Source organism: Streptomyces winkii (assembly GCF_032248595.1).
GTDB classification, from domain to species: Bacteria; Actinomycetota; Actinomycetes; order Streptomycetales; family Streptomycetaceae; genus Streptomyces; species Streptomyces winkii.
The window spans coordinates 863,670-921,116 of record NZ_JASTTH010000002.1 but is presented as its reverse complement, the minus strand read 5'-3'; the positions used below and the strand labels follow the sequence as shown (position 1 = coordinate 921,116).

Annotated in this window: 49 protein-coding genes and 1 riboswitch (2 of these 50 running past the window's edge); of the genes, 30 read left to right on the top strand and 19 right to left on the bottom strand. The window is 72.7% G+C overall.

Annotated features, from left to right (window positions below; translation table 11 throughout):
- A protein-coding gene (locus QQM67_RS08300) for a solute symporter family protein (RefSeq protein ID WP_314172944.1) crosses the window boundary here: on the bottom strand, positions 1-1,536 show its 5' portion. It extends 114 nt beyond the left edge of the window; the window shows 1,536 of its 1,650 coding nt (coding positions 1-1,536); its start codon is at positions 1,534-1,536; its stop codon lies beyond the left edge, outside the window.
- Complete coding sequence (locus QQM67_RS08295; protein ID WP_314172943.1) at positions 1,533-1,880, bottom strand: DUF485 domain-containing protein; 348 nt, start codon at positions 1,878-1,880, stop codon at positions 1,533-1,535. The genes QQM67_RS08300 and QQM67_RS08295 overlap by 4 nt, the downstream gene beginning before the upstream one ends.
- Positions 1,881-2,121: 241 nt before the next feature.
- Between QQM67_RS08295 and QQM67_RS08290 the strand changes: the two genes are divergently transcribed.
- Positions 2,122-3,660: a S8 family peptidase gene (locus QQM67_RS08290; RefSeq protein WP_314172942.1), complete on the top strand. Its 1,539-nt coding sequence runs from the start codon at positions 2,122-2,124 to the stop codon at positions 3,658-3,660.
- A 163-nt stretch (positions 3,661-3,823) separates the two neighbouring features.
- Here QQM67_RS08290 and QQM67_RS08285 read toward each other — a convergent pair whose 3' ends face one another.
- The gene (locus QQM67_RS08285; protein ID WP_314172941.1) at positions 3,824-4,759 is read right to left on the bottom strand and encodes a sterol desaturase family protein; all 936 of its coding nucleotides are present in this window, start codon (positions 4,757-4,759) and stop codon (positions 3,824-3,826) included.
- A 354-nt stretch (positions 4,760-5,113) separates the two neighbouring features.
- Here QQM67_RS08285 and QQM67_RS08280 point away from each other — a divergent pair, with 354 nt between their 5' ends.
- Genes QQM67_RS08280 through QQM67_RS08270 form a run of 3 tightly spaced genes read left to right on the top strand, consistent with a single transcriptional unit; the run spans position 5,114 to position 8,014 of the window.
- Positions 5,114-6,241, top strand: coding sequence for an exonuclease domain-containing protein (locus QQM67_RS08280; protein WP_314172940.1), 1,128 nt, complete (start codon positions 5,114-5,116; stop codon positions 6,239-6,241).
- Between the two features lie 25 nt (positions 6,242-6,266).
- Complete coding sequence (locus QQM67_RS08275; RefSeq protein ID WP_314172939.1) at positions 6,267-7,208, top strand: SURF1 family cytochrome oxidase biogenesis protein; 942 nt, start codon at positions 6,267-6,269, stop codon at positions 7,206-7,208.
- A 44-nt stretch (positions 7,209-7,252) separates the two neighbouring features.
- A complete protein-coding gene (locus tag QQM67_RS08270) occupies positions 7,253-8,014 on the top strand; it encodes an SDR family oxidoreductase (RefSeq protein WP_314172938.1) in 762 nt (253 codons plus the stop codon).
- A gap of 79 nt (positions 8,015-8,093) precedes the next feature.
- Here the strand turns inward: QQM67_RS08270 and amaP are convergent, their stop codons facing one another.
- From amaP to QQM67_RS08245, 5 genes are read right to left on the bottom strand one after another with little or no spacing between them, the layout of a single operon-like run.
- The gene (gene amaP / locus QQM67_RS08265) at positions 8,094-8,699 is read right to left on the bottom strand and encodes an alkaline shock response membrane anchor protein AmaP (protein ID WP_314172937.1); all 606 of its coding nucleotides are present in this window, start codon (positions 8,697-8,699) and stop codon (positions 8,094-8,096) included.
- Positions 8,700-8,704: 5 nt separating this feature from the next.
- Entirely contained in the window at positions 8,705-9,382 is a 678-nt protein-coding gene (locus QQM67_RS08260) for a DUF6286 domain-containing protein (RefSeq protein WP_399065748.1), read from the bottom strand.
- Entirely contained in the window at positions 9,379-9,780 is a 402-nt protein-coding gene (locus tag QQM67_RS08255; protein WP_314172936.1) for an Asp23/Gls24 family envelope stress response protein, read from the bottom strand. Before QQM67_RS08255 ends, QQM67_RS08260 begins: the two co-directional genes overlap by 4 nt.
- Before the next feature lie 13 nt (positions 9,781-9,793).
- Entirely contained in the window at positions 9,794-9,982 is a 189-nt protein-coding gene (locus QQM67_RS08250; RefSeq protein ID WP_314172935.1) for a hypothetical protein, read from the bottom strand.
- 58 nt (positions 9,983-10,040) lie between these two features.
- Positions 10,041-10,544 carry an Asp23/Gls24 family envelope stress response protein gene (locus QQM67_RS08245; RefSeq protein ID WP_314172934.1) on the bottom strand — a complete coding sequence of 168 codons (504 nt, stop codon included), beginning with the start codon at positions 10,542-10,544 and terminating at the stop codon, positions 10,041-10,043.
- Positions 10,545-10,758: 214 nt separating this feature from the next.
- Here QQM67_RS08245 and QQM67_RS08240 point away from each other — a divergent pair, with 214 nt between their 5' ends.
- Complete coding sequence (locus QQM67_RS08240; RefSeq protein WP_314172933.1) at positions 10,759-11,637, top strand: hypothetical protein; 879 nt, start codon at positions 10,759-10,761, stop codon at positions 11,635-11,637.
- Between the two features lie 94 nt (positions 11,638-11,731).
- Here QQM67_RS08240 and QQM67_RS08235 read toward each other — a convergent pair whose 3' ends face one another.
- The 3 genes from QQM67_RS08235 to QQM67_RS08225 all read right to left on the bottom strand — a co-directional run bounded on the left by QQM67_RS08235 (position 11,732) and on the right by QQM67_RS08225 (position 14,761).
- Positions 11,732-12,511, bottom strand: coding sequence for an enoyl-CoA hydratase/isomerase family protein (locus QQM67_RS08235; protein WP_314173042.1), 780 nt, complete (start codon positions 12,509-12,511; stop codon positions 11,732-11,734).
- Between the two features lie 74 nt (positions 12,512-12,585).
- Entirely contained in the window at positions 12,586-12,807 is a 222-nt protein-coding gene (locus QQM67_RS08230; RefSeq protein WP_028435537.1) for a helix-turn-helix domain-containing protein, read from the bottom strand.
- 355 nt (positions 12,808-13,162) lie between these two features.
- Positions 13,163-14,761, bottom strand: coding sequence for an ABC-F family ATP-binding cassette domain-containing protein (locus QQM67_RS08225; protein WP_314172932.1), 1,599 nt, complete (start codon positions 14,759-14,761; stop codon positions 13,163-13,165).
- 267 nt (positions 14,762-15,028) lie between these two features.
- Between QQM67_RS08225 and QQM67_RS08220 the strand changes: the two genes are divergently transcribed.
- The 3 genes from QQM67_RS08220 to QQM67_RS08210 all read left to right on the top strand — a co-directional run bounded on the left by QQM67_RS08220 (position 15,029) and on the right by QQM67_RS08210 (position 18,699).
- A complete protein-coding gene (locus QQM67_RS08220; protein WP_314172931.1) occupies positions 15,029-15,439 on the top strand; it encodes a VOC family protein in 411 nt (136 codons plus the stop codon).
- 195 nt (positions 15,440-15,634) lie between these two features.
- Positions 15,635-18,067: an excinuclease ABC subunit UvrA gene (locus QQM67_RS08215; RefSeq protein ID WP_314172930.1), complete on the top strand. Its 2,433-nt coding sequence runs from the start codon at positions 15,635-15,637 to the stop codon at positions 18,065-18,067.
- 137 nt (positions 18,068-18,204) lie between these two features.
- Positions 18,205-18,699 (top strand): helix-turn-helix domain-containing protein, encoded by a 495-nt coding sequence (locus QQM67_RS08210; RefSeq protein ID WP_399065740.1) that lies wholly within the window; start codon positions 18,205-18,207, stop codon positions 18,697-18,699.
- Between the two features lie 48 nt (positions 18,700-18,747).
- Here QQM67_RS08210 and QQM67_RS08205 read toward each other — a convergent pair whose 3' ends face one another.
- The 3 genes from QQM67_RS08205 to QQM67_RS08195 form a co-directional block, all read right to left on the bottom strand.
- A complete protein-coding gene (locus QQM67_RS08205; RefSeq protein ID WP_314172929.1) occupies positions 18,748-20,187 on the bottom strand; it encodes a hypothetical protein in 1,440 nt (479 codons plus the stop codon).
- A 228-nt stretch (positions 20,188-20,415) separates the two neighbouring features.
- A complete protein-coding gene (locus tag QQM67_RS08200; RefSeq protein WP_314172928.1) occupies positions 20,416-21,672 on the bottom strand; it encodes an alpha/beta hydrolase in 1,257 nt (418 codons plus the stop codon).
- Between the two features lie 93 nt (positions 21,673-21,765).
- Positions 21,766-22,449, bottom strand: coding sequence for a class II aldolase/adducin family protein (locus tag QQM67_RS08195; protein ID WP_314172927.1), 684 nt, complete (start codon positions 22,447-22,449; stop codon positions 21,766-21,768).
- A 219-nt stretch (positions 22,450-22,668) separates the two neighbouring features.
- Here QQM67_RS08195 and QQM67_RS08190 point away from each other — a divergent pair, with 219 nt between their 5' ends.
- The 17 genes from QQM67_RS08190 (at position 22,669) to cobC (ending at position 45,589) form a co-directional block, all read left to right on the top strand.
- The gene (locus tag QQM67_RS08190) at positions 22,669-23,994 is read left to right on the top strand and encodes an inorganic phosphate transporter (RefSeq protein ID WP_314172926.1); all 1,326 of its coding nucleotides are present in this window, start codon (positions 22,669-22,671) and stop codon (positions 23,992-23,994) included.
- 73 nt (positions 23,995-24,067) lie between these two features.
- On the top strand, positions 24,068-24,310 hold the full coding sequence (locus QQM67_RS08185; protein WP_314172925.1) for a hypothetical protein: 243 nt from the start codon (positions 24,068-24,070) through the stop codon (positions 24,308-24,310).
- A 157-nt stretch (positions 24,311-24,467) separates the two neighbouring features.
- Positions 24,468-24,658: riboswitch (cobalamin riboswitch) on the top strand.
- Between the two features lie 184 nt (positions 24,659-24,842).
- Positions 24,843-25,805 (top strand): cobalamin biosynthesis protein, encoded by a 963-nt coding sequence (locus tag QQM67_RS08180; RefSeq protein ID WP_314172924.1) that lies wholly within the window; start codon positions 24,843-24,845, stop codon positions 25,803-25,805.
- Positions 25,802-27,421: a cobyric acid synthase gene (locus QQM67_RS08175; protein WP_314172923.1), complete on the top strand. Its 1,620-nt coding sequence runs from the start codon at positions 25,802-25,804 to the stop codon at positions 27,419-27,421. The genes QQM67_RS08180 and QQM67_RS08175 overlap by 4 nt, the downstream gene beginning before the upstream one ends.
- Entirely contained in the window at positions 27,421-31,080 is a 3,660-nt protein-coding gene (gene cobN / locus QQM67_RS08170) for a cobaltochelatase subunit CobN (RefSeq protein WP_314172922.1), read from the top strand. Before QQM67_RS08175 ends, cobN begins: the two co-directional genes overlap by 1 nt.
- 103 nt (positions 31,081-31,183) lie before the next feature.
- Positions 31,184-33,466: a putative cobaltochelatase gene (locus QQM67_RS08165; RefSeq protein WP_314172921.1), complete on the top strand. Its 2,283-nt coding sequence runs from the start codon at positions 31,184-31,186 to the stop codon at positions 33,464-33,466.
- A complete protein-coding gene (gene cobO, locus QQM67_RS08160) occupies positions 33,466-34,065 on the top strand; it encodes a cob(I)yrinic acid a,c-diamide adenosyltransferase (protein WP_314172920.1) in 600 nt (199 codons plus the stop codon). Before QQM67_RS08165 ends, cobO begins: the two co-directional genes overlap by 1 nt.
- A 4-nt stretch (positions 34,066-34,069) precedes the next feature.
- Positions 34,070-35,479 carry a cobyrinate a,c-diamide synthase gene (locus QQM67_RS08155; RefSeq protein WP_314172919.1) on the top strand — a complete coding sequence of 470 codons (1,410 nt, stop codon included), beginning with the start codon at positions 34,070-34,072 and terminating at the stop codon, positions 35,477-35,479.
- Positions 35,467-36,231, top strand: coding sequence for a precorrin-2 C(20)-methyltransferase (cobI, locus tag QQM67_RS08150; RefSeq protein ID WP_314172918.1), 765 nt, complete (start codon positions 35,467-35,469; stop codon positions 36,229-36,231). The genes QQM67_RS08155 and cobI overlap by 13 nt, the downstream gene beginning before the upstream one ends.
- Before the next feature lie 125 nt (positions 36,232-36,356).
- On the top strand, positions 36,357-37,160 hold the full coding sequence (cobM, locus tag QQM67_RS08145) for a precorrin-4 C(11)-methyltransferase (protein ID WP_314173040.1): 804 nt from the start codon (positions 36,357-36,359) through the stop codon (positions 37,158-37,160).
- Positions 37,161-37,163: 3 nt separating this feature from the next.
- The gene (locus tag QQM67_RS08140; protein WP_314172917.1) at positions 37,164-38,426 is read left to right on the top strand and encodes a cobalt-precorrin-5B (C(1))-methyltransferase; all 1,263 of its coding nucleotides are present in this window, start codon (positions 37,164-37,166) and stop codon (positions 38,424-38,426) included.
- Entirely contained in the window at positions 38,423-39,808 is a 1,386-nt protein-coding gene (cbiE, locus tag QQM67_RS08135) for a precorrin-6y C5,15-methyltransferase (decarboxylating) subunit CbiE (RefSeq protein ID WP_314172916.1), read from the top strand. Before QQM67_RS08140 ends, cbiE begins: the two co-directional genes overlap by 4 nt.
- A complete protein-coding gene (gene cobJ, locus QQM67_RS08130; protein ID WP_314172915.1) occupies positions 39,805-41,637 on the top strand; it encodes a precorrin-3B C(17)-methyltransferase in 1,833 nt (610 codons plus the stop codon). Before cbiE ends, cobJ begins: the two co-directional genes overlap by 4 nt.
- On the top strand, positions 41,634-42,728 hold the full coding sequence (locus QQM67_RS08125) for a 4Fe-4S binding protein (protein ID WP_314172914.1): 1,095 nt from the start codon (positions 41,634-41,636) through the stop codon (positions 42,726-42,728). Before cobJ ends, QQM67_RS08125 begins: the two co-directional genes overlap by 4 nt.
- Complete coding sequence (locus tag QQM67_RS08120) at positions 42,725-43,438, top strand: precorrin-8X methylmutase (RefSeq protein WP_314172913.1); 714 nt, start codon at positions 42,725-42,727, stop codon at positions 43,436-43,438. Before QQM67_RS08125 ends, QQM67_RS08120 begins: the two co-directional genes overlap by 4 nt.
- On the top strand, positions 43,435-44,430 hold the full coding sequence (locus QQM67_RS08115; RefSeq protein WP_314172912.1) for a sirohydrochlorin chelatase: 996 nt from the start codon (positions 43,435-43,437) through the stop codon (positions 44,428-44,430). Before QQM67_RS08120 ends, QQM67_RS08115 begins: the two co-directional genes overlap by 4 nt.
- Positions 44,414-45,589, top strand: a complete 1,176-nt coding sequence (gene cobC, locus QQM67_RS08110) for an Rv2231c family pyridoxal phosphate-dependent protein CobC (protein ID WP_314172911.1) — start codon at positions 44,414-44,416, stop codon at positions 45,587-45,589. Before QQM67_RS08115 ends, cobC begins: the two co-directional genes overlap by 17 nt.
- A gap of 12 nt (positions 45,590-45,601) precedes the next feature.
- On the opposite strand, the gene QQM67_RS08105 is transcribed toward cobC, so the two are convergent.
- The 3 genes from QQM67_RS08105 to QQM67_RS08095 form a co-directional block, all read right to left on the bottom strand.
- Entirely contained in the window at positions 45,602-47,188 is a 1,587-nt protein-coding gene (locus QQM67_RS08105) for a carboxyl transferase domain-containing protein (protein ID WP_314172910.1), read from the bottom strand.
- Entirely contained in the window at positions 47,181-48,617 is a 1,437-nt protein-coding gene (locus QQM67_RS08100) for an acyl-CoA synthetase (protein WP_314172909.1), read from the bottom strand. The genes QQM67_RS08105 and QQM67_RS08100 overlap by 8 nt, the downstream gene beginning before the upstream one ends.
- Before the next feature lie 265 nt (positions 48,618-48,882).
- The gene (locus QQM67_RS08095) at positions 48,883-50,319 is read right to left on the bottom strand and encodes an SLC13 family permease (RefSeq protein WP_314172908.1); all 1,437 of its coding nucleotides are present in this window, start codon (positions 50,317-50,319) and stop codon (positions 48,883-48,885) included.
- A 210-nt stretch (positions 50,320-50,529) separates the two neighbouring features.
- On the opposite strand from QQM67_RS08095, the gene QQM67_RS08090 reads away from it, so the two are divergent.
- Positions 50,530-51,258 (top strand): FadR/GntR family transcriptional regulator, encoded by a 729-nt coding sequence (locus QQM67_RS08090; RefSeq protein WP_314172907.1) that lies wholly within the window; start codon positions 50,530-50,532, stop codon positions 51,256-51,258.
- A gap of 140 nt (positions 51,259-51,398) precedes the next feature.
- Here QQM67_RS08090 and QQM67_RS08085 read toward each other — a convergent pair whose 3' ends face one another.
- Together QQM67_RS08085 and QQM67_RS08080 are read right to left on the bottom strand one after the other, a co-directional pair.
- Positions 51,399-52,859: an amidase gene (locus QQM67_RS08085; protein WP_314172906.1), complete on the bottom strand. Its 1,461-nt coding sequence runs from the start codon at positions 52,857-52,859 to the stop codon at positions 51,399-51,401.
- A gap of 67 nt (positions 52,860-52,926) precedes the next feature.
- Complete coding sequence (locus QQM67_RS08080) at positions 52,927-54,018, bottom strand: amidohydrolase family protein (protein ID WP_314172905.1); 1,092 nt, start codon at positions 54,016-54,018, stop codon at positions 52,927-52,929.
- Positions 54,019-54,509: 491 nt separating this feature from the next.
- Between QQM67_RS08080 and ectA the strand changes: the two genes are divergently transcribed.
- The 4 genes from ectA to thpD form a co-directional block, all read left to right on the top strand.
- Positions 54,510-55,037, top strand: coding sequence for a diaminobutyrate acetyltransferase (ectA, locus tag QQM67_RS08075; RefSeq protein ID WP_314172904.1), 528 nt, complete (start codon positions 54,510-54,512; stop codon positions 55,035-55,037).
- 141 nt (positions 55,038-55,178) lie between these two features.
- Positions 55,179-56,447: a diaminobutyrate--2-oxoglutarate transaminase gene (gene ectB / locus QQM67_RS08070; RefSeq protein WP_314172903.1), complete on the top strand. Its 1,269-nt coding sequence runs from the start codon at positions 55,179-55,181 to the stop codon at positions 56,445-56,447.
- An 80-nt stretch (positions 56,448-56,527) separates the two neighbouring features.
- Positions 56,528-56,929, top strand: a complete 402-nt coding sequence (locus QQM67_RS08065; protein WP_314172902.1) for an ectoine synthase — start codon at positions 56,528-56,530, stop codon at positions 56,927-56,929.
- Between the two features lie 109 nt (positions 56,930-57,038).
- A protein-coding gene (gene thpD / locus QQM67_RS08060; RefSeq protein WP_314172901.1) for an ectoine hydroxylase crosses the window boundary here: on the top strand, positions 57,039-57,447 show its start. It continues 491 nt past the right edge of the window; 409 of the gene's 900 nt are visible here — the first part of the coding sequence; it begins with the start codon at positions 57,039-57,041; its stop codon lies off the right edge, out of view.

The window sequence follows — 57,447 nt, the reverse complement described above, 5'->3', positions numbered from 1 at the left end:
GATCGAGATCAACCCCGGGTTGGACAGCGGGAAGTAGGCGAAGTCGGCGTCGGGGAACATCGAGGTCGGCAAGCTGGTGACCACGGGCGAGAAGAACACCAGCACCACCGACGAGATGAGTCCGCCGTAGATCGACCACAGCGCGCCCTGGGTGGTGAACCGCTTCCAGAAGAGGCTGTAGAGGATCGTCGGCAGGTTCGCCGACGCCGCCACCGCGAAGGCGAGAGCGACGAGCCCCGCCACGTTCAGGCCGCCGGCGAAGATGCCGAGGCCGATCGCGACGGCACCGATGATCACCGAGGAGATCCGGGCCGCGCTGACCTCCTCCTTCTCAGTCGCCTTGCCCTTCCGGATCACGTTCGCGTACAAGTCGTGCGCGAACGACGACGACGAGGCGAGCGTGAGTCCCGCGACCACCGCCAGGATCGTCGCGAAGGCGACGGCCGAGATCATCGCGAGCAGGACCGCACCTCCGGTCGAGTCCGCGCCGCCGCCGATCTCCTGGGCGAGCAGGGGCGCCGCGGTGTTGCCCGCCGGGTCCGAGCCGGTGATCGTCTTCTGGGAGAGCAGCGCCGCCGCACCGAAGCCCAGCGCGATGGTCATCAGGTAGAAGACGCCGATGATCCCGATCGCCCAGTTCACCGACTTACGGGCGGCCTGGGCCGTCGGGACGGTGTAGAAGCGGATCAGGATGTGCGGCAGCCCGGCGGTGCCCAGTACGAGCGCGAGCCCGAGGGAGATGAAGTCGATCTTCGAGGTGGTGGTCAGCCCGTACTTGAGCCCGGGCTCCAGGAAGGCCGCCCCCTTGCCGCTGTTCTCAGCCGCGGCACCGAGCAGGCTGGAGAGGTTGTAGTTGAACTTGTGGAACACCAGCACGGTGACGATGAGTGTGCCGCCGATGAGCAGGACGGCCTTGATCATCTGCACCCAGGTGGTGCCCTTCATGCCGCCGATCGTCACGTACAGCACCATGACGACGCCGACCAGCACCACGATCAGATTCTTCCCCGCGTCGCCGGTGATGCCCAGCAGCAGCGCGACGAGCGCTCCCGCGCCGACCATCTGCGCGAGCAGGTAGAAGATCGAGACGATGATCGTGGAGACGCCCGCCGCCGTACGGACGGGACGCTGCCGCATCCGGAACGCGAGGACGTCGCCCATCGTGTAGCGGCCCGAGTTGCGCAGCGGCTCGGCGACGAGCACGAGGGCCACCAGCCACGCCACCAGGAAGCCGATGGAGTAGAGGAAGCCGTCGTATCCGGACAGCGAGATCGCACCGGCGATGCCGAGGAACGAGGCGGCCGACATGTAGTCGCCGGAGATCGCCAGACCGTTCTGGAAACCGCTGAACTCGCGGCCCCCGGCGTAGAAGTCCGTGGCGTCCTTGGTCTTGCGACCGGCCCACACCGTGATGCCCAGGGTGAACAGGACAAAGACGGTGAAGAGAGTGACGATCAGAGTGCGGTGCTGGCTTGCGCCCTCGGCCGCGAGCTGCACGTGCCCCGGAGCGGAGGCCAGCGAGTGCGTGAGGCTCATGCTTCACCGTCCAGACGGTTCTTGATGGCCTCGCCCTTCGGGTCGAGATTGGCCGAGGCGTGACGGGAGTACCACCAGGCGATGAGGAAGGTGGTCAGGAACTGGGCGAGGCCCAGGACGAAGGCGACGTTGATGTTGCCGACGACCTTGGTCGCCATGAACCCGCCGGCGTAGTTCGACAGCAGCACGTACAGCAGGTACCAGGCGATGAAGCCCAGGGTGAGGGGAAAGGCGAATGACCGGAAAGCGCTGCGCAGCTCTCCGAACTCCGCGCTCTGCTGCACCTGCGTGTAGTCCGTGCCGTCTGGTGGCGCGGACCTCTCGTTCTCTGGTGCTGAGTCCACGGGAACTCCAGTCGATGTGAGTATTCAGTGAGGAAAAGAGCAGGTCGGGGTGTAGATGCCAGCAGTGCAGTGCGCCGAATCGTAGATCTTCACAAGGGAGCAGCAACAGGGGGAGGTCTTTGAATCACGGAAGAGTTATCGAAGACAAACCCGGGCCATCTTCGGGATTCCGTTGCTGAGCAGCATCGATCGACGCTAAGTTCCCATCTCTGTGGTCAACTTCGGACAACATGGAGATCCCATGGATTCTCAGCCTTCCAGGCGGTGGCGAAGACTCGCGATGCCGCTGGGACTGGTACTGACTGCGTCGCTCGGACTTGCGGGAGCGGCCGTCGCCAGCGGACAGGACGCGCCGGCGAACTCGAAGAAGGACGGCGAGCTGTTGAGCTACGTCGTCAACACCGAGCCGGACGCCGGCACGGTCAAGCGCGTGAAGAAGGAGATAGCGAAGGCGGACGGCAAGGTCGTCACCGCGTACGAGCAGATAGGCGTCATCGTCGCGCACTCCTCGAAGGCGAAGTTCGGCGAGAAGATGCGGTCGGTGAAGGGCGTGGAGTCGGCAGGCGCGACCCGCACCGCTCCGCTGGAGGCCGCCGCCACCACAGATGTGGGGAAGCCGAAGTACCTGGACGTGCCCAAGTCGGCGACGGGGCCTGAGGCCAAGGCCCGCGCCAAGGCGGAGGGCGAGGAGCCGCTTGAGTCCTTGCAGTGGGACAAGCGGACCATCAGGGCCGACGAGGCCAGCAAGATCGACCAGGGCAGCAAGGACGTCACCGTCGGCGTGATCGACACCGGTGTCGACGACACGCACCCCGACCTCAAGGCCAACTTCTCGGCGGAGCAGTCCGCGAGCTGCGTGGGCGGCAAGGCCGACACGACCGCGGGCGCATGGCGTCCGTTCGACCCGGCCGAGGACTACCACGGCACGCACGTGGCGGGCATCATCGCCGCTCCGCGCAACGGAGTCGGCGTCGCGGGCGCCGCGCCGGGCGTGAAGGTCGCCTCCCTGAAGGTCTCCGAGCCGAAGACCTCGCTCTTCTTCAGCGAGGCAGTGGTCTGCGCGTTCGTCTTCGCGGCCGACCACGGCATCCAGGTCACCAACAACAGCTATTACACGGATCCTTGGCTCTACAACTGCTCCGACGACCCGGATCAGAAGGCCATCGCCGACGCCGTGAACAGGGCTGTGAAGTACGCGACCGGAAAGGGCGTCACGAGCGTCTCGTCCGCGGGCAACTCCTCGCACGACCTTGCCGCCAGCGAGATCAAGGACGACACGAGTCCCGACGACAGCAAGCCCGTCGAGCGCACCATCGACCCGGCGGAGTGCCCGGACATCCCGAGCATGCTGCCCGGGGTGACGTCGGTCTCCTCCACCGGCGCCGAGGACGGGAAGTCGTACTTCTCCAACTACGGCCTCGACCAGATCGATCTCGCCGCGCCGGGCGGCGACCGCCGCTACCAGACTCCTGAGGAGCCGGCCAAGGACGGCGGCGTGCTCTCGACGATGCCCGACGGCGACTACGCCTATCTGCAGGGCACTTCGATGGCAGGACCGCAGGTGGCCGGAGTCGCGGCGCTCATCAAGGGCAAGCACCCCGACGCCACCCCGAAGGAGATCGCCTGGCGGCTGAAGGCACAGGCCAGGAGCGTTGCCTGCCCCGACAAGTACGACCCCGACGGCAAGGGCACGTACGAGGCCAAGTGCACCGGCCTCAAGGGCAACAACAGCTTCTACGGCCACGGGATCGTCGACGCCCTCGCGGCCGTCACGAAGTGAGAACGCTGAAGTGAGATCACCTGAGGCAGGGTGAACCGCGGCGCCCGCGCCGCCACTTGACCTTCCCGGTCAGGAGGTGGCGCGCGGCACCGGCGCATCCGCCGGTGAGGGGCCGGGCCGCTCGTGCGGCCCGGCCTCTCATGCCTCTTACGTGCAGTGCCTCTTACGTGCCGGCGGTGCTTCCGGCGGCGGCCGCGGCCCCGTCCGTGTCCGCTCCGTCGTCCGTACGCGGCTTCGCACCGTTCGTACGCTGTGCCGCCGACGCCTCGGCCGGTGCCCAGCCCGGACCGCGGAAGACCCTTCCGGCACGCTCGTTCCAGCTGCGGGCAGAGCGCAGATCGCGCCCGATGGCGGCGTACTCGTGGGTGGCCACACGCAGCGGGTTGTACGTCGAGATGTTCTTGGTGAGCCCGAAGACACAGGGCTCGGTCTCGGGCGTGAAGGAACCGAAGAGCCGGTCCCAGACGATCAGGATTCCGCCGAAGTTCCGGTCCAGATAGCCGCCTTGGGAGGCGTGGTGGACCCGGTGGTGCGAGGGCGTGTTGAAGACGAACTCGACCGGACGCGGGAGCTTGCCGATGCGCTCCGTGTGGATCCAGAACTGGTAGACGAGGTTCGCCGAGGAGCAGAACGCCAGCGCGGCCGGATGCACGCCGAGCGCGATCATCGGCACGTAGAACGGCCAGACGGTCCACGTGGTCCAGGGCTGGCGCAGCGCGGTGCTGAGGTTGAACTTCCGGCTGGAGTGGTGCACCACGTGGCAGGCCCACAGGATGCGGATGACGTGGTGACCGCGGTGCGACCAGTAGTAGAAGAAGTCCTGCGCGAGCAGCATCAGCGGGAGCGTCCACCACTCCACCGGCACGCGCAGCGGCGTCAGTTCGTAGACGCCCGCGTAGATCGCCACGATCGGGATCTTCCACAGGGCGTCGAACACGAGGCTGCCGAGCCCCATTCCGATGCTCGTGGCGGCGTCCTTGGCCTCGTATCCGGCGGCGTCCTCGTCCGGATGGAGGCGATAACTCACGATTTCGACCACCGTGAGCAGAATGAAGGCGGGTATCGACCAGAGAACGACGTCGGGCAACTGAGACGGCATGTCAGCAAGGTAAGCGCGGAGGGCGCACCCCGCTAGGGGTTGTTACCGACAAGTATAAAATGAGTGACCGTCAGCCCGGCCGCCGATGCGCCGCTCCCCCGGTCCCTCCCCCGGGACTTTGACGGGGCCTCGCACCGTGCCGCACACCGGCCGCGACTCGCCCGCGGCGCTCCGCCCGGCTCCCGCTTAGCGCCCTGGCCGGCCCCCTTCCCGGCCTGTCGGAGCGCGTCCGCGAAGGCCCGAACGCCCCCGGTACGCACGGATGTTGACGCACCGTCGGAAACGCCCGATCCGCGGCGGCCTCGCCGCAGGCCCCGCGGGAACTGTCAGTGCCGCCCCGTATTCTCTGTGACCATGCTCGAAGACCAGACGGCATTCCCGGGCGAGCCCGAGGACGGGGCGGCGAGAGCCGGTCGTATCCCCGCTCAGTCACCGGCCGTCGGCTCCGGAGCCGGGCCCGTCTGGCCCGACGGATATCCGCAGGGCTACGCAGTGGTCGACGTCGAGACGACCGGCCTCGACCGCCACGACCGCATCGTCTCCGCCGCGGTCTACCGTCTGGACGCCCGCGGCGAGGTGGAGGACCACTGGTATTCGACCGTCAATCCGCAGCGCGATCCCGGGCCCACCTGGATCCACGGCCTGACCACCGAAGACCTCGCCGACGCACCGCTGTTCACCGAGATCGCCGACGATCTGGCCACGCGTCTCGACGGCCGCGTCCTCGTCGCGCACAACGCGGTCTTCGACTGGTCGATGATCGCCCGGGAGTACGCACGTGCGCGGCGCACGCCGCCGGTCCGGCAGCGGCTGTGCACCATCGCCCTCGCCAAGCAGCTCTCGCTTCCGCTGCCCAACCACAAGCTGGAGTCGCTCGCCGCGCACTACGGCGTCTCGCAGCGGCACGCGCACCATGCCCTCGACGACGCGCGGGTGCTGGCCGAGGCGTTCCGGCCGAGCCTCCATCTCGCCGTGCAGAAGGCGGTGCGGCTGCCGCTGCACGCGTGCAGGCCGCTGTCGGAGTGGCCGGAGGGCCCGGGCGGTGCGAGCGGTTCGGGCGACTCGGGCGACTCGGGCGGCGCCGCCGGTCCGGGCTTCGGCGGCTTCTTCGGCGGCCGCCGAAGCTGGGGCGTGACGGGGGCCCGTCCGTACCGGTACGGCTGGCGCCGCTCGCGGAAGCTGCCCGCGTGCCCGTATCCGAACCCGGGGCGGTACGAGCCGGGCACCCGCCTCGTCCAGGGCATGCGGATCGCCATCTCGGGCGACACCTCGGTCGAGCGGGAGCTGCTGGAGGACCGGGCGACGGAGGCCGGGCTGCACATCTCCTCCCATGTCTCGCGGCTGACCAGCCTGCTGGTCACCAACGACCCGGGGGCCCTCACCTCGAAGGTCGTCAAGGCCGAGGCGTACGGCACGCCCGTGCTGGACGAGGCCGCCTTCCTCCAGCTCCTGCACGACGTGGCCCCAGCACAGGAGCGGTGACCGCCGGGGAGTACCGTCGTCAGACGTGTACCGCTTCCTGTTGTCCAGGCAGTGGGTGATTCTCACCCTCCTCGGCCTCGCCCTCATCCCCGCGATGATCAAGCTGGGCTTCTGGCAGCTGCACAGGCACGAGGCGCGCGTCGCGCACAACGAGCTGATCTCCGCCAGCCTCGCCGCGGAGCCCGTGCCCTTCGACCGGCTCAGCGGCACACGGCACGGTCCCGCGGAGGACGACAGCTTCCGTACGGCCAAGGCCACGGGGCGCTACGACACCCGCCACGAGGTCGTGGTGCGGCAGCGCACGGGCGCGGACGAGAAGTCCATCGGATACTTCGTCGTCACGCCGCTGATCCAGGACGACGGCAAGGCGGTCCTGGTCAATCGCGGCTGGATCGAGGCGGGCGGCGACCTCACTCGCTTCCCTAAGGTGCCCGCGCCGCCGCGCGGCGAAGTCACCGTCACCGGCCGCGTCATGGCGGACGAGACGAGCGAGGCCAGCGGCATCAAGGACAAGCAGGGCCTGCCGCCCCGCCAGGTCATGCTGATCGACAGCCGGCAGCAGGCCGAGGCGCTCGACAGGCCCGTACTGCGCGGATACCTCCAGCTGACGGACACATCGCCTCGACCCGCGAAGGGGCAGCCGCAGCGCATCCCGGAGCCGGACCACAGCAGCATCGGCCCGCACATGGCGTACGCGGTGCAGTGGTGGCTCTTCGCCGCGGCGGTCCCGGTCGGCTGGGTGGTCCTGGTGCGCCGCGAGCGCCGGGACCGTCTCGCGGAGCAGGCGGAGCGCGCGACGAGCACCAGCGACGCGGACCCGGCGGCCTCCGCCTCCGACGGCTCTCCCGACGCCTCCCGCGACGCCGCCGGTTCACGCGCTTCCGGCGAGGACGGCGGCGAGCCGGAGACCGCCTCCTCCCCGGCGGGCCCCGCCGCGGTCCCGTCCCCCGCGGAACGGCCCGACTGACCCTGCGTGCGCATGCCCACGGGCCGTGGCGCACACTGTGAGCCATGGATCTCGGGCTGAAGGACCGCGTTTACGTCATCACCGGCGCCACCCGCGGACTCGGGTTCGCGACGGCTGAAGCACTCGTCGCCGACGGAGCCAAGGTGGTCGTCTCAGGCCGCACCGACGAGGCCGCCACCGAGGCCGCCGCACAGCTCGGCGCCGGATCGGCGGTGGGCATAGGAGCCGACAACGCCTCCCCGGACACCGCCGAGCGCCTCTTCGAGACGGCCAGGAGCAGCTTCGGGCGCCTCGACGGCGTGCTGATCAGCGTCGGCGGACCGCCCGCGGGGGTGCCGGCCGACTCGCTCACCGACGAGCAGTGGCAGTCCGCCTTCGAGACGGTCTTCCTCGGCGCGGTGCGGCTGGCCCGCGCGGCCGCGGGCGAGCTCGGCGAGGGAGGCGTCATCGCCTTCGTACTCTCCGGCTCGGTGCACGAGCCGATCCCGGGGCTCACTCTCTCCAACGGGCTGCGCCCGGGCCTCGCCGGCTTCGCCAAGACCCTCGCCAACGAGGCGGGGCCGCTGGGCATCCGCGTGCTGGGGCTGCTGCCGGGCCGCATCGCCACGGAGCGGCTGCGGTACCTCGACTCGCTCTCCGGGGACGGCGACGCCGCGCGCGAGCGCAACGAGGGCACGATTCCGCTGCGCCGCTACGGGACGCCGGAGGAGTTCGGACGTACGGCGGCCTTCCTGCTGTCACCGGCGGCGTCGTATCTCTCGGGCATCATGCTGCCCGTCGACGGCGGTGCGCGGCGCGGCTTCTGACGCTCGCGGCTCTCGCGCGTCGCAGTTCGGGCCCGGTCCACGCTCGCTGAAGCGGCCCCCGGCAGCAGCCGGCGGGCCGTCAGACCACGCGCTCCGGGCGGTGCTTGACGGTCCGCAACCGGACCTCGGCCGGCAGACCGTCCAGCGACGCCGACGTCCGCGCGTGTTCGAGCGCCTCGCCGGTGACGCGGCCCAGCACGGGCCCCGGCTCGGCGTGTGCCGAGAGCAGCAGCTCCACCGAGGCGCGCGGTGTGGTGCGCCGGCCGGTCAGCCGAACCGCCGCCTTGTCGACGCCGGGGAGGGACGCGGCCTCCGCCTCCAGTACGTTCGACAGCGCCCGGCCGCGCAGCAACGCGCCCTCGCCGTCGCCGCTTTCGACCAGGACCTCGCCGAGCCTGCGCCTGCGCAGCTGCGCCAGCAGCCACGACAGCAGCAGGATCACGGCCAGGCCGAGGCCGCCGAGCACGGCGGGCCACCACCAGCTCTCCGAGCGCCATCGCGTGCGGTCGGCGTCCGACAGCAGCACGTCGTCCGGCCTCGCCCAGGGCCAGCCGGAAGGCAGGTCGAAGTTCCAGTGCCGCGGCAGGTCGAACCCGCCGACCAGCGCCGCGAGTCCGGTGGCGAGGAGCAGCACTCCCGCCACCGCCAGCAGGACGCGGTTGACGCTCCGCAGGGCTCCGTCCATTCCGCTCACCGCTTCTTCGGACGCTGTACGTGTACGGTCAGCCCCGGCCGGCGCGCCAGGCCGAGCTGCCGGATGCCGTCCCCGAGCGCGGAGTCGAGATCACCCCGTACCTCGTGGAGATCCCTGAAGTGCGCCTGCGCACGCGCCCGGACCTTGCGCCGCCCCACGGCGACGCGCACCGACTGCACGCCGGCCACCCGCATCGCGCGGTCGCGCAGCACCAGCGCCGCCGCCGAGCGCTCCAACCCGGCACGCACACCGGCGACTTCGCGGCGCATGGGCAGCAGTCCGCGGCGGCCGGGCGTGACGGCGAGGGTGATCAGCCATACACCGAGCAACGTGACGACGCAGGCGGCCGCGAGGACCTTGGGGTCGTCCACGGGTGTGGCCGCCAGCTCGTCGGCGAGGGTGTGGCGCCAGGCCATCGCGGTGCTGCCGGCCCGTACGGCCGCCAGGTCGTACAGCAGCAGCCCGGCGGCGGCGAGCACCAGCAGCGACACGATGCCGGCGGGCAGCCGCCGGACCGACCAGAACCGCCCCGTCCTGCCTGCGTGTTCGGGCTCGCTGCCGGGTTCGTAGCCGGCGGCGGACGTGGACTGCTCCAGGTCTCCCCCGCCCGAGCCCGTGCCCGCCTGTGGCTCCTTCTCCAGCGTCGCCGACCGCTGGGTGCGCTCGTGGCTCACCGGACCCTCCCGGACCTCTCGCCGTCCAGCTGCTCGGAGTGCAGACGTTCCACGCCCACGGCCACGTCCGGCACGTCCATGCCGACCAATTCCTTTACCCGCGAAACGACTTGTCGACGCACCGCAGCACACTGCGCGCCGATGTCGGAAGGGTAGCCCAGCTCCACGAGTACGCGGACCCGGGCGGTCCGTTCCCGTACCCGGGCCGAGGCGCGGGGCCAGTGACGGGGCCCGGGCGGCACCTTGCGGGCGGCGGGGGCGGAGCGCAGGGCCTCCCGTGCGGCCTGCACCGCGACCTTGGCCACGACCCTCTCGACGACGGTGGTCGCGCCCCGTTCGGCTCCCTCCGTCCCCTCCGTGCCCGTCTCTTCCCTGTCCGTCTCCTCCGTGCTGGTCACCGTCCCGGGCCCGTCACCTGCGGCGGCTCTCGCCACGGATGCGGAAGAAGTCCTCCGCTCTCAGGTCACCGTCGAGGAAGCGGCCCACGACGAAGCCGAAACCGCCCAGCGCCGCCACGAGCAGGAAGGCACCGAACCCACCGAAGAATCCGGCGAAGCCCAGCGCCATCCCTGCGATCAAGCCGATCACGGCCATGCTCATCGTGCGCCCCTTCGCTCAGTACTCATGTGTGCCCCGGCGCCGGGCGTCCGCCGTGCTGCTACTGCAGCCTCGTACGGCCGCCCGGCTCCTCTCCTTCTTCGTCCTGTTCGTCGGGCAACTTGACGTCGCTGACGGCGATGTTGACCTCGACGACCTCCAGGCCCGCCATCCGCTCGACGGCCGAGATGACGTTCTCCCGTACGGAGCGCGCGAGGTCGGCGATCGCGACCCCGTACTCGACCACGATCTCCAGGTCGAGCGCCGTCTGGACGTCGCCGACCTCCGCGCTCACACCACGCGCGGCCGACCTGCTGCCGCCCGGTACGCGGTCGCGCATCGCGCCGAACGTACGGGCCATGCCGCTGCCCAGGGCATGGACACCGGGCACGTCGCGCGCGGCGAGACCCGCGATCTTCTCGACGACCCCGTCGGAGATGCTGGTGCGCCCGCGGGTGGCCGCCTCCACCTTGGGGCGGCGGGTCTCCCCCGCTCCGTCGCGCGAGGCGGTGCGCGAACCCTGTCCCGGGGAATCGAACCGGTTGCCGGTCTTGGTGTCGGCCATGGCCTTCACCCCTTTCCGAGAGGGAGCGGTCCGGATTCACCGCTCTTGTGCCACATTAGGCGTGCTCGGACCTGTTCGCCTTGTACGTACGCACTTGGCCTGATGCGCGTGGGCATCCTCCCGGCGTTCCGGTCTTCCGGCCTCCGTGTGCGGGAAGCTGATGCCCTTCCAGTGGTCACACAGCGGATTCGTAATGGAACGGAGCGCGGTTCGCATGGATGCCGAAGGGCTGTCACGGGCGGTGCGGCGGCAGCTCGGCCTCGGCCGGCTGCTGCCACTCGGGGACGCGGCCGACGGAGCGTGGCTGGCGGAGAGCGCCGCGGCGGAGGCACTGTACGGGGCCGTATCGCGGGATCTGCCGGACGTACGGATGGGCGGCCTGCGGCTCTGCCTGGCGGATCCGGACACGGCCGCGCCCCCAGCCGTCCCGCCGCCTCCGTCTGCGCTGCCGCCGGGCCCACTGCACATCGACGCGGAGTTCGCGACGGCGCCCCACGCTCCGCTGACGACGACCGCGGAGCTGGTGCGCGCGGTTCTGCTGACGGCCGCCGACCGGGCGCTGGGGCTGCGCGTCGCCACGGTCGATCTGCGGATCACGGACCTGCTGGAGAGCGGGGACGGGCACGACGGCCACGGCTCCTTCGACGGGCCCGGGGAGGACACTGCTCCGGCGGCCGGCGCCGGGGCGCCCGGGGCAGCCGGGACGGAACCGGGCGTGCGGGGGCTGCGCCGTACCGGTGACGGCCGACGTCCGCCCGCTCCGGCGGACGAGCCGCGCGGCGCGGCCACCGCACAGGCCGTGATCTCCGTGCCGGGCGTGACGCGCCTCGCCCCGGCGCTGGGTTCGGGGCTCGGCGGTCTGCCGGCCGAGGCGGTCACCGTCACCGACACCGCGGACGCGGACGGCCGGGGCGCCGGAAGGCATCTGCGGATTCAGCTCGCGGTCGCCGAGGGCTCGCGGGTCCTGGACGTGGCGCGGGCGGTGCGGCACGCGGCGGAGAAGGCCGCCGCGTGGGACGCGGAGGAGCCGACCGCTCCGGTGACCGTGGCGGTGCTGGTCAGCGCGATCGACCCGGCGCCCCGGAACGGGTGAGCCGCGCGCTCCGGGCCCCGCCCCGGGCTCCACTCCGGGGACCGGGCTCGGGCCCGGAGCCGGCCGCCCCGGGCCTGAGCTCACCTGCCGAGACTCACTCGCCGAGACCCGCCAGGTCGCGGAGCCGCCGCGTCTGCGCCGCGCGCTCGGCGGCGCGCTGCTCGTCGTACGTACGCCCCGCGGCGCCTTGCAGCAGCGCCTTGGTCTCGATGACGGCGTCGCGCGGAGCCTCCAGCAGGGCGGCCGCGAGGTCGGCCACTGCGCCGTCGAGCTCCTGCGCGGGGACGACGAGATTGGCCAGCCCCGTACGCTCCGCCTCGGCCGCGTGCACGAAGCGGCCCGTCGCGCAGATCTCCAGCGCACGGGCGTATCCGATGAGCGCCACCAGGGGATGCGTGCCCGTCAGGTCGGGAACGAGACCGAGGCTCGTCTCCTTCATGGCGAACTGCACATCGTCGGCGCACACGCGCACGTCCGCCGCGAGCGCCAACTGGAAGCCCGCGCCGATGGCATGGCCCTGCACGGCGGCGATGGTGACCAGATCCGGCCGGCGCCACCAGCTGAAGGCCTCCTGGAAGGTGGCGATGGTCTCGTCGACCTTCTCGTCGGGGGCCTGGGCGAGATCGACGAACGACAGCTCGCCCTCGATCCCCTCAGGGGTGAACGCCTGCCTGTCCAGGCCGGCGGAGAAGGACGCGCCTTCCGCGCGCAGCACCACGACCCGGACGTCACCGGGAACGGTGCGTCCGGCCTCGCTCAACGCCCGCCACAGGGCGGGCGACTGGACATTGCGCTTGGCCGGGTTGGAGAGCGTGACCGTAGCCACGGCGCCGTCCACGGCGAGACGCACGCCGTCCTTGTCCAGCAGGGTCATCGACATCCTCCGGTGGTTACTCAGCGGTCAAGTAACCGAAGAGTAACCACCGTGAGGGATGCCTGGAAGTCCTGTCAGGCCGAGGCGGACTTCTTGCCTCGTGTCGCGCCGCCGCGACCCCTCAGGGCCACACCGGACTCGCTGAGCATCCGGTGCACGAAACCGTAGGAACGGCCCGTCTCTTCGGCCAGCGCCCGGATGCTCGCACCGCCGTCGTACTTCTTCTTGAGGTCTGCCGCGAGCTTTTCGCGCGCGGTGCCGGTCACCCGGCTGCCCTTCTTCAGAGTCTCGGCCACCCGTGCCTCCTCATGGGAAGTGCGCTTTGTGACTCTCATGATCACCCCTCCCCCTGCTTCTGGCCACCCATTCGGCAAGGTCCGTGGAAGTGCCGTGACCGGCGGACTACGGCCCGTTTCCAGCGGAGCGACACATTCCGGTGGCTGGATCTGTCCGGTCCGCGAGCGGCCTCCCGTGAACCGCCTGGTCAGCGCGGGAGATCTTCGTCACGCGACCGATCCGGGAGGACTGCCACAGGCGGCGTGAGCCCGGCGGACGGCCACGCCGGGATACGAGCCGCACTCACTCATATGAAGGATCAAGCGTCGGCCGAATGATCCAGCGGAGATTGATCAAGGAGAAGGACAGGCCCGGTCAGGCCAGCGCCACGAGGTCCGCGTACTCGTCGTTCCACAGGTCCTCGACGCCGTCCGGGAGCATGATGATGCGCTCGGGCTCCAGCGCCTCGACCGCGCCCTCGTCGTGGGTGACCAGGACGACAGCGCCCGTGAAGGTGTGCAGGGCGCCGAGGATCTCCTCGCGGCTGGCCGGGTCGAGGTTGTTGGTCGGCTCGTCCAGGAGCAGCACGTTGGCCGACGAGACGACGAGCGTCGCCAGCGCGAGACGCGTCTTCTCGCCGCCGGAGAGGACGGCGGCGGGCTTGTCGACGTCGTCCCCGGAGAAGAGGAACGAGCCCAGCGTCTTGCGGATGTCGACGAGGTCCATGTCGGGTGCGGCCGAGCGCATGTTCTCCAGCACCGTGCGGGCCGGGTCGAGGGTCTCGTGCTCCTGGGCGTAGTAGCCCAGCTTGAGACCGTGCCCCGGCACGACCTTTCCGGTGTCGGGGTCCTCGACGCGGGCGAGCAGCCGCAGCAGCGTGGTCTTCCCCGCGCCGTTCAGACCCAGGATGACGACGCGCGAGCCCTTGTCGATCGCGAGGTCGACGCCGGTGAAGATCTCCAGGGAGCCGTAGGACTTGGAGAGGTCCTCGGCCATCAGGGGCGTCCTGCCGCAGGGCGCCGGGTCGGGGAAGCGCAGCTTGGCGACCTTGTCGGACCGGCGCTCCTCCTCCAGCCCCGACAGCAGCTTCTCCGCGCGGCGGGCCATGTTCTTCGCGGCGACGGCCTTCGTGGCCTTGGCGCGCATCTTGTCCGCCTGCGAGTTGAGCGCGGCCGCCTTCTTCTCGGCGTTGGCGCGCTCGCGCTTGCGGCGCTTCTCGTCGTCCTCGCGCTGGATCACGTACTGCTTCCAGCTCATGTTGTAGATGTCGATCGCCGCGCGGTTGGCGTCGAGGCAGAAGACCTTGTTGACGACGGTCTCGATCAGCGCGAGGTCGTGGGAGATCACGACGAGCCCGCCGCGGTAGGTCTTGAGGAAGTCCCGCAGCCAGACGACGGAGTCGGCGTCGAGGTGGTTGGTGGGCTCGTCCAGCAGAAGGGTGTCGGCGTCCGAGAAGAGGATGCGCGCGAGCTCCACGCGACGGCGCTGACCGCCGGAGAGGGTGTGCAGGGGCTGGCCCATCACACGGTCGGGCAGGCCGAGGCTCGCGGCGATGGTGGCGGCCTCCGCCTCCGCGGCGTAACCGCCCTTGGTGAGGAACTCGGTCTCCAGGCGCTCGTACTTCTTCAACGCACGCTCGCGGGTGGCCCCTTGGCCGTGTGAGATGCGTTCCTCGTTCTCGCGCATCCGGCGCATCACGACATCGAGGCCGCGGGCGGAGAGGATGCGGTCGCGGGCGACGACGTCGAGGTCGCCCGTGCGCGGGTCCTGCGGGAGGTAGCCGACCTCGCCGCCGCGGCTGACGGTGCCCGCCGCCGGGACGGCCTCGCCGGCGAGGCACTTGGTGAGCGTCGTCTTGCCGGCGCCGTTGCGGCCGACCAGGCCGATGCGGTCGCCCTTGGCGATGCGGAACGTGGCGGACTCGATCAGGATGCGGGCGCCGGCGCGCAGCTCGAGGCCGGTGGCGGTGATCACGGACTACTCCAGGCAGGGTGAGGTCGTACGTACGGATGGGGACTGGCGCGTACGTACGGCGCTAGTGCATGAGGTGAGTAGCCATGCGGCCAGTCTAGCGGCGCACCGCAACTGCTTTCTCCGGAGCCGTTGTCGGGGCATCGGTGCCCCGGTGCCGGGCAGCGGGAGGAGCAGTCGCGGGGCGTCCGTCCCCCGTCCGAGCCGGGGGACAAAACCGGTCAGGAATCAAGAAGCGCGGGTCACGGAGCCGCGGCTAGCGTGACGGCCATGGACATCACCATTCACGCGAGCTTCCTCCCGCACGACGACCCGGACGCGTCTGTGGCCTTCTACCGCGACACCCTCGGCTTCGAGGTCCGCATGGACGTCGGATACGACGGGATGCGCTGGATCACGGTCGGCCCCGCCGAGCAGCCCGGCACGTCGATCGTCCTGTATCCGCCGTCCGCCTCCCCCGGCATCACCGACGACGAGCGCCGTACCATCGCGGAGATGATGGCGAAGGGCAGCTACGGCATGATCGTCCTGGCCACCCACGACCTCGACGCCACCTTCGAGCGGGTGCAGTCCCGCGACGCCGAGGTCGTGCAGGAGCCGACGGAGCAGCCGTACGGGGTCCGCGACTGCGCCTTCCGCGATCCCGCGGGCAACATGGTCCGCGTCCAGGAAGTGCGCTGAGCCGACCCGTGGTCGTTGCCGCGACATGGGCGCAGACTGCGTGACAGGGCCCGCGCGCGACGCAGCAGCAGACGCACCGCTCGACGCCGGTCAGGGCGACCAGCGGATCGGGCCGGACGGACAGAGCGACGGCGGCTGAGCCAGGCGAGGCCGACGGAGACCGCGAAGGCGGCTTCGCCCGAGATATGGAGAACGATGAACATGGCCACGAGGACGGACACGCGACCGTCCACGCCGCACGTCGCCGACAGCCACGAGCTGATCCGCGTGCACGGCGCACGCGAGAACAACCTCAAGGACGTCAGCGTCGAGATACCCAAGCGCCGGCTGACGGTCTTCACCGGCGTCTCCGGCTCGGGCAAGAGCTCGCTGGTGTTCAGCACCATCGCCGCCGAGTCGCAGCGGATGATCAACGAGACCTACAGCGCCTTCGTGCAGGGCTTCATGCCGACGCTGGCGCGTCCCGAGGTCGACGTGCTCGAAGGGCTGACGACGGCGATCATCGTCGACCAGCAGCGCATGGGCGCCGACCCCCGCTCGACGGTCGGCACCGCCACCGACGCCAACGCGATGCTGCGCATCCTCTTCAGCCGGCTCGGGCAGCCGCACATCGGCTCGCCCCAGGCGTTCTCGTTCAACGTCGCGTCGGTCCGGGCGAGCGGTGCGATCACGGTCGAGCGCGGCACCGCCAAGACGGAGAGGGTGACCTTCACCCGCACCGGCGGCATGTGCACGCGGTGCGAGGGCCGGGGCACTGTCTCCGACATCGACCTCGCCCAGCTCTACGACGACTCCAAGTCGCTCGCCGAGGGCGCGTTCACCATCCCCGGCTGGAAGTCGGACAGCTTCTGGACGGTGCGGGTCTACGCCGAGTCGGGCCTCCTCGACCCGGACAAGCCGATCCGCGAGTTCACCGAGCAGGAGATGCGGGACTTCCTCTACCGGGAGCCGACCAAGGTGAAGGTCGAGGGCGTCAACCTCACGTACGAGGGGCTGATCCCGAAGATCCAGAAGTCGTTCCTGTCCAAGGACAAGGAGGCGATGCAGCCGCACATCCGGGCGTTCGTGGAGCGCGCGGTCACCTTCACCGACTGCCCCGAGTGCGGCGGCACGCGGCTCAGCGAGGCCGCCCGGTCCTCCAAGATCGAGGGCATCAGCATCGCCGACGCCTGCGCGATGCAGATCAGCGACCTGGCCGGCTGGGTCCGCGGCCTCGACGATTCCCCGGGCTCTCCGAGCAGCGGATACGCCATGGTGGCGCCGCTTCTCGCGAAGCTGCGGCACACGCTCGACTCGTTCGTCGAGATCGGGCTCGGCTACCTCTCGCTCGACCGGCCGTCGGGCACGCTGTCGGGCGGCGAGGCTCAGCGCACGAAGATGATCGGCCACCTCGGCTCCTCGCTCACCGACGTCACGTACGTCTTCGACGAGCCCACCACGGGCCTGCACCCCCATGACATCCAGCGCATGAACGACCTGCTGCTGCGGCTGCGCGACAAGGGCAACACGGTGCTCGTCGTGGAGCACGAGCCGGAGACGATCGCGATCGCCGACCACGTCGTCGACCTCGGACCCGGCGCCGGTACGGCGGGCGGCACCGTCTGCTTCGAGGGCACCGTCGAGGGGCTGCGCGGCAGCGGCACCGTCACCGGGCGGCACTTCGACGACCGGGCCGGGCTCAAGGAGACGGTGCGCAAGCCGGCCGGCGCGCTGGAGATCCGCGGAGCGACGGCGCACAACCTGCGCAACGTCGACGTGGACATCCCGCTCGGGGTGCTCACCGTCGTCACCGGTGTCGCGGGCTCCGGCAAGAGCTCGCTCGTGCACGGGTCGCTGGGCCGCGCGCCGGACGCCGCCGGGGAGGGCGTGGTGTCGATCGACCAGAGCGCGATCCGCGGCTCGCGGCGGAGCAACCCCGCGACGTACACCGGGCTGCTCGACCCGATCCGCAAGGCGTTCGCGAAGGCCAACGGCGTGAAGCCGGCCCTGTTCAGCGCCAACTCCGAGGGCGCCTGCCCCGGTTGCAAGGGCGCCGGCGTCGTCTACACCGACCTGGCGATGATGGCCGGCGTCGCCACCACGTGCGAGGAGTGCGAGGGGAAGCGCTTCGAGGCGTCGGTGCTCGACCACCACCTCGGCGGACGCGACATCAGCGAGGTGCTCGCGATGTCGGTGAGCGAGGCCGAGGAGTTCTTCGGCGACGGCGAGGCGCGGACTCCGGCCGCGCACCGGGTCCTCCGCCGCCTCGCCGACGTCGGGCTCGGCTACCTCCGCCTCGGCCAGCCGCTCACCACGCTGTCGGGCGGCGAGCGGCAGCGGCTCAAGCTGGCCACGCACATGGGCGAGAAGGGCGGCGTCTACATCCTCGACGAGCCGACCACCGGCCTCCACCTCGCCGACGTCGAGCAACTGCTCGGTCTGCTCGACCGGCTCGTCGACTCCGGCAAGTCCGTCGTCGTCATCGAGCACCACCAGGCGGTCATGGCGCACGCCGACTGGATCGTCGACCTCGGCCCCGGCGCCGGTCACGACGGCGGCCGGGTGGTCTTCGAGGGCACGCCCGCCGATCTCGTCGCAGCCCGCTCCACCCTCACCGGCGAGCACCTCGCCTCCTACGTCGGCACATGACCGAGGCTCTGACGGATCCGCCGGCGGACGCTCTCACGGGCGATCCCGGGACGGGCACGCGATCGTGCCGGCCCGTCCCGTCCGGCCGGCGGGCTCGGGAGTGGACGAGCCTGGAGCCGTCCCGGGAAGATGCACGCGTGCGACCCCACAGCCCGGCGCCGCCCGGGGAGAGCGTGCCCCCGCAGCGCCTGAACCGCCTCGCGCTGCTGCGGCGCGTCCGCGACCGGATCGACCGGGAGTACGCGCAGCCGCTGGACGTCGAGGCGCTCGCCCGCGGAGTGCACATGTCGGCCGGGCACCTCAGCCGCGAGTTCCGGCTCGCCTATGGCGAGTCCCCGTACAGCTACCTGATGACGCGGCGCATCGAGCGCGCGATGGCGCTGCTGCGCCGCGGCGACCTCAGCGTCACGGAGGTCTGCTTCGAGGTCGGCTGCTCGTCACTGGGCACCTTCAGCACGCGCTTCACGGAGCTGGTAGGCGTGCCGCCCAGCACGTACCGGCGCCAGGAGGCGGGCGCGACGGCGGGGATCCCGTCCTGCGTGGCGAAGCAGGTGACCAGGCCCGTCAGGAGCCGCGAGGCGCCGGGCACCGCCGGGGCGGCGAGGACGAGCGGCGCCGCATCGCGGAGCTGACGGCCAAGGCTCAGGCGGCGGCCGGGACCCGCGCGGCGACCGGGCGTCTCAGACGCCGCCCGTGTGCACCTGGAACGCCGCCCGGCGCACCGCCTTGGCGAGCGCGGGATCGGGGTGCGCCGCCGCGAGGGCCACCAGCACCTGCACGGTACGGGGATGGCCGACGGCCCTGACCTCCTCCAGCAGCTTGGGGACGGTGCCCTGCACGGCCGTCTCCAAGTGGTCGACGAGCAGCCGCTGTTCACCGTGGTCGGTGACGGCGGCCGCGGTGTCGATCCACAGCCACGTCGCCTCCTGGCGGCTGAGCACGCCGGGTGCGCCGCCCGCGAGGTCCTCAGGGTCCGCTCCGTCGAGTTCGGCGAGCCAGAGCAGTGCGTACGGGCGCAGGGTCGGCTCCGCCGCCGCCTCCCGTACGGCGGGCTCGGCCGGTGCGCCGACGACGCGCAGGGCTTCGAAGGCGAGGCCGCGGATGAGGGCGTCCTCGCCGCGGGCCGCCGCGAGGAGCTCGGTGATGGCGGAGCCGTTGGAGCGGGCGGCGAGCCAGGCGCGGTACTCGTCCCGGGCGGGGCCGGGCGTGAGGCGGGCGCAGCCGCGCAGCATGTCCTGGGCGGACTGCTCGATGTTCCCGGCGGGGCTCTGCGCCGCGACGCAGATCTGCTCCAGTTTCGTCCACACCGCCCAGTTGCCCAGCGGGGTGAGGACCGCCGAGCCCTCCCGCGGTGCGGCTCCCCAGGAGTCCGACGGCGCCGGGGGCACCCCCGCGTCCGCGCAGCGGGTCAGGGCTCCCACGGCGGCGAAGCCGTCGAGCGCCCAGTCGAGCAGACCCGGCAGCAGCACTTCCTCGGAGTGGTCCGCGGCGGTGCCGCCGCCCGTGTGCGAGGCGGCCTCGTCGGCGCCGTCCCGCTCGGCGCGCAGCTCGGCGACGCGCTGGGCGAGCAGATCGTGCAGCGCGGAGAAGGTGACGGGCCCGGCGGTCAGATGCATCACGGACAGCAACTGCGGCGCGGCCTCGACCACTTCGGCCACGAGGGCGGGGTCGGCGGGGGTCGGACCCGGATAGGCCAGGGACCAGGCGTCGAAGAGCGCCATCCAGCCACGCAGCACCGCGCTGTCGTCCCGCTCCCAGGCGCGCAGGCGCCACCCGGGCCGTGCCGTCTCGCCGTGCAGCTCGATGAGGCCGGCGAGGCGTGCGCGGTCCCATTGGGTGCGCACCTGCTCGACGGGCATCCGCAAGGCTGCCGCGGCCCGTTCGCGCTCCGGGCCGCTGCCGGGGAGCGCCTCGTTCCGCTCGGCCCAGCGCGCGAGCAGCACGGCGTCCGCGAGCGCGGCCCTGGCCTGGCGGGCGAGCTGTTCGCGCGGCGGCAGCCCCTCGGGCGGGGGCGGCGACGGGCGCGCGCGACGGGCGGTCACGGTGCGCCGGGCCGCGGCGATCGGCCGCGTGGGGACGAGGCGGAGCGGGTTGTCTCGCGGGGTACGGGACGGCGTCACAGGAGCAGTCTTCACGGTCCCCCGGGCAAACCCCAAACGGGGGCCCGGAATTGCGGAATCCGCTTCCCGGAGCCGGGCTGATTTCCACGCAGCGATGTGCATTTGTAGGGCGAAACCGGGCGGCCCGGATCGCGCGATGGCAGCGCTTTCACGGGGCCGATGTCTGCGCTTTCAACGGTCTCCGTCCGCTCCCCGCCCCGGCATCGGATCAGCGCTCCCGGCACGGCGTCAGATCAGCGGCGTCAGGAAGTGGCGCAGCCGCTCCTCGTATGCCTCGGGGTCGGCGTTCCACATCGCCGCGTGCGGGGCGCTGGGAATCGTGTGCAGCCGGACGAACTCGCCGCAGGCGGCGGCCAGTTCCCTCGACCGCTGCCACGAGGCGACGGTGTCGTCCGGCCCGTGCAGCAGCAGCGTCGGCACCTCCAGCGCCGCCGGGTCCACGACGTGCCGCAGCTTCTCCGGCTGTACGTGTGCGCGCCCCTGCGCCGCCCGCACGGCCAGGGGCAGCAGCGCACGCGGGGCGTTCCTGGAGGCCGCCAGCGCACGCACGGTGGCCCACCAGTCCAGTACGGGCGAATCGGCCACCACGCCCGCGATCCTTCCGGCGACGTCGCCGGCGGTGCCGGTGCGGCCGCCGCGGAGCTCCTCCGCCGCGCGGAGCGCCATGGAGGCGCCGGCCGACCAGCCGTGCAGGACGACCTGCGCCGCGCCGTTGCGCACCGCGTAGCCGATCGCCGCCTCGACGTCGCACCACTCGGTGCCGCCGAGGTGGCGCAGCCCGTCCGGCGGGGGCGGCGCCCCCGCGTCGCCGCGGTAGGCGAGGCCGAGCACCGGGAGCGAGAGCCCGGCGTAGAAGGGCAGCAGCGGGAGGGCCTGGGCGGGCGTGGCGCCCAGGCCGTGCAGGGTGACGACCCAGGTGTCCCGCTCCCCTGGCATGAACCACGCGGGCAGCGCCCCGAGTTCGCCCGGGACCTCGACGGCGGTACGGGCGGTGGCGCGGGTGCCGTGAGGTCCACGCGCGCCCTCGCCCCCGCCCTCGGCCCCGTCCTCCGGCCCCTCCACCGGCTCGGTCGCGTCGTCCCGCTCGTCCGCGCACACCTGCGGGGTGAACCACACCCTGGTGCCGGGCCGCAGCCCGCCCCGGACGGTCCGCTCCAGCCGCCGTACGACGGTGTCGGCGGGCGCCTTCGCGGGCTCGCCGTCCAGCACCGGGCCGACGACGGCATGGCAGTCGCGCCCCACGAGTCCGTACACGCCCGGAAGCTGCGCCGTGAGGGAGCGGGTGAGGGAGACATATCCGTCGCCGACGGCGTGCACGGTGAGCGGAGGCCCGCCGAACCCCGCCGGCAGCCGCCCCCGCCCCGCAGGTGATCCGGGGCGTGCGGGCCGCAGTGCCGCGTCGACGGCGTACCGTCCGGCGGCCACCGCCGCGGCACCGGCGACCGTCACTGAGGAGGCGGCCAGGGCCGCGGTGCGCAGACGCATCCCGTCAGTGTCCGTGACGCCTCGAGCGCCGGGCCAGTGGCCGGTGCCGCCCGGGTGAACCGCATCGCGGGCGGCGATCCGCGCGCCGGGGGCTCACTCCGGCGCGGGCCGCTGCCCGTATCCCTTCAACTTCTCCCCCACGCGGGCGAGTTCGTCGTCGGGGATGAGCGAGGGCGTACGGCCGGGCAGCGAGGAGGCCGCCAGCCAGACGTGGCACATCCACTCCAGCTGTGCCGTGCGGTCATACGCCTGGCCGAGGGCGTCGCCGTACGCGACCGTGCCGTGGTTCTGCAACAGACAGGCGCTGCGCCCGTCGAGGGCGGCGAGCATGTGCGCGGCGAGTTCGTCGCTGCCGTATGTGGCGTAGGGCGCGACGCGCACCGGGCCGCCGAGCTCCGCCGACATGTAGTGCACGGCGGGGAGTTCGGGCACGAGGGTGGAGACGGCGGTGGCGTGGACCGCGTGCGTGTGCACGACCGCACGGGCTCCGGTGTTCCGGTAGACCGCCAGATGCATGGGGAGTTCGCTGGTCGGGGAGAGGCTTCCCGCGATGCGCCGGCCGTCGAGGTCCACCGCGCACAGATCGCCGTCGCAAAGGCGGTCGTACGGGACGCCGCTGGGGGTCACCAGCACCGCGTCCCCCACCCGTACCGAGACGTTGCCCGAGGTGCCGACGACGAGCCCGTCGGCGGTGCTGCGGCGGGCGGTGTGCACCAACTCACGCCAGGCGACCAGCCATTCCGCGGATTCCGGGTCCCCGGCCGCAGTTTCCTCCACGTTTACCTCCACCTTCGTCGTCGGGGTGTGCGCACCCCCCTCCGAGCTGGATGAAGGCGGCGGAAGAGGGCGGAGAGAACGGTGGTGCGGGAGTGTGACCCCGCTCACAACAGACGCCGGGTAGTGACACTCGCAAGCCCGCCGCAGTTCATCTTCCGTTCACCCACCGTCCCTACGTTCAACGGGACATCAACCTTCGAGCTGATTGTGCCTGGGTGAATGGAACACATCACGCTTCTCATCGGGATCGTGATCGTCACGGCCTTGGTGTTCGACTTTACGAACGGCTTCCACGACACGGCCAACGCCATGGCCACAACCATCTCCACCGGGGCACTCAAGCCCAAGACAGCGGTGGCGATGTCGGCGGTCCTCAACCTCGTCGGGGCTTTCCTCTCGATCGAGGTCGCCAAGACCATCTCTTCGGGAATCATCGACGAAGGCTCCGGTATCCGGCCTGAAGTCATCTTCGCCGGACTGGTCGGAGCGATCATCTGGAATCTGCTGACCTGGCTCGCAGGGCTTCCCTCCAGCTCCTCGCACGCGCTGATGGGCGGTCTGCTCGGCGCAACCGTCGCCTCGGCGGGCATCGGTGCCGTCAACGGCGGCACCGTCGTGATGAAGGTGCTCATCCCCGCTCTCGCGGCGCCGCTCGTCGCGGGCGTCGCGGCGCTGGTCGCCACGCGGCTGACCTACCGGGCCGCGCGCAAGGCCGACGAGCAGCAGACCGCGAAGGGTTACCGCGCGGGGCAGATCACCTCCGCCGCTCTGGTCTCCCTCGCGCACGGCACGAACGACGCGCAGAAGACCATGGGCGTCATCACTCTCGCCCTGATCACCGGCGGCGTGATCGCGCCGCAGGCGGACCCGCCGACGTGGGTCATCGTCTCGGCCGGTCTGGCCATCGCCCTGGGTACGTATCTGGGCGGCTGGCGGATCATCCGCACCATGGGCAACGGCATCACCGACATCAAGCCCCCGCAGGGGTTCGCCGCGCAGACGTCCGCCGCGGTCACGATCCTCGCCTCGTCCCACATCGGGTTCTCCCTCTCCACCACGCACGTGTGCTCCGGGGCCGTCATGGGCTCCGGTGTCGGCCGCAAGGGCGGCATCGTGCGCTGGTCGACGGCGGGCCGCATGGTGGCGGGTTGGGGGCTGACGCTCCCGGCGGCGGCCCTCGTCTCCGCGGGCGCGGCGCTGCTCGCGCAGCAGGGCGACTGGGGCGTCAGCACCGTCGCGGCGCTCGCGCTGGCCGTGGGCGGCGGCATCTGGCTGCTCTCGCGCCGCCAGCCCGTCGACCACACCAACGTCAACGACGTGACGCTGCCCGGCACTTCGGGCTCCGAGCCCGCCGGTGTCGTCACCGCGGCGCTGCGTTCCGTCGCGCCGCCGCCCGCGGCGGCAGCGGCGCGCACCACGGCCGCCGGCAACGGCGGACCGGTGCCGGAGGCGGCGTCCGAGACGGTGTCCGAGACCACGCCGGAGACGGCATCGGAGCCGGCGTCCGAGCGACGGCGCCGGCAGGCGGCCTCTCCCCTCGGCTAGGCCGGTTCACGGGGTCCAAGGCCTCAGCAACCCAAGACCTCCCCAACTACTGAGCAGACAGGAAGCGAACGCTATGGACATCGACTGGGCAGCGCTCGGCGAGGTATTCGGCGTCAGCCTCGTGGCCACGGTCGCCCTGGTGGGCGTGTTCACGCTCGGCATCGTCGGCTCGTCAGCCGGCAAGGCGCAGGGTTCGGCGCCGGGTTCGCCGCGGGGCGGCGGCGCGACGGTGCTCGCGCGCACCGGCGCGTACACGTGCTTCGCGCTGTGCGCGGCGGCCGTCGCGTACGGCATCTACATCATCACGGCACCCTGAACGACGCGGCGCCGGCGGCCTGTTGACGGTCGCGCCGGAGAGCGGAAGGGGTACGGAGCGGCGCTCCGTACCCCTTTTCCCTGTGCCTGCGCCCCTCCCCGTGTGTCTGCTCACACTCTCCCGTCGCAGGTCAGCGGCGAGTTGACGCCCCTCCTGGTACGTGGTGGACTGCCGGAGTTGCCCAACGGCGGCAGGAGAGGAAGCCGGTGCGAATCCGGCGCGGTCCCGCCACTGTCACCGGGGAGCGCACCCCCAACCGAAGGTCACGGCCCATGCGTTCGAGGGCTGGAAGGCCGGGGGGCGCGGCGATCCGGGAGCCAGGAGACTCTCGCCGCCGGTACGTCGAACCAGGGCGAGGACCCTGAGTGAGGACTCCGTCATGCGTGGCTTGCCCGCCTCTCCCACAGCTGTGTCCGCTTCCGCCCTCGCGACCGCTCACGTCCCGGGCGACCGTCGCCTCCCGTACTCCCGCGGCCGGCGGCCACGGCCCGGCGCATCGCCCTCCCGAGGCACCACGACGGCTCGCTGACCGATGCGGGCCCAACGCGCCTACGTATCCGGCGCGGTCCTCGGTCACCTGGGCGATCTGCTGCTGGGCGACCCGCGTCGCGGGCATCCGGTGGCCGCCTTCGGCCGGGCCGCCGCCGCGGCCGAGCGCGCCCTATGGCGGGACGACCGCGGTGCGGGCGCGCTGCACACCGCGCTGTGCGTCGCGGGGTCCGTCACGCTCGTCACGGCGCTCTCGCGCGCGGCACGCGCCCTCGGCGGCGCCGCCGGCGCCACACTCTTCGACGCCGCGGTGACCTGGACGGTGCTGGGCGGCACGGGGCTGCGGCAGGAGGCGCTGGCCGTCGCCGCGGCCCTGGAGTCGGACGATGTCGAGGGCGCGCGGCGGCTGTTGCCGCATCTGTGCGGCCGCGACCCGCAGGCGCTGGACGCGGACGCGATCGCCCGGGCCGTCGTGGAGTCGGTGGCGGAGAACACCTCGGACGCGGTCGTCGGGGCACTGGTGTGGGGCGCGGTCGCCGGTGCGCAGGGCATGGCCGCGTTCCGCGCCGTCAACACCCTCGACGCGATGGTCGGTCACCGCTCCCCCCGCCATCTGCGCTTCGGCTGGGCCGCCGCCCGGCTGGACGACGCCGCGGGCTGGCCGGGCGCGCGCCTGACGGCGGTGCTCGCCGCGCTCGCCGGCCCGTCGCCGCGCGGTGCGCTGCGTGCCTGGCGCGCCGACTCCGCGCGCCATCCGAGCCCCAACGCGGGCCCCGTGGAAGCCGCGTTCGCGGGCGCGCTGGGCGTGCGGCTGGGCGGCACCCTCAGCTACGGCGGACGGACCGAGCACCGGCCGGTGCTCAACTCCCGTGGCCGCGCCGTGCGTACGGGCGACATCGCCGAAGCGGTGCGGCTCTCGCGGCGGGTGGGCGCGCTGGCGCTGCTGGCGACCTCGGCCGCGGGCGCACTCCGTGCGAGGCACCGTGCCGGAAGGGGGAGCACATGAGTCCGGACGGAACGCGCCGCGGCCACCACGCCGAGCCTGGTGGCCCGGCCCCGTCGGGCACCGGCGGCGGGCTGCTCGTGGCCGGCACGACCTCCGACGCGGGCAAGAGCGTGGTGACCGCCGGGATCTGCCGCTGGCTGGCACGCAAGGGCGTCCGGGTCGCGCCGTTCAAGGCGCAGAACATGTCGCTGAATTCGTACGTCACGCGGGACGGCGCCGAGATCGGCCGGGCGCAGGCCATGCAGGCCGCCGCCGCGCGCACCGAGCCGTCCGCGCTGATGAACCCTGTGCTGCTCAAGCCGGGCGGCGACAGCACCAGCCAAGTGGTGCTGCTGGGCAGGCCGGTCGGCGAGATGAGCGCCGATGGATACCACTCGGAGCGGCAGGAGCGGCTGCTGGGCACGGTCGCCGACTGCCTCGCGGAGCTGCGGCGCACGCACGACGCGGTGATCTGCGAGGGCGCGGGCAGCCCCGCCGAGATCAATCTGCGGCGCACCGACATCGTCAACATGGGGCTGGCCAGGGCCGCCCGGCTGCCCGTGATCGTCGTCGGCGACATCGACCGCGGCGGCGTCTTCGCCTCGTTCTTCGGTACGACGGCGCTGCTCGCGGAGCGCGACCAGGCCCTGCTCGCGGGCTACGTCGTCAACAAGTTCCGCGGGGACGTGACGCTGCTGGAGCCGGGTCTGGAGATGCTCCACGGCCTGACGGGGCGGCCCGTGCTGGGCGTTCTGCCCTTCCGGCACGGCCTGGGCATCGACGAGGAGGACGGGCTCCGCCTGTCCCTGCGCGACACCGTACGGGAGCAGGCGACGGCGTCCCCGTACGGAACGGACGTGCTGCGCATAGCGGTTGTGCCGCTGCCGCTGATGTCGAACTTCACCGACGTCGACGCCCTCGCCGCCGAGCCCGGCGTCGCCGTCCGCTTCACCGACCGTCCCGAGGAGCTCGCCGACGCCGATCTCGTGGTGCTGCCCGGCACCCGCGGCACGGTGCGGGCGCTGGCATGGCTGCGCGAGCGCGGACTCGCAAACGCGGTGCGCCGCCGCGCGGCCGAGGGCCGCCCCGTGCTGGGCGTCTGCGGCGGCTTCCAGATGCTGGGCGAGCGCATCGAGGACGAGGTCGAGTCGCGGGCGGGCTCCGTCGAGGGGCTGGGCCTGCTGCCGGTGCGGGTGGTCTTCGCACAGGGCAAGACCCTCGCACGTCCTTCCGGGCACGCCCTGGGCGAGCGCGCCGAGGGCTACGAGATCCACCACGGCGTCGCCGAAGTGCTGGGCGGCGAGGCCGTGTTCGGCGACGCGGACGGCAAGCCGCTGGACGGCTGCCGGTCCGGCGCCGTGTGGGGCACGCACTGGCACGGGTCGCTGGAGAGCGACGGCTTCCGGCGGGCCTTTCTGCGCCGGATCGCCGCGGACGCGGGCCGCGGCGGTTTCGTACCGGCGCCGGACACGGACTTCGCGGCGCTGCGCGAGGAGCAACTGGATCGCCTGGGCGATCTCATCGAAGAACACGCCGATACGGACGCCCTGTTGCGGCTGATCGAGTCGGGCCCGCCCGCCGGGCTGCCCTTCATCGCCCCGGGCGCGCCGGAGGCACAACACGCGGGAGCGTCCTGATGAGCACTGTTCTGCTGCTGTCCACCTCCGACACGGATCTGCTCGCGGCGCGCGCGTCCGGTGCCCCGTACCGGATCGCCAACCCCACGCGCGTCGACGCGGCGGAGGACCTGCCGGCTCTGCTGGACGGCGCGGACGTCGCGGTCGTACGGCTGCTCGGCGGCAAGCGGGCCTGGGAGGACGGGCTGGCCGCGCTGAGGGCGTCCGGGGTGCCGACCGTGCTGCTGGGCGGGGAGGCGGTGCCCGACGCGGAGCTGATGGCGGAGTCGAGCGTGCCGTCGGGGCTGGTCTCCGAGGCGCTGAGGTACCTCGTGGAGGGCGGCCCGGAGAACCTGACGCAGCTCGCGCGCTTCCTCTCCGACACGGTGCTGATGAGCGGCGAGGGCTTCGAACCGCCCGCCGCCATGCCGGAGTTCGGGGTGCACGGCGCATACGAAGGGCGGCCGCGGCGGCCGGACGCGCCGACGGTGGGCGTGCTCTTCTACCGCGCGCACGAACTCGCGGGCAACACGGCCTTCGTGGACGTGCTGTGCGAGGCGATCGAGGAGGCGGGCGCCAACGCGCTGCCGGTGTACTGCGGTTCGCTCAGAGACCCCGACTCCGCACTCTACGAACTGCTCTCTCGGGCCGACGCGCTGGTGACCACGGTGCTGGCGGCGGGAGGCACACGCGCCGGCGACGCCTCGGCCGGCGGCGACGACGAGACGTGGGACATCGGGGCGCTCGCGGAGCTCGACGTACCGCTGCTCCAGGGCATGTGCCTGACGAGCACGCGCGAGGCGTGGCTGGCCTCGGACGCCGCGCTCTCGCCGATGGACGCGGCGATGCAGGTGGCGATCCCGGAGTTCGACGGACGGCTGATCACCGTGCCGTTCTCCTTCAAGGAGGAGGGCCCGGACGGCGTGCCCGTGTACGCTGCCGATCCGGAGCGTGCCCGGCGCGTCGCCGGAATCGCCGTGCGCCACGCCGTACTTCGGCACAAGCCGAACGCGGAGAAGCGGCTCGCGCTGGTCTTCACGGCATACCCCACCAAGCACTCGCGGGTCGGCAACGCCGTCGGGCTCGACACCCCCGCCTCGGCGGTGGAGTTGCTGAACGCGCTGCGCGACGCCGGGTACGACGTCCACGGACACCCCGACGACGGCGACGAGTTGATCCACCGGCTGATCGCCGCGGGCGGCCACGACGTGGAGTGGCTGACGGAGGAGCAGCTGGCCGCCGCGCCCGCGCGCGTACCTCTGAAGGACTACCAGGAGTGGTTCTCGCGCCTGGACCCGGCGCTGCGCGAGGAGATGACAGGGACCTGGGGCGAGCCGCCCGGCGGGCTCTACGTCGACGGGGACGAAATCGTCCTGGCGTCCCTCCAGTTCGGCAACGTCGTCGTGCTCATCCAGCCGCCCCGCGGATTCGGCGAGAACCCGATCGCCATCTACCACGACCCCGACATGCCGCCCTCGCACCACTACCTGGCGGCCTACCGGTGGATCGAGCACACCTTCGGAGCCGACGCCGTCGTGCACATGGGCAAGCACGGAACGATGGAGTGGCTTCCGGGCAAGGGCCTCGGCCTGTCCGCGGCGTGCGCGCCGGACCCGGTCCTCGGCGAACTGCCGCTGGTCTACCCGTTCATCGTCAACGACCCCGGCGAGGGCACGCAGGCCAAGCGCCGCGGACACGCCACCGTCGTGGACCATCTGGTGCCTCCCATGGCGCGCGCCGACTCCTACGGCGACCTGGCGAAGCTGGAGCAACTCCTCGACGAGTACGCCCTGGTGAACGACCTGGACCCGGCCAAGGCCCCCGCCGTGCGCAGCCAGATCTGGACGCTCGTACGGGCCGCCGAGCTCCATCACGACCTGCACGTCGAAGAGCAGCCCGGCGAGGACGAGTTCGACGACTTCGTCCTGCACGTCGACGGCTGGCTCTGCGAGATCAAGGACGTCCAGATCCGCGACGGCCTGCACGTCCTCGGCGGCGGGCCCGTCGGCGAGGCGCGCGTCAACCTCGCGCTGGCGGTGCTGCGTTCGGCCCAGGTGTGGGGCGGTGTCTCGGGTGCCCTGCCGGGGCTGCGGGCTGCCCTCGCGAGCCATTTCGGCCTGTCGGAAGGGGAGTTGCTCGCGGAGCCGGGCACGCGGGCCGACGTCCCGGAGGCGCTGACGAAGCTCGTGGAGGGCCCGGCCCGTACCGCCTCCGACGCCGTGGACCTGCTGGAGCGGCTGGCGCGCACGCTCGTGGAGGAGATGGAGGCACGCGAGTGGGCCGCCGGGCAGGCCGGAGCCGTCGTCGCGGGCGTGCTCGGGACCGGACTGGACGATGCCGCAGCTGTGCTGGAGTTCGCCGCGGAGGAGGTCGTGCCGCGGCTCGCGCGGACGACGGACGAGATCGGCAACGTCCTCCACGCGCTCGACGGCGGCTACATCCCGGCGGGTCCCTCCGGCTCACCGACGCGCGGCCTGGTCAACGTGCTGCCGACGGGGCGGAACTTCTACTCCGTGGACCCCAAGGCCATTCCGTCCAGGCTCAGTTGGGACGTGGGAAGCGCCCTCGCCGACTCGCTGGTCCAGCGCCACCTCGACGACACGGGCGAGTATCCGCGGTCGGTCGGGCTCACCGTGTGGGGCACGTCCTGCATGCGCACCCAGGGCGACGACATCGCGGAGATCCTGGCGCTGCTGGGCTGCCGCCCGGTGTGGGACGACGCCTCACGCCGCGTCACGGGCTTCGAGGTGGTGCCCCCGGAGGAGCTGGGGAGGCCGCGCATCGATGTGACGGTGCGCATCTCCGGCTTCTTCCGCGACGCGTTCCCGCATGTGGTGGGGATGGTCGACGACGCCGTGCGGGCGGTCGCGGAGCTGGACGAGCCCGCCGACGTCAACTTCGTACGGGCGCACGCGGACGAGGACACCGAGGCGCACGGCGACCGGCGCCGCGCCACCTCCCGCATCTTCGGCTCCAAGCCCGGCGCGTACGGCGCCGGGCTGCTGCCGCTGATCGACGCCCGCAACTGGCGCTCCGACGCCGACCTCGCCGAGGTCTACGCGGTGTGGGGCGGCTACGCGTACGGGCGGGGCCTGGACGGGCGTCCCGCGCGCGGTGACATGGAGGCGGCGTTCCGGCGCATCCAGGTGGCCGCGAAAAACGTCGACACCCGCGAACACGACATCGCCGACGCCGACGACTACTTCCAGTACCACGGCGGCATGGTCGCCACGGTGCGCCATCTGACGGGCGAGTCGCCCGAGGCGTACGTCGGCGACTCCGCCGTCCCGGACCGCGTCAAGACCCGCACGCTCGGCGAGGAGACGCACCGCGTCTTCCGCGCCCGGGTGGTCAACCCGCGCTGGATGGCGGCCATGCGACGGCACGGCTACAAGGGCGCGTTCGAGATGGCGGCGACGGTGGACTACCTCTTCGGCTACGACGCGACGGCCGGCGTCGTCGACGACTGGATGTACGAGAAGCTCGCCGCCGAGTACGTCTTCGACCCGGAGAACCGGGAGTTCATGGAGCGCTCCAACCCGTGGGCGCTGCGCGGCATCGCCGAGCGGATGCTGGAGGCCGCCGAGCGCGGGCTGTGGGAGGAGCCGGACCCGGGGACGCTGGAGCAGCTGCGGGCCGCGTATCTGGAGCTGGAGGGCGACCTGGAGGACGACAGATGAGCGGCCCCGTCCCCGACTCCGCTGTCCCCGACTCTGCTGTCCCCGACTCCCGTTCCGCCGCCGACCGTTCGCACCGGGCTTCGCCCCGGGGAAGGAAGAGGGCATGAGCACCCCGTACCCGTTCACCGCACTCGTCGGAATGCGGGACATGCAGCTCGGGCTGCTGCTGAACTCGGTGAACCCCGCCATCGGCGGCGTCCTCATCCGCGGGGAGAAGGGCACCGCGAAGAGCACCGCCGTACGGGCGCTCGCGGCGCTGCTGCCGCGGGTGGACGTCGTGCCGGGGTGCCGCTTCTCCTGCGATCCGGCGGCACCGGACCCGGATTGCCCGGACGGGCCGCACGAGAGCGGAGCCGAGGTGGGGGCGCTTCCCGCGGGAGCAGGAGGAGCAGGCGGAGAGAGCCGTGCGGCACGCATGGTCGAGCTGCCGGTCGGCGCCTCCGAGGACCGTCTCGTGGGCGCGCTCGACATCGAACGGGCCCTCTCGGAGGGCGTGAAGGCGTTCGAGCCCGGTCTGCTCGCGGACGCGCACCGGGGCGTGCTCTACGTCGACGAGGTCAACCTGCTCCACGATCACCTCGTCGATCTGCTGCTGGACGCGGCAGCCATGGGCTCCTCGTACGTGGAACGCGAGGGCGTGTCGGTGCGCCACGCGGCGCGGTTCCTGCTCGTCGGCACGATGAACCCCGAAGAGGGCGAGCTGCGGCCGCAGTTGCTGGACCGGTTCGGTCTGACGGTGGAGGTGACGGCCTCACGGGAGACCGACGAGCGCGTGGACGTGGTGCGCCGCCGCCTCGCCTACGACGCCGACCCGGCGGCGTTCGCCGCCCGTTGGGCCGCCGACGAGGACGCCCTGCGTGAACGGATCGCCGCGGCACGGGAGTTGCTGCCTCACGTGCGGCTCGGCGACGCGGCGCTGCGGCAGATCGCGGCGACCTGCGCGGCGTTCGAGGTCGACGGGATGCGCGCGGACCTGGTGATGGCGCGCACCGCCACGGCACTGGCCGCGTGGGCGGGCCGCACGGATGTGGCCGCGGAGGACGTGCGGCAGGCGGCCCTGCTGGCGCTCCCGCACCGGCGCAGGCGGAACCCGTTCGACGCTCCGGGCCTGGACGAGGACAAGCTCGACGAGACGCTTCAGCAGAACGCGGGCCCGGACGACGGTGCCGGGAGCGACGGCCCGGACGGCGGCCCGGACGACGAGGACCCCGACCCGGACGGCCCCGGCGGCGGACAGCCCCCGCAGAGCGACCCGCCCGAGGAGAGCCCGCCCGGGCAGACGTCCCTGCCCGAGCAGCGTGCGGAGGACCGCGCGCAGGAGGAGCACACGCCCGCGACCGACGGCGGGGGCAGGAGCGAGGGCGAGAACAGAGCCGAGGACAGGGGCGAGGACGCGAACGGCACGGAGGGAGACTCCCCTTCGGGGCGGGCGCCCGAGAAGGCCCCCGCGTCCGCCGCCGAGCCGTTCCGCACCCGCACCCTCTCCGTGCCCGGCCTCGGCGAGGGCGCGGCCGGCAACCGCTCCCGCGCCCGTACCGCGTACGGCCGCACCACTGGTGCCCGCAAGCCGCGCGGCACGCTGGGCCGTCTGCATCTCGCGGCGACCGTGCAGGCGGCGGCGCCGCACCAGCGGGCCCGCGGCCGCGACGGCCGTGGGCTGCTGCTGCGCCGGGACGATCTGCGCGAGGTCGTACGCGAGGGACGCGAGGGCAACCTCGTCCTGTTCGTCGTGGACGCCTCGGGGTCGATGGCCGCACGGCAGCGGATGAGCGCCGTCAAGGGCGCCGTGCTGTCGCTGCTGCTCGACGCGTACCAGCGGCGCGACAAGGTCGGCATGGTCACCTTCCGCCGCTCGGAGGCGGAGGTGGCGCTGCCGCCCACCTCGTCCGTCGAAGCGGCCGCGGCGCGGCTGGAGTCGCTGCCCACCGGAGGGCGTACGCCGCTGGCGGCCGGGCTGCTCAAGGCGCGCGAGGTGCTGCGCGTGGAGCGGATGCGCGACCCGTCCCGGCGTCCGCTCGTGGTCACCGTCACCGACGGCCGGGCCACCGGCGGCGCCGAGCCGGTGGCGCGGGCGCAGCGTGCGGCGCGCCTGCTGGCAGCCGACGGCACGGCGTCGGTAGTGCTCGACTGCGAAGCCGGGCCGGTGCGGCTCGGGCTCGCGGGCGCGCTCGCGGCCGATCTGGGCGGCAGCGCGGTGACGTTGGAGGATCTGCGCGCCGAGGCGGTCACGGATCTCGTACGCCACGCCACCGCCACCACCGGCACCGGCGCCACCGGCACCCGAGCGGCGGGGGCGGCGGCACCCGCGCCGTCGCCGGGCTCCACGCGTTCCTCTCACGCCCAGGACACCCAGCACACCCAGCCGCAGACTCGGAGGGCCGCGTAGTGCCGAAGGGACAGCCCAGCTCCGTACCCGACGACGGACTCACCACGCGCCAGCGCCGCAACCGTCCCCTGCTCGCCGTCCACACCGGCGTCGGCAAGGGCAAGTCGACGGCGGCGTTCGGGCTCGCGCTGCGCGCCTGGAATCAGGGGTGGCCGATCGGGGTGTTCCAGTTCGTGAAGTCGGCCAAGTGGAAGGTCGGCGAGGAGCGCGCGCTGCGGGTGCTGGGGGCGAGCGGCCAGGGCGGCACCGTCGACTGGCACAAGATGGGCGAGGGCTGGTCCTGGATCCAGCGGGACGGCGAGATGAGCAGCGAGGAGGCGGCCCGCGAGGGCTGGGCGCAGGTCAAGCGGGACCTGGCCGCCCAGACCTACCGGCTGTACGTGCTCGACGAGTTCGCGTATCCGATGCACTGGGGCTGGGTCGACGTGGACGAGGTGGTGGAGGTGCTGCGGGAGCGGCCCGGCGTCCAGCACGTCGTCGTCACCGGCCGCAACGCGCCGGGGAAGCTGATCGACGCCGCCGATCTGGTCACCGAGATGTCCAAGGTGAAGCACCCCATGGACACGGGCCAGAAGGGCCAGCGGGGCATCGAGTGGTGAGTACATGAGCGAGCAACCCAACGAGCGCTGCGTGAACCCTCCGCGCCTCGTCGTCGCCGCCCCCGCCTCCGGCAGCGGCAAGACGACGGTCGCGACCGGGCTGATGGCCGCCTTCACCGAGGCCGGTCTGACCGTCTCACCGCACAAGACCGGGCCCGACTACATCGATCCCGGCTACCACTCGCTGGCCACGGGCCGGCACGGGCGGAACCTCGACGCGTATCTGTGCGGAACCGAGCGGATCGCACCGCTCTTCGCGCACGCCGCCGCGGGGACCCAACTGGCCGTCGTCGAGGGTGTGATGGGCCTGTACGACGGCGCGGGCGGCGGCGAGACGGCCTCGACCGCGCAGGTGGCGAAGCTGCTGAAGGCGCCGGTCGTGCTGGTGGTGGACGCCTCGTCGCAGTCGCGCTCCGTCGCGGCGCTGGTGCACGGCTTCGCCTCGTGGGACCCGGAGGTGCGGATCGGCGGCGTCGTGCTCAACAAGGTCGCCTCCGACCGCCACGAGGCGCTGCTCCGGGAGGCGCTGGACGGCTCCGGCGTGCCCGTGCTGGGCGCGCTGCGGCGCGAGGCCGGGGCGGACACGCCCTCGCGGCATCTCGGTCTGGTGCCGGTCGCCGAACGGCGCGCGGAGGCCGAGGAGTCGGTGGCCGCGCTCGCCGCCAGGGTGCGTGCCGGCTGCGACATGGCCGCGCTGCTCGCGCTGGCGCGCAGCGCTCCCCCGCTGCCCGTCACACCCTGGGAGGCGGCCGCCGAGGTAGGCGGGCAGAGCGATCCCGTACGGGCTCGCGGCGAGCGGCCCCGGATAGCGGTCGCGGGCGGCGCCGCCTTCACCTTCTCCTACGCCGAGCACGCCGAACTGCTGCACGCCGCGGGCGCGGAGACCGTCGCCTTCGATCCGCTGCGCGACGAGAGCCTGCCCGAGCGGACGCGCGGACTCGTCATCGGCGGCGGCTTCCCCGAGGTGTACGGGCCGCAGCTGTCGGCGAACGAACCGCTGCGCGCCGCCGTGCGCGAACTCGTCGCCGGCGGCGGCCCGGTGGCGGCCGAGTGCGCGGGTCTGCTGTATCTCGCCCGTGAGCTGGACGGCGAGGAGATGTGCGGCGTGCTGGAGGGCAGCGCCCACATGACGGAGCGGCTCACGCTCGGCTACCGCGAGGCCGTCGCGGTAGCCGACAGCGTCCTCGCACCGGCCGGACTGCGCGTGCGGGGGCACGAGTTCCACCGCACCGCGCTCACGCCGGGAGCGGGCGGCGAACCCGCCTGGGGCGTGGTGCGCCCCGAGCGGCGCAGGGAGGGCTTCGTGGCGGGTCCGTCCGGCAACGTCCACGCCTCGTATCTGCATGTGCACTGGGCCGCCGCGCCGGTGATGGCCCGCCGTTTCGTGGAGAGGTGCGTGCCGTGCCCAGACTGACCGGGCCCAGACTGACCGGAGTGGGCGTCGGCCCCGGCGATCCGGAACTCGTCACCGTCAAGGGAGTCGGCGCGCTGCGCGACGCCGGGGTCGTGGTGGTGCCGGTGATGGAGGACGGCGGCACGGGCCGCGCCGAGGCGACGGTGCTGCACTACGTCGACGCCGGGAAGGTCGTCCGCGTCGTCTTCGCGCTCAACGAGCGCAGCGACCGCGCCCGCCGGGAGGCCGCGTGGGACGCGGCGGGCGCGCGCGTCGCCGAACTGCTGGGCACGCACGGCTCGGTGGCCTTCGCGACCATCGGCGACCCCAACGTCTACTCGACGTTCGGCTATCTCGCGCAGACCGTGTCCGAGTCCGTGCCGGGGGTCGTGGTGGAGACGGTCCCGGGCGTCACCGCGATGCAGGATCTGGCCGCGCGCAGCGGCGCCGTGCTCACGGAGGGGACGGAGCCGCTGACGCTGGTGCCGGTGACGGCCGGAATCGCCGTGCTGCGGCGGGCACTTGAGGGCCCGGGAACCGTCGTGGCGTACAAGTTCGGGCGGCAGGCGGCCGAGGTCGCGGCCGTGCTGCGCGAGACGGGACGCACGGAGGGCGCCGTATGGGGCTCCTCGCTCGGCCTGCCCGGCGAATCGATTCGTACCGCCGCGGGCGTGGCACCGTCCGGCGGCGAGTCGGGGGAGGGCGAGCGGCTGCCGTATCTGTCGACGCTGATCGCGCCCGCCCGGCGGGACGGACGAGGAGGAAAGCTGTGAGTGTGAACAGCGCTGGTACGGCGGGCGGTTCGGCGCGCGCGGACGGTACGGCGGGCGGTTCGGCACGTACGACGGGGACGGACGCCGCGACGGGCAAGGGCGGCGCCCCCGCGGACCGGGCCAAGGTGACGATCGTCGGCGCCGGCCCCGGAGCCGCCGACCTGCTCACGTTCCGCGCGGCACGCGCCATCGCCGAGGCGGACATCGTCATCTGGGCGGCGAGCCTCGTACAGGAGGAGGTGCTGGAGCACGCACGCCCCGGCGCGGAGATCCTCGACTCGGCGTCGATGGCGCTGGAGGACGTGGTGGCCGTCTACGAGCGTGCGCGCCGCGAGGGGCTGCGCGTGGCCCGTATCCACTCCGGCGACCCGGCGCTGTGGGGCGGCACCCAGGAACAGGCCGACCGGTGCGCCGAGTTGGGCATCCCGGTGGAGATCGTGCCGGGCGTCGCGTCGTTCTCCGCGGTGGCCGCGCTGGCCGGGAGGGAGCTGACGGTTCCCGAGGTGGCGCAGTCGGTGATCCTCACGCGGCTGGGCGGCGGCAAGACCCCGATGCCGCCGGGCGAGGAGGTGCGGGAGTTCGCCCGGCACGGCACGACGATGGCGCTCTTCCTCTCCGCGGCGCGTTCGGGGCAGCTGTGCGCGGAGCTGCTGGAGGGCGGCTATCCGGCGGACACTCCCGTCGTCGTCGCCTATCAGGCCACGTGGCCCGACGAGCTGGTGCTGCGCTGCACCGTCGGCACGCTGGAGCAGACCGTCAAGGAGCACAAGCTCTGGAAGCACACGCTCTTCCTGGTGGGCCCGGCGCTCTCCGCGGCCGGCACGCGCTCACACCTGTACCACCCGGGCCACTTCCACGGCTTCCGGCGGGCGGACCCCGAGGCGCGGCGCGCGCTGCGGGCGGCACGTACGGCCGCGGCGGACGGCTGAGCGATGACCACCGGTCACGGCCCGGCCGACGACGAGGCTCCGGAGTCCCGCCCGCCACGCACGGCGGACGGCGGCCGGGTCCCCGCCGTGCCCGGCGTGCCCGGTCGCGGTGAACCCGAGCTGCGGGAGCCGGAGTTGCCCCGTACGGCGAAGGCTCGGCCCAGGGCGCTGCGCACCGGCTGGACCACCGGCACCTGCGCCTCGGCCGCCGCGCGCGCCGCCGCGCTGTACCTCGTGACGGGACAGGCGCAGCCGTGGGTGGAGGTCGCACTGCCGTCGGGGCGGCGGGTGACGTTCGCGGTCGAGCGGTCCGCGGAGCTGAGGCGGGGCCGCACGGAGGCGGTCGTGGTCAAGGACGCGGGCGACGATCCGGACGTCACGCACGGTTCGCATCTCACCGCCACCGTGAGTTGGCGCGAGGGCGGAACGGGGCTCGCGCTGCACGGCGGCGTCGGCGTCGGCGTGGTCACAAGACCCGGGCTGGGCCTGGAAGTCGGCGGCCCGGCGATCAATCCCGTGCCCCGGCGCATGATCGGCCAGGCCGTCGGGGAGGTCATCGACGTCGAGACCCGCGGCGTGGACGTGACGATCAGCGTGCCGGACGGCGAGGTGCGTGCCCGTAAGACGACCAACGCCAAGCTCGGCATTCTGGGCGGCATTTCGATCCTCGGCACGACGGGCATCGTGCGGCCCTTCTCCACCGCGTCGTGGCGCGCGAGCGTCGAACAGGCCGTCTCGGTGGCCGCCGCGCAGCAGGTGCCCGCCGTGGTGCTGTGCACCGGGGGACGTACGGAGAAGGGCGCGATGGAGCTGCTGCCGCAGCTGCCGCCGGTGAGCTTCGTGGAGGTCGGCGACTTCACGGGCGCGGCGCTGCGGCGCGCGGTGGAGGGCTCGGTGCCGCACGTGGTGTTCGTCGGCATGGCGGGGAAGTTGACCAAGCTGGCCTCGGGTGTGCTGATGACGCACTACACCCGCTCGAAGGTCGATCCCGGCGCCCTGGCCGACATCACGCGTGCCGCGGGCGGTGCCGAGTCCGTCGTCGAGCAGGTCGCGCACGCGAACACGGCGCGCCATGCCTACGAACTCTGGGAATCAGCCGGCCTGTTGGAGAGCGCGGGCACCGAGCTGTGCCGCCGCGTCGCGCAGGTGATGGCCCGCTTCACCGATCACGCGGTGACGGCGGAGGCGGCGATGGTGGACTTCACCGGGCGCACGCTCATCGCCTCCGCTCCCGAACCGGGCGCCACCGGGGGGCTGTTGTCGTGATCACGGTCATAGGCGCGGGAACGGGCCCGGTCGCGGGCGACGAGCGGGCCCGCGCGGACGAGTTGGAGCGGGCCACCCTCGTCGTGGGCGCGCGGCGGCACCTGGAGGAGGCGCGGCTGCCGGACGGCGCCGAGCGCATCGTTCTGGGCCCGCTCGCTCCTGCTCTGGACGCGGTGGAGGCCCATCTCGCCGCCGACGCCGCGGAGTTCGGGACGCCTGCGCGTGTGCCCCGCGTGGTGGTGCTCGCCTCCGGCGACCCCGGCTTCTTCGGGATCGTACGGGCCCTCGCCGGCCGCTTCGGGCCCTCTGAACTGCGGGTGTGGCCCTCGGTTCCCTCGGTCGCGCTCGCCTTCGCACGCGCGGGCCTGTCGTGGGACGACGCGGCCGTGGTCAGCGCACACGGCCGCGACCCCCGCACCGCCGTCAACGTCTGCCGGGCACACCCGAAGACGGCCGTGCTGACCGGACCCGGCTGCGGGCCCGCCGAGCTGGGCGCGGCCCTCGCGGGCACGGGCATCGCCCGCACGCTGTTCGTGGCCACCGCCCTCGGCGGCCCCGGCGAACGCGTCGAGCGCCTCTCCCCCGCCGAGGCCGCGGGGCGGACCTGGCCCGACCCGCTCGGCGTCGTGCTCTGCCTCGACGCCGCACGGGCGGTGCCGCCCGCGCAGCGAGCGCTGGCGGGCGGGCACCCTCGTCCTTCCGAATGGGCCCTGCCGGAAGGGGAGTTCGCCCACCGCGACTCGATGGTCACCAAGTACGAGGTGAGGGCGCTCGCACTCGCCCGCATGGGCCCCGGCCCCGGCGACCTCGTGTGGGACGTCGGCGCGGGCAGCGGCTCCGTGGCCGTCGAGTGCGCGCGGCTCGGCGCGGCGGCGGTGGCCGTGGAGCGGGCGGCCGACGGCGTCGAGCGCATCCGGGCCAACGCCGCCTCGCACGGCGTCGATGTGCAGGCCGTGCACGGTGCGGCGCCCGACGCGCTCGACGGGCTCCCGGACCCCGACGCCGTCTTCGTCGGCGGTGGCGGCCCGCGGCTGCCGGAGATCGTCGCGGCCTGCGCCGCGCGCGCACGCCGCTGCGTCGTCGTCACGCTCGCCGCGCTCGACCGCGTTCCCGAGGTGCGGGCGGCACTGTCCGGGGCGGGGCTCTCCCCGGAGGGCGTACTCCTCAACTCCTCGCGGCTCTCGCCGCTGCCGGGTGAGGTCACGCGACTCGCCGCCACCAACCCGGTCTTCGTCCTGTGGGGCACCGTGCCGTCGGCGGCAAGGGCCTCCCACAGCGTGGACGCCCCCAACCCCCTTGGGAATCCGGGCACTTCACGACCCGAGAACCCCGACGACTCACACCCCGAGAATCCCGACGCCTCAGAAGGAGCAGCACCGTGATCGGCCTCATCTCCGCCACCTCGGCAGGAGCGTCCGCCCGCGACCGGCTGGCCGCGGCGTGGCCGGACCGTACGCGCGTCTACGAGGGCACGCCGGTGCGCGAAGCCATGGAGCGGGCGTTCGGCGAGTGCGACACGCTGGTCTGCTTCCTCGCCACGGGCGCGACCGTCCGCCTCCTCGCGCCGCTGCTGGACGGCAAGCGCACCGACCCGGGCGTCGTCTGCGTGGACGAGGCGCAGCGGCACGCGGTCGCGCTGCTGGGCGGCCACGAGGGCGGCGCCAACGAGCTGGCGAGGGCCGTGGCCGACGCCCTGCCCGGCTGCGCCCCGGTCATCACCACGGCCACGGACGCGACCGGCGTGCCGGGCCTGGACTCGCTCGGCTGGCCCGTCGAGGGAGCCGTTCCGCGGGTCACGCGGGCGATCCTGGACGGCGCGCCCGTCACCCTCCGCGCCACCACGCAGTGGCCGCTGCCCGCGTTTCCCGATCACGTGTCACCGCCGCGCGGCGCCAGGGAACCGGGCACGCGGCCCGCGGAGAACGACGACGAGGCGGACGGGGCCGACGAGTTGAGCGAGTCGCGCGAGCCGGCCGACTCGGGCGACTCGGGCGACTCGGGCGACTCGGGCGAGCCACAGCCCACCCTGTGGGTGACGGACGAGGTCCTGCCGCTCGGCCCGTACGAGGCAGTGCTGCGCCCGCCGTCACTGGCCGTCGGCATCGGCGCGAGCAAGGGCGTCAGCGCCGATGAGGTGATCGGCCTCATCGAGCAGAGCCTCGATGAGGCGGGGCTCTCCCTGCGCTCCGTCACGGAGTTGGCGACCGTGGACGCGAAGGCGGGCGAACCGGGGCTGCTCGCGGCGGCGGACCGGCTGGACCTGCCGCTGCGCACCTACGCCGCCGAAGTCCTCGCCGGCGTCGAGGTGCCGAACCCGTCCCACGCGCCGCAGGCGGCCGTCGGCACGCCCTCGGTCTCGGAGGCCGCGGCACTCACCGCTGCGGGCGACGGGGGCCGGCTCGTCGTGCCCAAGGCCAAGTCGGTGCCGCTCGACGGCACTCCCGCCATGGCGACCGCGGCGATTGCGCGCCGCCGCCCGCGCGGCAGGCTGGCCCTCGTGGGACTGGGACCGGGCGCCCGCGACCTCCTGACCCCCCGCGCCCGCGACGAACTGCGCCGCGCTTCGGTCCTGGTGGGGCTCGACCAGTACGTCGAGCAGATCCGCGATCTGCTGCGTCCCGGCACCCGCGTGCTGGAGTCCGGACTCGGCAGCGAGGAGGAACGGGCGCGCACGGCGGTGGCCGAGGCGCGCGCGGGACGCTCTGTCGCGCTCATCGGCAGCGGCGACGCCGGCGTGTACGCGATGGCCTCGCCCGCCCTCGCGGAGGCGGGCGGCGACATCGACGTGGTCGGAGTCCCGGGCGTCACCGCGGCGCTCGCAGCGGCGGCGCTCCTGGGGGCGCCGCTGGGCCACGACCACGTCTCGATCAGCCTCTCGGACCTGCATACGCCGTGGGAGGTGATCGAGCGGCGCGTACGGGCCGCCGCGGAGTCGGACACCGTGGTGACCTTCTACAACCCGCGCTCGCGGGACCGCGACTGGCAGTTGCCGAAGGCGCTCGCCATCCTCACGGAGCACCGCTCCCTTGGCACCCCGGTCGGCGTGGTGCGGTCCGCGAGCCGCACCGACGAACAGGTCACGCTCACGACGCTGGACGGGCTCGACCCCTCGGTCGTCGACATGATGACGGTCGTGACGGTGGGCAACACGGCGACGCGGACGGTCGCGGGCCGGATGGTGACACCGCGCGGCTACAGGTGGCAGACGTGACGCGCGACGCCCTGCGGGGCGCAGCGCCGCGCGGGCGGTTCGCCGCGGATGCGGCCGGCGCCGCGACCGGACGGCGCGCCGCCGGCGCGGCGGGCGCCGGTACCGGCACGGCGGCGCACCAGGCCGGTCCCGCAGACCGCACGCCCGGCGGGGCGGGCACCGGCCCCAACACCGCCGGAGCCGGGCCCAGTTCAACAAGCCCCGCGCCCACTACGACCGGCGCGGGGGGCACCCCCGCAGCAGCGCCAGGCGCCGCAACCAGCACACCGGAGACGGCGGATTCCCCAGCCGACCCCGAACACCCCACGCCCCGCAGCGCGGCCAGCGAGCCCAACACCGCCGGAGGCGGGCCCAGTTCGGCAAGCTTCGTGCCCGGTGCCACCGGCACCCCAGGCGCTGGTGCGGGCGCCCAGCACCGTACGACGGACACCCCCGCCGACGCGGCGGCCAGCGACCCCAACACCGCAGGAGCCGGGCCCAGTTCAGCCAGCGCCACAGCCGGTAGAGCAGACACCTCCGCAGCCGCGCCAGGCGCCGCAACCAGCACGCCGGAGACGGCGGACTCCCCAGCCGACCCCGAACACCCCACGCCCCGCAAGGCGGGCAGCGAGCCCAACACCGCAGGAGCCGGGCCCAGTTCGGCAAGCATCGTGCCCGATGCCACCGGCACCCCAGGCGCTGGTGCGGGCGCCCAGCGCCGTACGGCGGGCACCCCCGCCAACACGGCGGGCGGCGGCCCCAACACCGCCGGGGCCTGGGCCACTTCCGCAAACCTCGTGCCCGGTGCCGCCGGCACCCCGGCACGCGCGCCCGTTCGGGTCACCGGCCGCTGCGCCGGCTGCGGCGCATGTCTGCTGACCTGCCCCGGGCGCGCCATACGGCCGGTGGGCGGCGCGTTGCTGGTGCTGGCGGAGCTGTGCGACGGGTGCGGCGAGTGTGTCGAGATATGCCCCGTCGACGCGATAGACGAAGTCACGGACGCCACCGCCTTCACGGCCGGTACGGTCGCCGGATCGGGCCCCTCGCGCGGCCGCTCCGGCTCCTCCGGTTCGTCCGACTCCTGCGACTCCACCCCCGGAGGCCTCCGTTGACCAGGCCGACCAGCCGTACCGTCCATCCCATCGAGCAGCAGTCGTACCGCATCCTGCGGTCCCGCCTCGACACCTCGGCGCTGCCTCCCCTGACCCGGGCGGTGGTGGAGCGCGTCGTCCACTCCAGTGCCGACCTCGGCTACGCCTCCGACCTCGTCACCGACGAGCAGCAACTGCGGGCCGCACACGCCGCGTTGCACCGTCCCGTGCCCGCGCCCGTGGTGACGGACGTGGAGATGGTCGCCTCGGGGATCACACGGCGAGAGACCGTGTGCCGGCTGCCGGACGCGACGTCCTCACCGGGACTGACGCGTTCGGCGCACGCCGTGCGCCTCGCCTACGAACAGGTGGGCCCGGGCGCGGTGTGGGTGGTCGGCTGTGCGCCGACGGCGCTCTTCGAGCTCATCCGCCTCGGTGTCTCTCCCGCTCTCGTCATCGGCATGCCGGTCGGTTTCGTCGGCGCCGCCGAGAGCAAGGAGGCCCTGCGCGCAAGTGGTCTCCCGGCCGTGAGCAACGTGTCGGAGAAGGGCGGCTCGGCCGTCGCCGCCGCGGCCCTCAACGCCCTGCTCTACGCCGGGAGTCGAGCGGGCGGCGTCGACGACGACGAAGACGGCGGCTCCGACTGCCACGGGGCCAACGGCCCCGGCCACAGCCACGGCCCGGAAAGCCCACCGGTCCCGGACAACCAGCACCGCAAGGAGAACCAGTGACGACCCCTCCCGCCCTCCTGCTCGTCGGTCACGGCACGCGTGACGACGAAGGCGCCGCGGCCTTCCGTTCGTTCGTCGACGACCTCGCGAAACGCAACCCCGAGACGCCCGTGGCCGGGGGCTTCATCGAGCTGTCGCCGCCGCCGCTCGCCGACTCCGTCGCCGAGCTCGTCGAGAGCGGCGTGACGAGGTTCGCCGCCGTACCGCTGATGCTGGTCTCCGCCGGGCACGCGAAGGGCGACATCCCCGCGGCCCTCGCCCGCGAGAAGGAGCGCCACCCCGGCATCTCGTACACCTACGGGCGCCCGCTGGGCCCGCATCCGGCGCTGCTGTCCGTACTGGAGCGGCGCGTCGAGGAGGCCCTGCACGGGGGCGCCGCGACCGGCGGAACCCCTCACCGCTCCCCCGGCGACCGCGCCGGGACGACCGTGCTGCTCGTCGGACGCGGCTCCACCGATCCCGATGCCAACGCGGAAGTGCACAAGGCGGCCCGGCTGTTGTGGGAGGGACGCGGATACGCGGGCGTCGAGACCGCGTTCGTCTCGCTCGCCGCCCCGGACGTCGCCTCGGGCCTCGACAGGTGCCGCATGCTGGGCGCGAGGAAGGTCGTGGTACTGCCGTACTTCCTCTTCACGGGCGTACTGCCGGAGCGCGTGCGCATGCAGGCGGAGGGCTGGTCGGTGGCCAACCCGGAGGTCGAGGTCGTGAACGCCGATGTCATCGGCGGCACCGACGAGCTGGCGAACCTGGTCGCGGAGCGCTACCGGGAGGCCGTCGAGGGCGACGTGCGCATGAACTGCGACTCGTGCGTCTACCGGGTCACCCTGCCCGGCTTCGAGGACAAGGTCGGGCAGCCGCAGCAGCCGCACTTCCATCCGGACGACGACGACGACGGCCACGCGCACGGCCACGGCCACGGCCACGGCCACGGGCATGGGCACTCGCACCAGCACCAGCACCAGCACCACGACGGCGATGCGCACTCGCACTGAGACCGGCCCGGCGCGCGACGACCGCCACGGCGACGCCCCCGGCGGTGGTCCCGTCAGCGACGGCGACGCCCTGCGTCATCACGGCGACGCCGAAGTGCGCGACGCCGGAGGCGAGTTGACCGACCTCGCGGTCAACGTCCGTACGGGCACACCGCCGCCCTGGCTCAAGGCCCGCATCGCCGCCTCGCTCGACGGGCTCGCCGCGTACCCCGACGGGCGCGCCGCACGCCGCGCCGTGGCCGCCCGGCACGGCCTCGCCGAGGAGCAGGTGCTGCTGACGGCCGGTGCGGCGGAGGCCTTCGTGCTGCTGGCCCGCGCCCTGGCCACACGTCAACCGGCCGTGATCCACCCGCAGTTCACCGAACCGGAGGCGGCTCTCCGGGACGCCGGGCACGACGTGGCCCGGGTGCTGCTCGACGCGGGCGACGGCTTCCGGCTCGACGCCGCGTCCGTACCGGCGAGCGCGGACCTCGTCGTCGTCGGCAACCCCACGAATCCCACGTCAGTGCTGCACCCCGCGGAGACGCTCGCCGCGCTCGCGCGCGAGGGGCGGACCCTCGTCGTCGACGAGGCGTTCATCGACGCCGTGCCAGGCGAACGAGAGTCCCTCGCACCGCTGTTGGCCGCAGACACGGCGCGCCCGGCGCTGCCGGGCCGCGTCGTCGTGCTGCGCAGCCTCACCAAGACCTGGGGCCTGGCCGGTCTGCGCATCGGCTACGCCCTCTCCGATCCCGGCACGGTCGCCCGGCTCGCCGGGCACCAGCCGCTGTGGCCGGTCTCCACTCCCGCTCTCGCGGCGGCCGAGGCCTGCTGCGAACCGCGCGCGCTCGCCGAGGCCGACGAGGCCGCGCGGCACATCGCGCGCGACCGCGCCCATCTCCTCGCGCGGCTCCGGGAGTTCGCACCGTCGGGCCTGTCCGTCGCGGGTACTCCGCGGGCGCCGTTCGTCCTGGTCCGGCACCCACGGGCCACCGCCCTCCGCGAGGGCCTGCGGTCGCTGGGGTTCGCGGTGCGGCGCGGCGACACGTTCCCGGGGCTCGGGCCGCAGTGGCTGCGGATCGCCGTGCGCGACGTGGAGTGCACGGACCGACTGGCGAACGCGGTCGGCCAGCTCCTCTCCGGCGAGCTCCCGTCCGGCCCGCACCCCCTCGGCCCCTGAACTCACCCCGCCTCACGCCGCGTTGCTGCCCCGAGCGCCGCCCCGCCGCACCTCCACCACCGCCCTGGCGACGCCCAGCCGCACCACGTCCTGCGGGCGCAGCATCAGTTCGTCCGCGATGGCCGCGACCTCCCCCTCGGGGCGCTTGAGGATCGCGGCGGCGAGTTCGGGCGCGATCACGGAGAAGTAGCTGTCCGGCGTGACCCACAGCCTGCCGGGTGCGGCGAGCGCCAGCGCTCCGCCCGAGCCCCCCTCGCCGATCAGGAGCGACGTCACGGGCACCTCGGCCTCCGCGACTGCGGCGAAGACCTCGGCGATCGCCGGACCGGCACCGGCGCTCTCAGCCTCGGCGTCGTTGGCGGCCCCGGGGGTGTCGATGAGGGTGAGCACGGGGATGCCGAGCCGGTCGGCGGTACGCACGAGGCGGGCCGCGGTGCGGAAGCCGGAGGGCCGCGTGGCGGTGCCGGTCTGCGCGGCGTAGGCGACCGTACGGCCGTCGCGCCGTCCGAAGCCGCAGAGCATGCCCTCGTCGACGCCTCCGCAGCGGTCGCCGCGTACCTCCTCGCGCCAGTCGAAGTACGCGTCCAAGTAGGCGGTGGCGCGCGGTCGTCGAGCGGCACGGGCGCGCGCCACCGCCTCCTGCCCGCTCGCCGGAACCGAGTCCGGGAGAGGGCGTCCGGCGGACAGGGCCTGGGGGGACGGGGCGCCCTGCCCGGCAGGAGGTTTGCCGGGCGTGGGCCCGCCGGACGGCAGCGCGTCCGGCGGTGGCGCCGCGCCGTCCGAACGGGACGTCAGCAGGACGAGCCAGCGCTCCAGCGCCGCGCCGAGCTCCTCCGGCTCCACGATCTGGTCGATGTGCCCGGCGGCGTGCTGGCCTTCGGCCGTGTACGGGGCCGGGTCCGCGCCCTCGGGCCGTACGCGGGACCCGGCGAAGGCGACCTGCGCGCCGGGCAGGGCCAGCACGACGTCCGCGCCCGCTCCGAGCGTGGCCCAGCCGCCGCCCGTGGCGGGGTCGCGGAGCACGGCGAGCTGCGGCACCCCGGCCCGCCGGGCGAGCACCGACTCGCGTGCGACGCGCTGGAGTTGGCTGAGGGCGACCATGCCTTCCTGCATGCGGCTGCCGCCCGTGGCGATCAGCGACACCAGCGGCAGCCGGTGTGTGCGTGCGTGCTCGTAGGCGGCGGCGATGCGGTCGCCCGTACGCGCGCCGAGCGAGCCCCCGAGATATCCGAACTCGAAGGAGACGAGCACCACTTCGGCGCCCACGGCACCGTCGGCGCCCTCGTGGACGGCGCCGATCCGTGCCCTGCCGCACACCACGGACTCGCTCTCACCGGTGCGTTCACGCGCCCGCTCGCGTGCGGCGCCGTAGCCGTGCCAGTCGAGCGGACCGTCCGGCCGGCCGTCGCCGGCGGACGCGGCCCCGGACGCGGACCGGTCCGCCGGCGCGGGCGGCTCGAACTCCGTGAAGCCGCTCGCGACGGCCCGGATCGCGGCACGCGCCGAGTGACCGGTCTCGCGGCCGTCACGGGACTCGCGGCGGCCCCTCGCGTCGCGGGAGTCGCGGCCGTCACGGGACTCGTGGGCGCCGTCACTCATGGAGCGCCCGCTTCATCAGCTTGCCCATGTCGTTGCGCGGCAGGGACTCGCGGAAGCGCACGACGCGCGGCCGCTTGTGCGGCGCGAGTTGCTTCGCCACGTGGTCGGCCAGCTCCTGCTCGCCAGGGCGCCGGGCTCCGGGCACGATCCACGCGACGATGCGTTCCCCGAGGTCGTCGTCGCTCTCACCGGTCACGGCCGCCTCCGCCACGTCCGGGTGTTCCAGCAGCGCGTTCTCGATCTCGCCCGCACCGATCTTGTAGCCGCCGCTCTTGATGATGTCGGTGGCCTTGCGGCCGACGATCCGTACATAGCCGTCGGGATCGCGGGTCGCCATGTCGCCCGTACGGAACCAGCCGCCGTCGAAGGCCTCGGCGGTGGCGTCCGGCCGGTTGAGGTACTCGGTGAACAGATTGCGTCCGCGCACCTGGATCTCGCCGACCGTCTCGCCGTCCCACGTCTCGACGGCCCGCCCCTCCTCGTCGACGATCCGCAGCTCGACCCCGTCCAGGGGGACGCCCACGGTGCCGGGCCGGCGCTCCCCGTCGGCGCGCACGCTGGTGTTCATCAGCGTCTCGGTCATGCCGTACCGCTCGACGATGCGCGCTCCGGTGGCGGCGGCGATGCGCTCGTGGTCGTGCACGGGCAGGGCCGCCGAACCCGACACGAGCAGCCGCGCGTCCCCCAGCGCCTTCGCCAACTGCCTGTTCTCGCCCACCTCTTCGGCGATGCGGTGGTACATCGTCGGCACTCCGAAGAGCATCGTGCCGCCGTCGTCGAGCGCCCGCCGCACGCCGTCGGTGGAGAAGCGGCCGAGGTGGTGGACCGTGCCGGAGCGGCGCAGCGGGCCGAGCACGCCCAGGATGAGCCCGTGCACGTGGAAGAGCGGCAGGCCGTGCACGAGCACGTCGTCCTCCGTCCACTGCCAGGCGTCCCGGAGCGCGTCGAGGGTGGCGGTGAGGGCGCGGCGGGGCAGGACGGTGCCCTTGGGCGGGCCGGTGGTGCCGGAGGTGTAGACGATGACCGCCGGCGCTTCCCCGTCCGGTTCGGCGGGGAGCGCGACGGGTGCGGGCGGCGGCGCGGTGTCGATGCCGGTACGGGGCAGCGCGGCGAGCGCGGCGGGAAGCTCCGCGTCGTGCTCGGCGAGCACGAGGACGGGTTCGCTGTCGCCGACGATGTGGGCCAGTTCGCTCTCGCCGATCTTCGGGTTGAGCGGTACGGCGGGCGCCCCGGCGAGCAGCGCCGCGACCACGGCGACGCTGGTCTCCATGGTGGGGGTCGCCCAGACGGCGACCCGGCGGCCGGGTGTGAGTTCCCCGGCCAGCGCCCCGGCCACGTCGGCGAGTTCGGCGTAGGAGAGGGTCTGTTCGCCGAATCGCAGGGCCGTCTTCGCGGAGGGTGCGCTCAGCGCCGGGAAGAGGGTGGTCACGGGTGGCTCCTCGCAGTCGTGCTCGCGGGTGTGCGTACGGCGGCTCTGGCGTACGGCGGGGGTGTGGGGGGTCGGCGTCTCTTGCGTACGAACGTACGGCGGTGCGTGTCCGTGTCCGTCGGGGTGTGGGGCTGGGGGCCGGGCGGAAGCGACGACGTGCTGTCCTCACCGAGTTCAGTGTCATCGCCGGCTTCCCTGACTTCGCTGACTCCACTGTCGTCGAGTCGTTCTCCCGGCCCCCACGCTCCCGGTGCCCGGGTACGGGTCACCCGAACCCGGGTACGACCATGGCCAGCCAGATCAGCGCCGGTACGGCGGCGGTCACCGCCCCGCCGTAGATCATCAGCTGGCGGAAGAGCCGGTCGCGCCCGGCCTCCTCGGCGCTCGCCAGCACGAGGGCGCCGTTGGTCGAGAACGGGCTGACGTCGACGACCGTGGCGGAGACCGACAGCGCCGCGATCATGCCGACGACGCCGATCTCGCCTTTCTCCAGGAACGGCACGACGAGCGGGATGAGCGCGCCGATGATGCCGGTGGACGAGGCGAAGGCCGAGACGACTCCGCCGATGTAGCAGAACAGCAGGGCGGCCAGCAGTGGAATGCCGATGGCGGCGACGCCCTCACCGGCCCAGTCGATCGTGCCCATCCCGTCCAGGACGTTGACGTAGGTGAGCACGCCGCACACCAGCAGGACGGTCGGCCACGCGATGCCGTTGACCGCCTTCTTGCCGTCCTCGGGCCAGATCACGGCGAGCGCGACGGCCAGGGCGATGGCGGTCAGGCCCGCGTCGAGTTCGAAGCCGAGGACGGCGACGACGAGCAGGACGATGCCGGCGAGTGTGGCGATGCGAGCCGATGTGAGCCGCTCGCCGCCGGGGGGCACGCTCGTGCCGCCGTCGGAGGAGCCGTCCCGCTCGGTGGCCTCGCGGGTCCGCGTGGCGACCGAGGTGCCGCCGTCGCGGGTGGCCGCCGGCGCGGAGCCGCCCGCCGTACCACCGGAACCGCCCGCACCCCCTGAACCGCCCGAAGGACCCCAACCGCCTCCGGCGACGGCGTCGTTGCCGCTCCCCTCGCCGCCGGGCTCCTCCGCCCTGGCCCCGCGCAGGCTCATGCCGCCGCAGGCGACGAAGACCGCGACCGCGATGACGAGGTTGACGACGAGGCTCGCGGCGAAGAGCGCGAGCGCGTTCCCGGGCAGACCCTCCCTGGCCACGATGCCGTTGACGGTCGAGCCGTAGATGCTGATCGGCGAGAAGCCGCCCGCCTGGGCGCCGTGCACCACGAGCGCGCCCATGAGCAGCGGATGGATGCGGTACCGCGCGGCGAAGCCCATCGCGATCGGCGCGATGATGGCGACCGCGGCGGGGCTGACGGCACCGATCGCCGTCAGCACGCCGGTGACCGCGAACATCACCCACGGGATCAGGACGATCCGGCCGCGCACCACCCGGATCCCGGCGTGCACGAGCCAGTCGGTCGTGCCGTTGGCGCGGGCGACGGCGAAGAAGTACGTGACGCCGACCAGCACGACGAACAGGTCGCCCGGAAAGCCGGCGAAGACCTTCTCCACGTCGAAACCGGCGGCCAGCGTGCCGACGCCGAATGCGGCGGCGAAGGCGAGCGCGCCCATGTTGACGGAGCGCGTCGTGGCGATGACGAAGATCACCGCCAGCACCAGGATCGATATGAGTTCGGCAGACATGGGGCTCCCGTCCTTGGGCGCCGTACGACAGGACGCCGGGATCGATGAATTGGCGCAATGGCCAAGTGGCTGGACCACATTCCTCGCGGCTCTTCTCCGCTGTCAATGGCTCGGACAGAATTGGTTCGGCCACTTGTCCACCAGTCATCGGGCCATTGATCCGCGGTGTTAGGCTCCTGGCCTGTACACCCAGGGGGCCGAGGGGGCCGGATGACCGACGACGCACTGCGACCCATGTCCCGCCCGCGGCTGTACGAGCAGGTGCTGGACAGGTTGCGCGCGTACGCCGTCGATCACGAACTGAGCGCGGGCGACCGCCTTCCGCCCGAGCGCGAGCTGGCCCAGCGACTCGGCGTCAGCCGCTCCTCCGTCAAGCAGGCCGTGGTGGTACTGGAGGTGCAGGGGCTCGTCGAGACGCGGCACGGCGGCGGCACGTACCTGATGCGCGACACCCTGGACGCGGAGCCGGTCGAGCGGCTCGTCGAACGCCAGCGGCGCCTGCCCGACGTGCTGGAAGCGCGCGAGGCGCTGGAGACCAAGCTCGCCGAACTCGCCGCGGAGCGGCGCACGGACGAGGACCTCGAAGCGATGCGCTCCGCGCTGCGCGCCATGGAGGCGGACATCGCGACGGGCGGTCACGGGGTCGACGGCGACCGCAGGTTCCACGCCGCCGTGACCGCCGCCGGACACAGCACGCTGCTCGCGGAGTTCATGGGCTCGATCTCGGAGTCCGTCGCGGAGAGCCGCAACGAGTCGCTGCGCCAGCCCGGCCGGCCCACGCGCTCGCTGGACCAGCACGCGCGCATCCTCGCCGCGATCGAGCGCGGCGAGCCCAAGGCCGCCGCGGCGGCGATGCGCCGCCATGTGCGGACGGTGGCCAAGGTCCGCCTGCTGGAGTGGAATCCGGACGAGGGCGGCAAGGGCGAGCCCGAGGGCTAGAAGCAACGGGAGCAACAGGAACAACGAGAACAAGGGGAACAAGGGGACGGCCCCCGGCGGCAGTTGACGCGCGGCTCGCACCCCGAACTCCCGAATCCCGCACACCCGCGCACCCTTTGCCCGGCACGCTCAGGTCGCGCTCACCCCAGCAGCGCCGGCCGCACCCGCTCGACCCAGCCCGTCTCCCGCTCGTACGCGTGCGCCAGGCGCAGCAGCTCCCAGTCCCCGCGGTGCCTGCCGATCAGCTGAACTCCCATGGGGAGCCCGCCGGGACCGAACCCCGCGGGCATCGCGATCACCGGCACGCCCGCCAGGGTCCAGGGCACGACGGTCTCCATCCACCGGTGGTACGTGTCCATCTCCCGTCCCCCGACCCGGTACGGCCAGTGCGTCTCCTTGGCGAAGGGGAACACCTGCGCCGACGGGGCTAGCACGTAGTCGTAGCGCTCGAAGAACTCCGTCAGCGCTGCGTACCAGCGGTCGCGCGACTCGCCCGCGGCGGCGATCTCGAGGGCGCCGAGCGAGAGCCCGCCCTCGATCTCCCAGACCGCCTCCGGTTTCAGTTGCCCGCGCGAGTGCGGATCGGCGTACAGGCCGTGCCGCTCCAGGTTCGCGAGCCCGCGCCAGGTGAGGAACGTCCGCCAGATCTCCTCCGGCGGGAACTCCGGCCGCGCCTCGGTCACTTCGCACCCCAGGGCCTCGAACGCCGCGAAGGACGAGCGGCATACGTCCAGCACGCCGGGGTCGGTCGCCAGATAGCCGTCCCAGTCCCCGACCCACGCGATGCGGACGCCGTGGAAGCCGGACCGGGAGCCGTGCCCCGAACCCTCTCGCCCCTCGCCGCCTCCGAGGCCCTCCCTGAAGCGCGCCCCTCCCCCGGCGCCGGCCAGCGGCGCGCCCGGATCGGGCCCCGCCATGACCGACAGCAGCCACGCCAGATCCTCCGTCGTACGCGCCATCGGCCCCGCGGTGCTCAGCTGCGCGGAGAAGCCCGGCGAGGGGACCAGGCCCCAACTCGGGCGCATGCCCAGCACGTTGTTGAAGGCAGCGGGGTTGCGCAGCGACCCCATGTAGTCGCTGCCGTCCGCCACCGGCAGCATCCTCAGCGCGAGCGCCGACGCCGCGCCTCCGCTGCTTCCGCCCGCCGTGCGGGAGGGGTCGTAGGCGTTCCCCGTCGTTCCCCACACCGGGTTGTACGTCTGCGAACCCAGCCCGAACTCGGGGGTGTTGGTCTTGCCGATGACCACCGCGCCGGCGGCCTTGACGCGCCGTACGAGCAACGCGTCCTGCTCGGCGACGCGTTCCGCGTGCAGTGGCGACCCTTCCGTCCAGGGCAGGCCCTCGGCCTCGGTGAGGTCCTTCACCGCGTGCGGGAAGCCGTGCATCCAGCCCAGGCGTTCGCCGCGGCCGAGCTGTTCGTCGCGCTCGCGCGCCTGCCTAAGGGAGAGTTCGGGGTCCTGAGCGCCGACGATCGCGTTGACGTGGGGGTTGATCCGGTCGATGTGCTCCAGGTACGCCTCCATGACCTCGGTGCACGAGACCCGGCGGTCCGCGATGGCCCGCGACAGCTCGATCGCGTCCCACGAGACGATCTCTTTCACGGCGACTCCCAACTCCCCCCGGCTGCACACGACTCGGCGAGCGACACGGACCCGGCCCGGCCCGCTCCTACCGCATCACGCGGCCGCGCAGCACCACATGCCGCGGATCGCCCAGTACCCGTACGTCCGAGAGCGGGTCCTCCGCGAAGACCACGAGGTCCGCCGGGGCGCCCTCCTCCAGACCCGGCCTGCCGAGCCAGCGGTGCGCGCCCCACGTCGCGGCCGAGAGCGCGTCGGCGGCCGGGATTCCGGCGGTGACCAGCTCCGCGACCTCCGCGGAGACCAGTCCGTGCGCGAGGGAACCGCCGGCGTCCGTACCGGTGTAGACGGGGATTCCCGCGTCGTAGGCCGCCCGCACCGTCTCGTAACGGCGCTCGTAGAGCCGGACCATGTGCTCCGACCACCGCGGATACTTCGTGCCGCCCGCCGCGAGCTGCGGGAACGTGGCGGTGTTGATCAGCGTGGGGACGATGGCGACGCCGCGCTCGGCGAAGAGCGGAATGGTCTCCTCGGTGAGGCCCGTCGCGTGCTCGATGCAGTCGATGCCCGCCTCGACCAGGTCGCGCAGCGAACTCTCCGCGAAGCAGTGCGCCGTGACCCGCGCGCCCTCCTCGTGCGCCGCGGCGATGGCCTCGTCCACCGCCCAGCGGGGCCAACTCGGGGCCAGGTCGCCCTCGTTCCGGTCGATCCAGTCCCCGACGAGCTTGACCCAGCCGTCACCGCGCCTCGCCTCGCGGCGCACATACGCGGCGAGATCGCCGGGCTCGATCTCGTGCGCGAAGTTGCGCAGGTAGCGCTTCGTACGGGCGATGTGCCGTCCGGCGCGGACGATGCGCGGCAGGTCCTCGCGGTCGTCGATCCACCGGGTGTCGGACGGCGAGCCCGCGTCGCGCAACAGCAGTGCGCCGGCGTCGCGTTCGGTCAGCGCCTGCTTCTCGGTGGCCGACTCGTCCACGGGGCCGTCCGAGCCGAGGCCGACGTGGCAGTGCGCGTCGACGAGGCCGGGAAGCACCCAGCCCTCGGCGGTGCCCGCTTCCTGGTCCGTACGGGCCGGGCGCTCGTAGGTGATCCGCCCGTCGACGACCCAGAGTTCGTCCCGTATGTCCTCGGGCCCGGCCAGCACGCGCCCCTTGATGTGGAGATTGCCGCGGTCGCTCATGCCCCGCACCCTACGAGGTACCGGTCTCTTCCCTGCACCCGCACGGCACGGGCACTACGCTGGGGCCGCGTACGCACAGTGGTGATCCCATTGCGTGCCGGGGAGAAAAGATGCGACATCGAAGCGAATGCCGGAGAATACATTTCCGATACAATTCAGAGCGTAGCTTCCCGTATTCTTCTGCCCGCTTTCCGCTTTTCTAAACGCTAAGATTTTTCACCGCCTATCGGGGGCTCGTTTCGGCCCCGCACCCCCGTCGTTACGGCAATGTGACGGACTCCACAGGACGTCCGGTAGGCCCTGGAAAATGCTGACTTACCGGGGCGAACCGTCACCCCTGGACACACGTGCGCGCCTGCGCGCGATAACACATCACCCCCGTCCTGCGTAACCCCGGCCCGCCGTGCGTTTTCAGATTCTGCTGGGTAAATTTAATACCCATGACCGCCGCACAAGCAGACCATGCACGTGCCCACAGAGATTTCCTGGAAATGCCGGAAGGGCTGACACTCGACGCTCCACGACTCGAGGACGGAGCGGCGCTCTGGCGCATCGCCCGCGACTCCCGGACGCTCGATCTCAACTCCTCCTACAGCTATCTCCTGTGGTGCCGCGACTTCGCCGACACCTCCGTGGTGGCGCGGGACGCGGGCGGTGAACCGGTCGGATTCATCACCGGCTACGTGCGCCCCGCGCGCCCCCGGACGCTTGTCGTCTGGCAGGTCGCCGTCGACGAGGAGGCACGCGGCCGGGGACTGGCAGCAGCGATGCTGGACGGACTGGCTGCCCGCACGGCCCGGGATCCGGGGATAGACGGGATCGAGACCACCGTCACCCCCGACAACACCCCCTCCAACCGCCTGTTCACGTCCTTCGCGGAGCGGCACGGCGCGGCGACGGAGAAGGAGGTGCTCTTCGATGCCGGGGTCTTCCCCGAGAGCGGTCACGAGCCCGAAGTGCTGTACCGGATCGGCCCCGTGGCGTCCCTGACCGGATCGGGCCCGCTGGCCGCGCGCTGAGACCGAGCGCGCGCTCCGGCGCCGGTCCGCACCCACGGACGCCGAACCATCCCGCGACACCATGCAGCCCCGCCACCGATCCGCCGACCCCCACACACATCCGAACTTCTTCCGCACGCTACTCACTCCCAGGAGCATGCCGTGACCATCACCCAGCCCGACCTCAGCGTCTTCGAGACCGTCGAGTCGGAAGTCCGCAGCTACTGCCGCGGCTGGCCCACGATCTTCGACCGAGCCCAGGGCTCGCACATGTACGACGAGGACGGCCATACGTACCTCGACTTCTTCGCCGGTGCCGGAACGCTCAACTACGGCCACAACAACCCCGTTCTCAAACGGGCGCTGCTGGACTACCTGGAGCGTGACGGGGTCGTGCACGGCCTCGACATGAGCACCACCGCCAAGCGGGCCTTCCTGGAGACCTTCCAGGAGAAGATCCTGCGGCCCCGCGGCATGGACCACAAGGTGATGTTCCCCGGACCCACCGGCACCAACGCCGTGGAGGCGGCGCTGAAGCTGGCCCGCAAGGTGAAGGGCCGCGAGGCGATCGTCTCCTTCACCAACGCCTTCCACGGCATGTCTCTCGGCTCGCTCGCCGTGACCGGCAACGCCTTCAAGCGCGCCGGCGCGGGCATTCCGCTCGTGCACGGCACGCCGATGCCCTTCGACGACTATCTGGGCGGCACCACCGACGACTTCGTCTGGTTCGAGCGGCTGCTGGAGGACCAGGGCTCCGGCCTCAACCAGCCCGCCGCCGTCATCGTGGAGACCGTGCAGGGCGAGGGCGGCATCAACGTCGCGCGCGCCGAGTGGCTGCGCGACCTGTCCGACCTGTGCAAGCGGCACGACATGCTGCTCATCGTCGACGACATCCAGATGGGCTGCGGCCGCACCGGCGCCTTCTTCTCCTTCGAAGAGGCGGGCATCAAGCCGGACATCATCACGCTGTCCAAGTCCATCGGCGGCTACGGGTTGCCGCTCGCCCTCACGCTCTTCAAGCCCGAACTGGACATCTGGGAGCCGGGCGAGCACAACGGCACCTTCCGCGGCAACAACCCGGCCTTCGTGACGGCCACCGCCGCGTTCGAGACGTACTGGACCGACAGCCAGATGGAGAAGCAGACCCTCTCGCGCGGCGAGCAGGTCGAGGCCGTGCTGCGCGCCATCTCCGAGGAGCACGGCGAGGACGTCGCCGACTACCGCGGGCGCGGGCTCGTTTGGGGCCTGGAGTTCCACGACAAGAGCCGCGCGGGCGCCGTCGCCAAGCGCTGCTTCGAACTGGGTCTCCTCGTGGAGACCTCGGGGCCGGAAAGCGAGGTCGTGAAGCTGCTTCCGGCGCTTACCATCACCGCAGAGGAGCTGGACGAGGGCCTGCGCGTGCTGGCCCGGGCTGTGCGCGAAACCGCGTAGCCCAACCCCGCTCACGGCCCGTCCCGGTTGCGTCCGGGGCGGGCCGCCCCCGTAATGAAGAGAGAAAGGTACGCCAGAACGTGATTGTTCGTTCTTTCAAGGACATCGAGAACACCGACCGTCACATCAAGTCCGCATCCGGCACCTGGGAAAGCAAGCGGATCGTGCTGGCAAAGGAGCGTGCCGGCTTCTCCCTGCACGAGACCGTGCTGTACGCCGGGACGGAGACCTCGATGTGGTACGCAAACCACATCGAAGCCGTACTCTGCGTAGAGGGCGAGTCCGAACTCACCAACGATGAGACCGGTGAGAAGCATCTGATCACCCCCGGCACCATGTATCTGCTCGACGGGCACGAAAAGCACACGATGCGGCCCATTACCGATTTCCGGTGCATCTGTGTCTTCAATCCGCCCGTGACGGGCCGGGAGGATCACGACGAGAACGGCGTCTATCCGCTTCTCACCGAGCCGGACGACTGAGCCCACAAGGCTCGGCCGGTGCATGCCGGTCCGGCGGTTCCAGCCGCCCCGCGGCTTCGGCCGCTCGCCCACCGAACAGGGCCGTACGAGAGGAGAGGAAGGCAACACCATGACCACCGCACCCGAGCGCACCGCCGACCTGTACCCCACTCGCGGAGCCACCGAGGTGGCCACCCCACGCATGGACCCCGTCGTGTGGTCCGAGGGGGGTACTCCGGGGCCCATCGAGGCCGCGGTACTGGCGGACTACGAGCGGGACGGGTTCCTTGTGATCGACCAGCTCATCACTCCCGATGAGGTCGAGATGTACCGCAGGGAACTGGAACGGCTCACCACGGATCCGGAGATCCGTGCCGACGAGCGCTCGATCGTCGAGCCGAAGTCGGACGAGATCCGGACCGTGTTCGAGGTGCACAAGATCAGCGAGGTCTTCGCCGGACTGGTGCGGGACCCGCGCGTGGTGGGCAGGGCGCGACAGATCCTGGGCTCGGACGTCTACGTCCACCAGTCCAGGATCA

What these genes read in the sequence shown, in the direction of transcription:
- QQM67_RS08290 (WP_314172942.1), top strand. Translation starts at nt 2,122, where the DNA reads ATGGATTCTCAGCCTTCCAGGCGGTGGCGAAGACTCGCGATGCCGCTG.
- QQM67_RS08285 (WP_314172941.1), bottom strand. Translation starts at nt 4,759, where the DNA reads ATGCCGTCTCAGTTGCCCGACGTCGTTCTCTGGTCGATACCCGCCTTC.
- QQM67_RS08280 (WP_314172940.1), top strand. Translation starts at nt 5,114, where the DNA reads ATGCTCGAAGACCAGACGGCATTCCCGGGCGAGCCCGAGGACGGGGCG.
- QQM67_RS08270 (WP_314172938.1), top strand. Translation starts at nt 7,253, where the DNA reads ATGGATCTCGGGCTGAAGGACCGCGTTTACGTCATCACCGGCGCCACC.
- amaP (WP_314172937.1), bottom strand. Translation starts at nt 8,699, where the DNA reads ATGGACGGAGCCCTGCGGAGCGTCAACCGCGTCCTGCTGGCGGTGGCG.
- QQM67_RS08250 (WP_314172935.1), bottom strand. Translation starts at nt 9,982, where the DNA reads ATGAGCATGGCCGTGATCGGCTTGATCGCAGGGATGGCGCTGGGCTTC.
- QQM67_RS08245 (WP_314172934.1), bottom strand. Translation starts at nt 10,544, where the DNA reads ATGGCCGACACCAAGACCGGCAACCGGTTCGATTCCCCGGGACAGGGT.
- QQM67_RS08240 (WP_314172933.1), top strand. Translation starts at nt 10,759, where the DNA reads ATGGATGCCGAAGGGCTGTCACGGGCGGTGCGGCGGCAGCTCGGCCTC.
- QQM67_RS08235 (WP_314173042.1), bottom strand. Translation starts at nt 12,511, where the DNA reads ATGACCCTGCTGGACAAGGACGGCGTGCGTCTCGCCGTGGACGGCGCC.
- QQM67_RS08220 (WP_314172931.1), top strand. Translation starts at nt 15,029, where the DNA reads ATGGACATCACCATTCACGCGAGCTTCCTCCCGCACGACGACCCGGAC.
- QQM67_RS08215 (WP_314172930.1), top strand. Translation starts at nt 15,635, where the DNA reads ATGAACATGGCCACGAGGACGGACACGCGACCGTCCACGCCGCACGTC.
- QQM67_RS08200 (WP_314172928.1), bottom strand. Translation starts at nt 21,672, where the DNA reads ATGCGTCTGCGCACCGCGGCCCTGGCCGCCTCCTCAGTGACGGTCGCC.
- QQM67_RS08190 (WP_314172926.1), top strand. Translation starts at nt 22,669, where the DNA reads ATGGAACACATCACGCTTCTCATCGGGATCGTGATCGTCACGGCCTTG.
- QQM67_RS08185 (WP_314172925.1), top strand. Translation starts at nt 24,068, where the DNA reads ATGGACATCGACTGGGCAGCGCTCGGCGAGGTATTCGGCGTCAGCCTC.
- QQM67_RS08180 (WP_314172924.1), top strand. Translation starts at nt 24,843, where the DNA reads ATGCGGGCCCAACGCGCCTACGTATCCGGCGCGGTCCTCGGTCACCTG.
- QQM67_RS08175 (WP_314172923.1), top strand. Translation starts at nt 25,802, where the DNA reads ATGAGTCCGGACGGAACGCGCCGCGGCCACCACGCCGAGCCTGGTGGC.
- cobN (WP_314172922.1), top strand. Translation starts at nt 27,421, where the DNA reads ATGAGCACTGTTCTGCTGCTGTCCACCTCCGACACGGATCTGCTCGCG.
- QQM67_RS08165 (WP_314172921.1), top strand. Translation starts at nt 31,184, where the DNA reads ATGAGCACCCCGTACCCGTTCACCGCACTCGTCGGAATGCGGGACATG.
- QQM67_RS08155 (WP_314172919.1), top strand. Translation starts at nt 34,070, where the DNA reads ATGAGCGAGCAACCCAACGAGCGCTGCGTGAACCCTCCGCGCCTCGTC.
- QQM67_RS08140 (WP_314172917.1), top strand. Translation starts at nt 37,164, where the DNA reads ATGACCACCGGTCACGGCCCGGCCGACGACGAGGCTCCGGAGTCCCGC.
- cobC (WP_314172911.1), top strand. Translation starts at nt 44,414, where the DNA reads ATGCGCACTCGCACTGAGACCGGCCCGGCGCGCGACGACCGCCACGGC.
- QQM67_RS08105 (WP_314172910.1), bottom strand. Translation starts at nt 47,188, where the DNA reads ATGAGTGACGGCGCCCACGAGTCCCGTGACGGCCGCGACTCCCGCGAC.
- QQM67_RS08095 (WP_314172908.1), bottom strand. Translation starts at nt 50,319, where the DNA reads ATGTCTGCCGAACTCATATCGATCCTGGTGCTGGCGGTGATCTTCGTC.
- QQM67_RS08090 (WP_314172907.1), top strand. Translation starts at nt 50,530, where the DNA reads ATGACCGACGACGCACTGCGACCCATGTCCCGCCCGCGGCTGTACGAG.
- QQM67_RS08080 (WP_314172905.1), bottom strand. Translation starts at nt 54,018, where the DNA reads ATGAGCGACCGCGGCAATCTCCACATCAAGGGGCGCGTGCTGGCCGGG.
- ectA (WP_314172904.1), top strand. Translation starts at nt 54,510, where the DNA reads ATGCCGGAAGGGCTGACACTCGACGCTCCACGACTCGAGGACGGAGCG.